The organism is Serratia sp. ME47, assembly GCF_903970925.1.
GTDB classification, from domain to species: Bacteria; Pseudomonadota; Gammaproteobacteria; order Enterobacterales; family Enterobacteriaceae; genus Serratia; species Serratia ureilytica.
The window spans coordinates 1-55,935 of sequence record NZ_CAJCKE010000028.1 but is presented as its reverse complement, the minus strand read 5'-3'; the positions used below and the strand labels follow the sequence as shown (position 1 = coordinate 55,935).

At 61.3% G+C, this 55,935-nt stretch carries 51 protein-coding genes, 3 tRNA genes, 2 pseudogenes and 1 riboswitch (1 of these 57 only partly in view); of the genes and pseudogenes, 28 read left to right on the top strand and 28 right to left on the bottom strand.

All coding sequences use genetic code 11. The features are described 5' to 3' along the window. From H7A77_RS21560 to dhbA, 5 genes are all read left to right on the top strand, one after another. Window positions 1-978 carry the 3' portion of an anion permease gene (locus H7A77_RS21560; protein WP_033643712.1) on the top strand. The gene continues 486 nt to the left of window position 1, outside the view, so the window shows 978 of its 1,464 coding nt (coding positions 487-1,464); its start codon lies beyond the left edge, outside the window; it ends in the stop codon at window positions 976-978. A 146-nt stretch (window positions 979-1,124) separates the two neighbouring features. Beyond that, window positions 1,125-2,354, top strand: a complete 1,230-nt coding sequence (gene agp, locus H7A77_RS21555) for a bifunctional glucose-1-phosphatase/inositol phosphatase (protein WP_043143150.1) — start codon at window positions 1,125-1,127, stop codon at window positions 2,352-2,354. Window positions 2,355-2,515: 161 nt separating this feature from the next. Further along, window positions 2,516-3,208, top strand: a complete 693-nt coding sequence (locus H7A77_RS21550; protein WP_042785751.1) for a 4'-phosphopantetheinyl transferase — start codon at window positions 2,516-2,518, stop codon at window positions 3,206-3,208. Window positions 3,209-3,397: 189 nt separating this feature from the next. Beyond that, window positions 3,398-4,588 carry an isochorismate synthase MenF gene (locus H7A77_RS21545; protein ID WP_047025376.1) on the top strand — a complete coding sequence of 397 codons (1,191 nt, stop codon included), beginning with the start codon at window positions 3,398-3,400 and terminating at the stop codon, window positions 4,586-4,588. 100 nt (window positions 4,589-4,688) lie between these two features. Then, window positions 4,689-5,447 carry a 2,3-dihydro-2,3-dihydroxybenzoate dehydrogenase gene (gene dhbA, locus H7A77_RS21540; protein ID WP_039565253.1) on the top strand — a complete coding sequence of 253 codons (759 nt, stop codon included), beginning with the start codon at window positions 4,689-4,691 and terminating at the stop codon, window positions 5,445-5,447. A gap of 1 nt (window position 5,448) precedes the next feature. Here dhbA and rarD read toward each other — a convergent pair whose 3' ends face one another. Further along, window positions 5,449-6,327 carry an EamA family transporter RarD gene (gene rarD, locus H7A77_RS21535; protein WP_072627347.1) on the bottom strand — a complete coding sequence of 293 codons (879 nt, stop codon included), beginning with the start codon at window positions 6,325-6,327 and terminating at the stop codon, window positions 5,449-5,451. Between the two features lie 139 nt (window positions 6,328-6,466). Between rarD and alkB the strand changes: the two genes are divergently transcribed. Further along, window positions 6,467-7,114, top strand: a complete 648-nt coding sequence (gene alkB, locus H7A77_RS21530) for a DNA oxidative demethylase AlkB (protein ID WP_033643703.1) — start codon at window positions 6,467-6,469, stop codon at window positions 7,112-7,114. Here the strand turns inward: alkB and H7A77_RS21525 are convergent. Continuing rightward, window positions 7,097-8,032, bottom strand: coding sequence for a LysR family transcriptional regulator (locus H7A77_RS21525; RefSeq protein WP_182074625.1), 936 nt, complete (start codon window positions 8,030-8,032; stop codon window positions 7,097-7,099). The genes alkB and H7A77_RS21525 overlap by 18 nt on opposite strands. Before the next feature lie 85 nt (window positions 8,033-8,117). On the opposite strand from H7A77_RS21525, the gene H7A77_RS21520 reads away from it, so the two are divergent. After that, entirely contained in the window at window positions 8,118-8,747 is a 630-nt protein-coding gene (locus tag H7A77_RS21520; RefSeq protein ID WP_182074624.1) for an alanyl-tRNA editing protein, read from the top strand. A gap of 14 nt (window positions 8,748-8,761) precedes the next feature. Here the strand turns inward: H7A77_RS21520 and H7A77_RS21515 are convergent, their stop codons facing one another. Continuing rightward, window positions 8,762-9,004 (bottom strand): hypothetical protein, encoded by a 243-nt coding sequence (locus tag H7A77_RS21515; RefSeq protein ID WP_016927098.1) that lies wholly within the window; start codon window positions 9,002-9,004, stop codon window positions 8,762-8,764. A gap of 320 nt (window positions 9,005-9,324) precedes the next feature. On the opposite strand from H7A77_RS21515, the gene H7A77_RS21510 reads away from it, so the two are divergent. After that, window positions 9,325-10,080: a glycosyltransferase family 2 protein gene (locus H7A77_RS21510; RefSeq protein WP_016927099.1), complete on the top strand. Its 756-nt coding sequence runs from the start codon at window positions 9,325-9,327 to the stop codon at window positions 10,078-10,080. Window positions 10,081-10,116: 36 nt separating this feature from the next. Here H7A77_RS21510 and H7A77_RS21505 read toward each other — a convergent pair whose 3' ends face one another. From H7A77_RS21505 to H7A77_RS21490, 4 genes are all read right to left on the bottom strand, one after another. Further along, complete coding sequence (locus tag H7A77_RS21505) at window positions 10,117-11,757, bottom strand: Na+/H+ antiporter (protein WP_182074623.1); 1,641 nt, start codon at window positions 11,755-11,757, stop codon at window positions 10,117-10,119. A 194-nt stretch (window positions 11,758-11,951) separates the two neighbouring features. Further along, entirely contained in the window at window positions 11,952-14,291 is a 2,340-nt protein-coding gene (locus tag H7A77_RS21500; protein WP_182074622.1) for a membrane-bound PQQ-dependent dehydrogenase, glucose/quinate/shikimate family, read from the bottom strand. 457 nt (window positions 14,292-14,748) lie between these two features. Beyond that, window positions 14,749-14,922, bottom strand: a complete 174-nt coding sequence (locus H7A77_RS21495; protein ID WP_182074621.1) for a hypothetical protein — start codon at window positions 14,920-14,922, stop codon at window positions 14,749-14,751. A gap of 495 nt (window positions 14,923-15,417) precedes the next feature. Beyond that, window positions 15,418-16,305 carry a helix-turn-helix domain-containing protein gene (locus H7A77_RS21490; RefSeq protein WP_182074620.1) on the bottom strand — a complete coding sequence of 296 codons (888 nt, stop codon included), beginning with the start codon at window positions 16,303-16,305 and terminating at the stop codon, window positions 15,418-15,420. A 697-nt stretch (window positions 16,306-17,002) separates the two neighbouring features. On the opposite strand from H7A77_RS21490, the gene H7A77_RS21485 reads away from it, so the two are divergent. Next, window positions 17,003-17,851, top strand: coding sequence for a helix-turn-helix domain-containing protein (locus tag H7A77_RS21485; RefSeq protein WP_223524802.1), 849 nt, complete (start codon window positions 17,003-17,005; stop codon window positions 17,849-17,851). 717 nt (window positions 17,852-18,568) lie between these two features. On the opposite strand, the gene H7A77_RS21480 is transcribed toward H7A77_RS21485, so the two are convergent. Beyond that, entirely contained in the window at window positions 18,569-20,488 is a 1,920-nt protein-coding gene (locus H7A77_RS21480; RefSeq protein WP_182074619.1) for a sigma-54-dependent Fis family transcriptional regulator, read from the bottom strand. A 280-nt stretch (window positions 20,489-20,768) separates the two neighbouring features. Between H7A77_RS21480 and ssuD the strand changes: the two genes are divergently transcribed. Both ssuD and H7A77_RS21470 read left to right on the top strand, forming a co-directional pair. Next, window positions 20,769-21,941 carry an FMNH2-dependent alkanesulfonate monooxygenase gene (gene ssuD / locus H7A77_RS21475; protein ID WP_033643695.1) on the top strand — a complete coding sequence of 391 codons (1,173 nt, stop codon included), beginning with the start codon at window positions 20,769-20,771 and terminating at the stop codon, window positions 21,939-21,941. Further along, on the top strand, window positions 21,941-23,320 hold the full coding sequence (locus H7A77_RS21470; protein WP_069099982.1) for an FAD/NAD(P)-binding protein: 1,380 nt from the start codon (window positions 21,941-21,943) through the stop codon (window positions 23,318-23,320). The genes ssuD and H7A77_RS21470 overlap by 1 nt, the downstream gene beginning before the upstream one ends. Window positions 23,321-23,348: 28 nt before the next feature. On the opposite strand, the gene H7A77_RS21465 is transcribed toward H7A77_RS21470, so the two are convergent. Then, window positions 23,349-23,984, bottom strand: a complete 636-nt coding sequence (locus H7A77_RS21465) for a flavodoxin family protein (protein ID WP_182074618.1) — start codon at window positions 23,982-23,984, stop codon at window positions 23,349-23,351. A gap of 115 nt (window positions 23,985-24,099) precedes the next feature. On the opposite strand from H7A77_RS21465, the gene H7A77_RS21460 reads away from it, so the two are divergent. The 3 genes from H7A77_RS21460 to H7A77_RS21450 all read left to right on the top strand — a co-directional run bounded on the left by H7A77_RS21460 (window position 24,100) and on the right by H7A77_RS21450 (window position 26,077). Further along, a complete protein-coding gene (locus tag H7A77_RS21460) occupies window positions 24,100-24,996 on the top strand; it encodes a LysR substrate-binding domain-containing protein (RefSeq protein WP_033643692.1) in 897 nt (298 codons plus the stop codon). Between the two features lie 69 nt (window positions 24,997-25,065). Next, on the top strand, window positions 25,066-25,653 hold the full coding sequence (locus H7A77_RS21455; RefSeq protein ID WP_033643691.1) for a nitroreductase family protein: 588 nt from the start codon (window positions 25,066-25,068) through the stop codon (window positions 25,651-25,653). A gap of 130 nt (window positions 25,654-25,783) precedes the next feature. Next, complete coding sequence (locus H7A77_RS21450; RefSeq protein WP_033643690.1) at window positions 25,784-26,077, top strand: DUF2623 family protein; 294 nt, start codon at window positions 25,784-25,786, stop codon at window positions 26,075-26,077. 12 nt (window positions 26,078-26,089) lie between these two features. Here the strand turns inward: H7A77_RS21450 and H7A77_RS21445 are convergent, their stop codons facing one another. Then, the gene (locus tag H7A77_RS21445) at window positions 26,090-26,659 is read right to left on the bottom strand and encodes an XRE family transcriptional regulator (RefSeq protein WP_033643689.1); all 570 of its coding nucleotides are present in this window, start codon (window positions 26,657-26,659) and stop codon (window positions 26,090-26,092) included. Window positions 26,660-26,697: 38 nt separating this feature from the next. Between H7A77_RS21445 and H7A77_RS21440 the strand changes: the two genes are divergently transcribed. After that, entirely contained in the window at window positions 26,698-27,216 is a 519-nt protein-coding gene (locus H7A77_RS21440) for a GNAT family N-acetyltransferase (RefSeq protein ID WP_033651829.1), read from the top strand. Window positions 27,217-27,233: 17 nt separating this feature from the next. Continuing rightward, window positions 27,234-27,674: a DMT family transporter gene (locus tag H7A77_RS21435; RefSeq protein WP_033643687.1), complete on the top strand. Its 441-nt coding sequence runs from the start codon at window positions 27,234-27,236 to the stop codon at window positions 27,672-27,674. Window positions 27,675-27,731: 57 nt separating this feature from the next. Here the strand turns inward: H7A77_RS21435 and H7A77_RS21430 are convergent. After that, a tRNA-Asn gene (locus H7A77_RS21430) sits at window positions 27,732-27,807 on the bottom strand. A gap of 328 nt (window positions 27,808-28,135) precedes the next feature. Here H7A77_RS21430 and nac point away from each other — a divergent pair. Next, the gene (nac, locus tag H7A77_RS21425) at window positions 28,136-29,059 is read left to right on the top strand and encodes a nitrogen assimilation transcriptional regulator NAC (RefSeq protein ID WP_033643686.1); all 924 of its coding nucleotides are present in this window, start codon (window positions 28,136-28,138) and stop codon (window positions 29,057-29,059) included. A gap of 36 nt (window positions 29,060-29,095) precedes the next feature. Here the strand turns inward: nac and H7A77_RS21420 are convergent, their stop codons facing one another. Continuing rightward, the gene (locus H7A77_RS21420; protein ID WP_033643685.1) at window positions 29,096-30,559 is read right to left on the bottom strand and encodes an AMP nucleosidase; all 1,464 of its coding nucleotides are present in this window, start codon (window positions 30,557-30,559) and stop codon (window positions 29,096-29,098) included. 139 nt (window positions 30,560-30,698) lie between these two features. Continuing rightward, window positions 30,699-33,002: a phosphatidylglycerol--membrane-oligosaccharide glycerophosphotransferase gene (opgB, locus tag H7A77_RS21415; protein WP_033651825.1), complete on the bottom strand. Its 2,304-nt coding sequence runs from the start codon at window positions 33,000-33,002 to the stop codon at window positions 30,699-30,701. Window positions 33,003-33,287: 285 nt separating this feature from the next. Between opgB and H7A77_RS21410 the strand changes: the two genes are divergently transcribed. Beyond that, complete coding sequence (locus H7A77_RS21410; RefSeq protein ID WP_164106654.1) at window positions 33,288-34,028, top strand: transporter substrate-binding domain-containing protein; 741 nt, start codon at window positions 33,288-33,290, stop codon at window positions 34,026-34,028. Here H7A77_RS21410 and H7A77_RS21405 read toward each other — a convergent pair whose 3' ends face one another. From H7A77_RS21405 to H7A77_RS21390, 4 genes are read right to left on the bottom strand one after another with little or no spacing between them, the layout of a single operon-like run. Further along, window positions 34,029-34,964 (bottom strand): ABC transporter substrate-binding protein, encoded by a 936-nt coding sequence (locus tag H7A77_RS21405; protein WP_182074617.1) that lies wholly within the window; start codon window positions 34,962-34,964, stop codon window positions 34,029-34,031. It abuts the gene before it with no gap. A gap of 35 nt (window positions 34,965-34,999) precedes the next feature. Then, window positions 35,000-35,767, bottom strand: coding sequence for an ABC transporter permease (locus H7A77_RS21400; protein ID WP_182074616.1), 768 nt, complete (start codon window positions 35,765-35,767; stop codon window positions 35,000-35,002). After that, entirely contained in the window at window positions 35,764-36,504 is a 741-nt protein-coding gene (locus tag H7A77_RS21395) for an ABC transporter ATP-binding protein (protein ID WP_182074615.1), read from the bottom strand. Before H7A77_RS21395 ends, H7A77_RS21400 begins: the two co-directional genes overlap by 4 nt. Next, window positions 36,501-37,184, bottom strand: a complete 684-nt coding sequence (locus tag H7A77_RS21390; RefSeq protein WP_033643679.1) for a TenA family protein — start codon at window positions 37,182-37,184, stop codon at window positions 36,501-36,503. Before H7A77_RS21390 ends, H7A77_RS21395 begins: the two co-directional genes overlap by 4 nt. A gap of 62 nt (window positions 37,185-37,246) precedes the next feature. Continuing rightward, window positions 37,247-37,349, bottom strand: a riboswitch (TPP riboswitch). A gap of 149 nt (window positions 37,350-37,498) precedes the next feature. On the opposite strand from H7A77_RS21390, the gene H7A77_RS21385 reads away from it, so the two are divergent. From H7A77_RS21385 to gap, 4 genes are all read left to right on the top strand, one after another. Then, window positions 37,499-38,521: an LLM class flavin-dependent oxidoreductase gene (locus H7A77_RS21385; RefSeq protein ID WP_047025387.1), complete on the top strand. Its 1,023-nt coding sequence runs from the start codon at window positions 37,499-37,501 to the stop codon at window positions 38,519-38,521. 12 nt (window positions 38,522-38,533) lie between these two features. After that, window positions 38,534-39,268, top strand: a complete 735-nt coding sequence (locus H7A77_RS21380) for an SDR family NAD(P)-dependent oxidoreductase (RefSeq protein WP_033651818.1) — start codon at window positions 38,534-38,536, stop codon at window positions 39,266-39,268. 126 nt (window positions 39,269-39,394) lie between these two features. Continuing rightward, window positions 39,395-40,369: a GlxA family transcriptional regulator gene (locus H7A77_RS21375; RefSeq protein ID WP_033651909.1), complete on the top strand. Its 975-nt coding sequence runs from the start codon at window positions 39,395-39,397 to the stop codon at window positions 40,367-40,369. 77 nt (window positions 40,370-40,446) lie between these two features. After that, entirely contained in the window at window positions 40,447-41,457 is a 1,011-nt protein-coding gene (gene gap, locus H7A77_RS21370; protein WP_033643676.1) for a type I glyceraldehyde-3-phosphate dehydrogenase, read from the top strand. A gap of 54 nt (window positions 41,458-41,511) precedes the next feature. On the opposite strand, the gene H7A77_RS21365 is transcribed toward gap, so the two are convergent. Continuing rightward, window positions 41,512-41,587: transfer RNA gene (locus tag H7A77_RS21365), tRNA-Asn, on the bottom strand. A 99-nt stretch (window positions 41,588-41,686) separates the two neighbouring features. Then, window positions 41,687-42,487, bottom strand: a complete 801-nt coding sequence (mtfA, locus tag H7A77_RS21360; protein ID WP_033651816.1) for a DgsA anti-repressor MtfA — start codon at window positions 42,485-42,487, stop codon at window positions 41,687-41,689. Window positions 42,488-42,579: 92 nt separating this feature from the next. Here mtfA and H7A77_RS21355 point away from each other — a divergent pair. Continuing rightward, window positions 42,580-42,669: transfer RNA gene (locus H7A77_RS21355), tRNA-Ser, on the top strand. 112 nt (window positions 42,670-42,781) lie between these two features. Here the strand turns inward: H7A77_RS21355 and H7A77_RS21350 are convergent. Further along, window positions 42,782-44,155: an aromatic acid/H+ symport family MFS transporter gene (locus H7A77_RS21350; RefSeq protein ID WP_046687396.1), complete on the bottom strand. Its 1,374-nt coding sequence runs from the start codon at window positions 44,153-44,155 to the stop codon at window positions 42,782-42,784. A gap of 256 nt (window positions 44,156-44,411) precedes the next feature. Beyond that, window positions 44,412-46,307, bottom strand: coding sequence for a bifunctional sugar phosphate isomerase/epimerase/4-hydroxyphenylpyruvate dioxygenase family protein (locus tag H7A77_RS21345; RefSeq protein ID WP_182074614.1), 1,896 nt, complete (start codon window positions 46,305-46,307; stop codon window positions 44,412-44,414). Between the two features lie 229 nt (window positions 46,308-46,536). Here H7A77_RS21345 and pcaH point away from each other — a divergent pair, with 229 nt between their 5' ends. From pcaH to H7A77_RS21330, 3 genes are read left to right on the top strand one after another with little or no spacing between them, the layout of a single operon-like run. Then, window positions 46,537-47,274, top strand: coding sequence for a protocatechuate 3,4-dioxygenase subunit beta (pcaH, locus tag H7A77_RS21340; protein ID WP_016927158.1), 738 nt, complete (start codon window positions 46,537-46,539; stop codon window positions 47,272-47,274). Next, a complete protein-coding gene (gene pcaG, locus H7A77_RS21335) occupies window positions 47,274-47,894 on the top strand; it encodes a protocatechuate 3,4-dioxygenase subunit alpha (protein WP_016927159.1) in 621 nt (206 codons plus the stop codon). The genes pcaH and pcaG overlap by 1 nt, the downstream gene beginning before the upstream one ends. A gap of 59 nt (window positions 47,895-47,953) precedes the next feature. After that, window positions 47,954-48,886: a LysR substrate-binding domain-containing protein gene (locus H7A77_RS21330; protein ID WP_033651813.1), complete on the top strand. Its 933-nt coding sequence runs from the start codon at window positions 47,954-47,956 to the stop codon at window positions 48,884-48,886. 9 nt (window positions 48,887-48,895) lie between these two features. On the opposite strand, the gene pcaC is transcribed toward H7A77_RS21330, so the two are convergent. From pcaC to H7A77_RS21305, 6 genes and pseudogenes are all read right to left on the bottom strand, one after another. Next, entirely contained in the window at window positions 48,896-49,306 is a 411-nt protein-coding gene (gene pcaC / locus H7A77_RS25665; RefSeq protein WP_223524804.1) for a 4-carboxymuconolactone decarboxylase, read from the bottom strand. Next, a pseudogene (gene pcaD / locus H7A77_RS25660) lies at window positions 49,307-50,050 on the bottom strand (3-oxoadipate enol-lactonase); the annotation flags it as partial. It abuts the gene before it with no gap. Next, window positions 50,041-51,390: a 3-carboxy-cis,cis-muconate cycloisomerase gene (locus tag H7A77_RS21320; RefSeq protein WP_182074613.1), complete on the bottom strand. Its 1,350-nt coding sequence runs from the start codon at window positions 51,388-51,390 to the stop codon at window positions 50,041-50,043. The gene H7A77_RS21320 and the pseudogene pcaD, both read right to left, overlap by 10 nt. Before the next feature lie 3 nt (window positions 51,391-51,393). Next, window positions 51,394-52,596 (bottom strand): 3-oxoadipyl-CoA thiolase, encoded by a 1,203-nt coding sequence (gene pcaF / locus H7A77_RS21315; RefSeq protein WP_042784958.1) that lies wholly within the window; start codon window positions 52,594-52,596, stop codon window positions 51,394-51,396. Window positions 52,597-52,606: 10 nt separating this feature from the next. Then, window positions 52,607-53,260, bottom strand: coding sequence for a 3-oxoacid CoA-transferase subunit B (locus H7A77_RS21310; RefSeq protein ID WP_108681393.1), 654 nt, complete (start codon window positions 53,258-53,260; stop codon window positions 52,607-52,609). An 11-nt stretch (window positions 53,261-53,271) separates the two neighbouring features. After that, window positions 53,272-53,961 (bottom strand): 3-oxoacid CoA-transferase subunit A, encoded by a 690-nt coding sequence (locus H7A77_RS21305; protein WP_182074612.1) that lies wholly within the window; start codon window positions 53,959-53,961, stop codon window positions 53,272-53,274. A gap of 189 nt (window positions 53,962-54,150) precedes the next feature. Here H7A77_RS21305 and H7A77_RS21300 point away from each other — a divergent pair, with 189 nt between their 5' ends. Together H7A77_RS21300 and H7A77_RS21295 are read left to right on the top strand one after the other, a co-directional pair. Beyond that, window positions 54,151-54,963 (top strand): IclR family transcriptional regulator C-terminal domain-containing protein, encoded by an 813-nt coding sequence (locus H7A77_RS21300; RefSeq protein WP_033643667.1) that lies wholly within the window; start codon window positions 54,151-54,153, stop codon window positions 54,961-54,963. Between the two features lie 127 nt (window positions 54,964-55,090). Next, the gene (locus H7A77_RS21295) at window positions 55,091-55,723 is read left to right on the top strand and encodes a helix-turn-helix domain-containing protein (protein WP_182074611.1); all 633 of its coding nucleotides are present in this window, start codon (window positions 55,091-55,093) and stop codon (window positions 55,721-55,723) included. A 58-nt stretch (window positions 55,724-55,781) separates the two neighbouring features. Here H7A77_RS21295 and H7A77_RS25655 read toward each other — a convergent pair. Continuing rightward, window positions 55,782-55,935, bottom strand: a pseudogene (locus H7A77_RS25655) (DoxX family protein); the annotation flags it as partial.

Here is a 55,935-nt window from a genome sequence, read left to right as displayed (position 1 = left end):
ACCGGTGGCACGGTGTTCCCGGTGGTGAAAAACCTGCCGCCGCTGTTCGATTCCTTCCCTAACGATCCCTCTTCGCGCCGCATCGGCGGCTACCTGATGTGGATGATGGTGGTCGGCACCAGCATCAGCTCCTCGATGTTCGTCACCGGCGCCGCGCCGAACGTGCTGGGCATCGAGTTCGTCGGCAAGATAGCCGGGGTGCACATCAGCTGGATGCAGTGGTTCCTGGCATTCCTGCCGGTCGGCCTGTTGTTGCTGATCATCGCGCCGCTGATCTCCTACTACCTCTACAAGCCGGGCGTGACCCACAGCAGCGAAGTGGCCGCCTGGGCGAATACCGCGCTGGGGGAAATGGGCAAGCTGACGCGCAAGGAGTACACCCTGATCGGCCTGGTGCTGCTCAGCCTGTGCCTGTGGGTGTTCGGCGGCAAGGTGCTGGACGCCACCGCGGTGTGCCTGTTGGCGGTGTCGCTGATGCTGGCGCTGCACGTGGTGTCGTGGAAAGACATTACCAAATACTCCAGCGCCTGGAATACGCTGGTTAACCTGGCGACGCTGGTGGTGATGGCCAACGGCCTGACGCGCTCCGGCTTTATCGACTGGTTCGCCCAGACCATGAGCACCCACCTGGACGGCTTCTCGCCGAACATGACGGTGGTGGCGCTGGTGCTGGTGTTCTACTTCGCCCACTACCTGTTCGCCAGCCTGTCGGCGCACACCGCCACCATGCTGCCGGTGATCCTGGCGGTCGGCAAAGGGTTGCCGGGCGTGCCGATGGAGCAGCTGTCGATGCTGCTGGTGCTGTCGATCGGCATCATGGGCGTGCTGACGCCGTACGCCACCGGGCCGGGGGTGATTATCTACGGCTGCGGCTATGTGAAGTCGAAAGACTACTGGCGCCTGGGCGGCATTCTCGGCGTGGTGTACATCGCCGCGCTGTTGCTGATCGGTTGGCCAATCATGAGCCTGTGGTACTGAGTTGACGCACAGCGGCCGCCGCCCGGTGGCCGCTGGTACGATCTTTTCCCGTGAACCCTGTCACACACTTGTCACACTAACCCCGCCATCATACGCAGGCAAACGCTAACACCTTAAAAATAATCATTTTCCGGGAGCCTCTGCGGATGAGAAAAAAAACGTTATTGCTGTGCCTGCCTTTGTTATTCACCGGGAACGCGCTGGCGGACGCCGGCGGTTATCAATTGGAACAGGTGCTGGTGATGAGCCGCCATAACCTGCGCGCGCCGCTGGCCAACAACGGCAGCGTGTTGGCGCAGTCCACGCCGAAGGCTTGGCCGGCCTGGGAAACGCCGGGCGGCCAGCTGACCACCAAGGGCGGGGTGCTGGAAGTGTATATGGGGCACTACTTCAACGCCTGGCTGAAGCAGACCGGCCTGTTGCCGCAAGAGGGCTGCCCGACCGCCGGCAGCGTGTACGTCTACGCCAACAGCCTGCAGCGCACGGTGGCCACCGCGCAGTTCTTCAGCAATGGCGCGTTCCCCGGCTGCGACGTCAGCGTGCACCATCAGGACAAGATGGGCGAGATGGATCCGACTTTCAACCCGATCATCACCGACACCAGCGAGGCCTTCAACCAGCAGGCGCTGGCGGCGATGAACGCCGCGCTGGGATCGCTGAAGCTGGACGCCTCTTATCAGCAGTTGGCGAAGATCATCGACTACAAGGATTCCGCCGCCTGCAAGACCGACAAACACTGCGACCTGACCAAAGAAGCCAGCGTGATGAGCGCGGTGCCGGGCAAAGAGCCGGGCGTCTCCGGCCCGCTGCGGGTGGGCAACTCGCTGGTGGACGCCTTTATGCTGCAGTACTACGAAGGTTTCCCGATGAAAGAGGTGGCCTGGGGCAAAATCGCCACGCCGCACCAGTGGCAGCAGCTGGCGCAGTTGAAAGACGGCTATCAGGATTCGCTGTTCACCTCGCCGGTGGTGGCGCAGAACGTCGCCAAGCCGCTGCTGACCTACATCAACAACGCGCTGCTGGGCGAGCGTAAACCGGACGCGCCGAAGCTGACGGTGCTGGTGGGCCACGACTCCAATATCGCCTCGCTGCTGTCGGCCATGCAGTTCCAGCCGTATCAGCTGCCGCAGCAGTACGAGAAAACGCCGATCGGCGGCAAACTGGTATTCCAGCGCTGGCGCGACGCGCAGAACGACCGGGAATTGCTGAAGATCGAGTACGTCTATCAGTCCACCGAGCAGTTGCGCAAGGCGACGCCGCTGACGCTGCAAACCCCGCCGCAGCGCGTGACGCTGGCGCTGAAAGGCTGCCCGATCGATAAAGACGGCTTCTGCGCCTGGAGCGATTTCGAGAAGACCATGAAAGGCATCTTGTAATGCCCGGCCTCTCTCCCTAATGCGGGGGAGAGGCCTTTTCCCACTTCGCCCAACGCGCCTCCGCGCGGGACTTAACGCCATTTATTTTGCCCAGGGTCATTGTTGCAGGCCGTTTCGGGGGCTAACATCATCAGCCTGCCTGCTTATCATGGATACCGCCGTTGCCCACTTTTATCCGCAATATCGAATTTTTCACGCCGGACGGCTATCCGGGCCAGGTGGCGCGCTGCCAGTTTGCGCTGGCGGAGTATCGCGACGACAGTTTTCCCGAGGCGGGCTTTACGCTGCCGGACCACCTGGCGCGCGCGGTGCCGAAACGCCGTGCGGAGTATCTGGCCGGGCGTGTGCTGGCGCGGCAGCTGCTGGCGCCGCTCGGTTTCGCCGACTTCACCCTGGCGCGCGGCGAAGATCGCGCGCCGCAGTGGCCGCCGGGCATCGCCGGGGCGCTGAGCCATAATTCGCATACCGCGCTGTGCGCCGTACACCGAGAGAGCGGGCTGGGCGGCGTTGGGCTGGATGTGGAGACGCTGCTGTCCGTGGCGCGAGCGGAGGAGCTGTGGAGCGCGATCGTTTCACCGGTGGAGCGCGAGACGTTGCTGGGCGAAACGCTGCCGTTCAACGAGCTGCTGACGCTGACGTTTTCCGCCAAAGAGAGCCTGTTCAAAGCGCTGTACCCGCAGGTGCGCCGATATTTCGATTTTCTTGATGCGCGGATGGTGGCGGTGGATGCGCAGCGGCAGACGTTCGAATTGGCGCTGCTCACCACGTTGACGCCGCATTGCTGCGCCGGACGGCGTTTCGCCGGGCGGTTTTGGCGTGAAGGTGACGATGTCACGACTTTTATTTTTTGCTAAAACACAATAATAACAGTGTGTTATTTCTTGTTGTGGCGTAACGCGAATTTGCCGCGGCGTGCGGAAAGATTCATTCATCGGAGATTGACCGACGGTGGGGATCCGGTGTAATTTACCCACCCTTTACAGCTAATGATAATTATTCGCATAAACATTATCATTGGTGAGGCGCAACAAAGGAGTGGTCTTGTGGCGACACTGACGACAGAAAACCAAACCTTCTCCGGGTTTGAGTACGCCGAACAATCGACCTTTTTGTACCGGTCAGAATTCCGTTCCCTCTCCGCCCACGGCGTGTTTGAGCGTATCGAGACGCCGGCGTTCGGCGGCGAGCAGGAAGGCAGCGCGCTGGCGCAGCATATTCGCCAGGCGCTGGCGCGCGCCAAAGCCGCCGGCCAGGCGGCCCCGGTGGTGGTGGGCGCCATTCCGTTCGACACGCGCCGGCCTTCCTGCCTGTATATCCCTGAAGAAAGCCGATTCGTCGCCAACGACAGCTTTATCCGCGCCGCGCGCCCGATGCTGCAACAGCCGCATCGCCTGGTCGCCTGCACCAGTATTCCAGATGAACCGCGATTCAAACACGCGGTCGCGGAAGCGGTCAGCCGCTTTAAACAAGGCAAGCTGGACAAGGCGGTGCTGTCGCGCATCCTCGATATCGAGCTGGAACAACCGGTGGCCGGCCACCGGATCCTCAATAACCTGATGGTGCAGAACCCGACCGGTTACCACTTCTCCCTGCCGCTGGCCGATGGCAGCGTGTTGATCGGCGCCAGCCCTGAACTGCTGATCCGCAAGCAGGGCGGCGAGATCCACACCAATCCGCTGGCGGGCTCGGCGCGCCGGCAGGACGATCCGCAGCAGGATCGCCTCGGCAGCGAGCGCCTGATGCGCTCGACCAAAGACAAATACGAACACAAGCTGGTGATCGACGATATTCGTCGGCATCTGACGCCGCTGTGCGCCACCCTGAGCGTACCCAGCGGCCCGTCGCTGCTCAGCACCGGCACCATGTGGCACCTGTCCACCCGCATTCGCGGCGAGTTGCTGAATCCGGATCTCAACGTGATGCAGCTGGCCTGCCTGCTGCATCCGACGCCGGCGCTGTGCGGCTTCCCGACCGAAAGCGCCCGCCAGCTGATCGCCGCTCTGGAACCGCACGATCGCGGCTTGTTCAGCGGCATTGTCGGCTGGTGCGACGCCAACGGCGACGGCGAGTGGGCGATCGTCATCCGCAGCGGGCTGCTGCGCGGCAACCGGGTGCGGCTGTTCGCTGGCGCGGGCATCGTCGCCGCCTCGACGCCGCAGTCCGAGTGGATGGAAACCACCGCCAAACTGGGCACCATGCTCAACGCTTTCGGCCTGAACAGCGGCGCGCTGTAGGCCTCTTTGCGGCGCAGTCCGCGCCGCGTCATAGCCTTTCGCAGGAGACAACGATGAACAACAACATGACCCGGCGGTGCGCCCGGATGGCGGTGCGCGCATGAGCATTCAGATGGATTTCACCGGCAAACGCGTGTGGGTGACCGGCGCGGCGCGCGGCATCGGCGAGCAGATCGCCCGCCACTTTTTAACCCAGGGCGCCGAGGTGGTGGGGTTTGACCGAGAATTCGCCAATCCGGATCTGCCTTACCCCTGCGTGACGTTGGACATCAGCCGGCCGGAGCAGGTGGAGGCGGTGTGCCGCCAACAGCTGGCGGAGAACCCGCGACTGGACGTGTTGGTCAACGCCGCCGGCATTCTGCGCATGGGCAATACCGAAGATCTGAGCGTGGATGACTGGCACCAGTGCATCAACGTCAACGCCTCGGGGGCGTTTTACCTGTTCCGCGCCGTGCTGCCGCACTTCAAGGCGCAGCGCAGCGGGGCGATCGTCAGCATCGGCTCCAACGCCGCGCACGTGCCGCGCGCGCAGATGGCGGCCTACTGCGCCTCCAAGGCGGCGCTGACCAGCCTGAACCACTGCGTGGGGTTGGAGATGGCGCCGTTCGGCGTGCGGTGCAATCTGGTGTCGCCGGGCTCGACCGACACGCCGATGCAGCGCGGCATGTGGCAGACCGACGATGCGCAGCAACGCACCATTGCCGGCTTCCCCGAGATGTTCAAGCTGGGGATCCCGCTGGGTAAAATCGCGCGTCCGGACGAAATCGCCAACGCGGTGCTGTTCCTAGCCTCGGATTTGGCCAGCCACATCACCATGCAGGACATCGTGATCGACGGCGGCGCCACGCTGGCCGCCTGAGTCAGACCCGCTGGCGGCGCAGCAGGTGCTGCGCGCCTTCCGCCGCCAGCAGCAGCACCGCCAGCCAGATCGCCAGATAGGTTGGCCATTCGCTTTGGCTGATGCTCTCGCCGAGCAGCAGCGCGACAAGCACCAGCAGCACCGGTTCCACATAGCTCAGCAGGCCGAACAGGCTGAACGGCAGCATGCGGCTGGCGAGGATGTAACACACCAGTGCCACGGCGCTGATGACGCCGAGCAGCGGAATGCGCCAATACAGCTCGGCATTGATCTGCAGCGCCGCCGCGCCGCCGTCGCCGAAGGCGAACCAGGCCGCCGCCGGCAGCATCAGCGTCAGCTCGCACCACAGGCCGCCGAGATTGTCGGTGCCGAAACGCCGCCGCAAAATAAAGTAGAGCGGATACCCCAGCGCTACCACCAGCGTCGGCCACGATACGCCGCCCGCCTGATACAGCTCATTGCCCACCCCCGCCACGGCGCACGCCACCGCCAGTTTTTGCAGCAGCGACAGCCGATCGCGGTAGATCAAACGGCCCGCCAGCACCATGGTCAGCGGCAGCAGAAAATAGCCGAGCGACACGTCGAGCGCCTTGCCGTGCAGCGGCGCCCACAGGAACAGCCACAGCTGCACCCCCAGCAGCGCCGAGGTGAGCAGCAGGCCCAGCAGACGCGGCGGCCGTTGGCCTATCCCGACCAGCGTGTCGCTCACCTTGCGCCAATCGCCAGACAGCGCCATGAACAGCGTCAGGAACGGCAGCGTCAGCAGCGTGCGCCAGCCGTAGACCTGTTCGCCGTTCAGCGGGGTGAGGGTAGAGGTGAAGTAATACATCGCGCCGAACAAGATGGAGGCGACGACCGAAAGAGTGATGCCCTTAATCACACGCATTCCTGGTGAGTGATTGATTTTATGGCGGCTACTGTAGAGAAATTTGCCGCCAACGACAATGGCGTAGCCGGGCGCTGGACAATCGGCGGCGGCGGGTTACAATGGATACTGTGTATTCATACAGGTTTTGGCGATGACAATCGATCTTTTTGAAGACGCGCTGCCGCCGCCGTGGCGTGAAGAGATCGCCCCCGGCGCGGTGGTGATGCACGGCTTTGTGCGCGATCACGGGCCGGCACTGCTGGCGGCGGTGCAGGGCGTGGTGGCGCAGGTGCCCTGGCAGCATTTGACCACCCCCGGCGGGCACGTGATGTCGGTGGCGATGAGCTGGTGCGGCAACGGCTGGACCAGCGACAGCCGCGGCTACCGTTACTCGGAACGCGACGCGCGCAGCGGCAAACGCTGGCCGCCGATCCCGCCTATTCTGATGGCGTTGGCGGACGAAGCCGCGCAGCAGGCGGGCTTTGGCCCCTTCGTACCGGATTCCTGTTTGATGAACCGTTACGATCCGGGCAGCAAGCTGTCGCTGCATCAGGATAAAGACGAGCACGACTTCGGCGCGCCGATCGTCTCGGTGTCGCTCGGGTTGCCGGCGGTATTTCAGTTCGGCGGGCTGCAACGCAGCGACCGGGCACGGCGCATCCCGCTGGCGCACGGCGACGTGGTGGTGTGGGGCGGCCCGTCGCGGCTCTGTTTCCACGGCATCCTGCCGGTCAAGGAAGGCTACCACTCGCTGGTGGGGCCGCACCGCATCAACATCACGCTACGCAAGGCGCTTTAGCTGCGGCTCCTGCGCCAGGCAGGCGACGAGATAGTCGATAAACACCCGCAGTTTGGGCGGCAGATACTGGTTAGGTGCGTAAAGCAACCACAGGCCGCCGTGATAGCTGCTGAGGAAATCCCATTCCGGCAGTACCTGCACGATCTCGCCCTCGTCGAGCGCCTGGCGGGCGGTAAAGTACGGCAGGCTGCCGATGCCGATATGCCGTTTCACCGCGTCCAGCCGCACGCCGGTGTGGTTGGCGGCGTAGCGGCCGCGCACGTTGACCGTCACCGTTTTGCCGCTGCGGCGGAACTTCCATTGCGCGTCGCTCGGCGTTTCTCCCAGATAGATGCAGCTGTGCGCCGCCAGATCGTGCGGGTGCTGCGGCGCGCCGTGCTGCGCCAGATAGTGCGGCGTGGCGCACAGCAGGTGGTCTATTCGCATCAGCTGACGGCCGATCAAGCCCGGCGACGGGCGATCGGTAATGCGCAGCGCCAGATCGACGCGGTCGTCGATCAGATCCATATAACGATCTTCCAGCCGCAGCCTCACGTCCACCTTCGGGTAGCGGCGCAGGAACGCCGGCATGTGCGGATGCAGCACGAAACGGCCTACCGCCTTGGGCACGCTGACGCTGACCAGCCCTTCGGGCTCCGCGGCGCCGCGCCCGCCGATCGCCATCACCGCGTCGGCCGCCGCCAGCAGGGTGCGGCAGTGCGCAAACGCCTCTTCGCCGCTTTCACTCAGCCGCAGTTTACGGGTGGTGCGGTGCAGCAGCTGCAGCGCCAGCGGCTGTTCGAGCTTCGCCACGCTGCGGCTGACGGCGGAAGGTGAAGCGCCCAGTTTGCGGGCGGCGGCGGAAAAGCTGCCGCTCTCCACGACCTGGACGAAAACGGCCATTTCGGCCAACAGCGTGTAAGAAAGATTTGTGCTCATGACGCAAAGGTCCATTGTGATGGCGGCGGATTATGCTCCGATTATGACATGAATATAATGGCTCTTCGAACCGAGGAGAAAAATGATGACCGAACGACGTTATTACTACAGCGACGATTTACAGGGCCAGGCGCAGGTGTTGAGCTGTGCGCCGGCCGAGGCGGGCGCTTACGCCGTGGAGCTGGACGCCACGCTGTTCCACCCGCAGGGCGGCGGCCAGCCGTCCGATGTGGGGTCGTTAGGCGGCGTCACCGTGCTGCGGGTGCAGCAGCAGGGGGATACCGTGGTGCACTTTACCGCCGCGCCGCTGCCGAACGGGCCGGTTACGATGCAAATCGATGAAGCGCAGCGCCGGCTGCACGCCCGCTGGCACTCCGCTGGGCATCTGATCGGTTGGTTGGGCGAAACCCGGGGCTGGCGGCCGGTCAAGGCGCATCATTGGCCGGGTGAAGGGCGCATCACGTTCACGCCGGGGCCGGATGCGCAGACGATAGAAGCGGATTTTTTGCAGGCGGAGCTGGCGCGCTTGATCGCCGCCGATCTGCCGCGCCGCCAGCAGGCGGTGGACGGTTTGCGCCAGGTCGGTTTCGGCGAGTTGCCCGCCTACGGCTGTGGCGGCACCCATGTCGCCGCGCTGGGCGAGGTGGGCGCGATCGCGATTACCGGCCTAAAGATGAAGAAAGGGCAGTTGAACGTGCAATATGAGCTGGGTTGAATGAGGGGGGCGGCTCAGCGCCCGGCCTGCCGCAGCTGGGTGCAGAACGCGCATTGGCATCCCGCTACCGGCACCGCCGCGCAACTGCCGATGCTCACCGGCTGGGCGTCCATGGCGTGAAAGCCGTAAAACAGATTTTCGATGTTCTGTTCCGCCGCCCGCGCCTGCTCCGGGCGCGGTTCGGGCACTTTCGACTGAAACGCTGCGGCCTTGCCGGCCAGCAGGCTGAGAAACAACAGCGACAGCTGGATTTTCATCGTCGTCTTCCCTTTACTTGTTTTTTGATACGTTATAACAAAACCAAGGCGCAGCCAAGCGCCGCGCTCGCGCTCGGCGCCCGCCAGCGCGTGAGCCGGTGCGGTGAACGCCCGCGTTTAATCCGCCTTTCTATTTGATTTCATTGAAATTGATGAAATAGTCAGATGCCATCATCCAGGGCATGACAGGGCAGCCAATATTCTAAATACTTAATCGAAGAGGCGCTCTGGGCAGGAGAAGCGCTTTGGGATCGCGCTTTTGCACGGCGCGCCCGCCGTTTTGGCATGGACTGCATTTTTTCAGTGTCGTGGAATGTAAAATGGATTTTTGTAACCGGATTTCCGTGTGTTTATTGACGTTTAATTCATCGCGCCTGCTGCGTGACGTGTTGCAACCTGTGGCGGCGTTCGCCGATGAAATCATCGTGGTGGATTCGGGCAGTACTGACGGCACGTTGGCCATTTGCGACGACTTCAATATCAAGCCTCTTTATCACCCGTTTGAAACCCATGGCCGGCAAATGAATTACGCCATATCCTGCGCGCGGCATGACTGGGTTTTGTGCCTGGACAGCGATGAGATCATGGATGATGAAGCGGTCGACGCGATGCGGCTTTTCAAGCGCACCCCAGGCCCTGACAAAAACAACGCCTATCGCATTCGTCGCGATTGGTTTGTGTTGGGACAGGCGGTCAGAACGCTTTATCCCGTCTCGTCACCGGATTACCCCATTCGCTTTTTTCATCGCCAGGTGGTGAAGTTCAATGATGCGCCGGTAGATGATGCGGCGGAAGGGGGCGCATCCACCTTGATACTGGCCGGGCACGTTAAACACGACACTTTTTTCTCAATCGAGGAAGTGTTTGCCAAGCTGAACAGCTATACGGCGCGCGTGGTGAAATACAAGGCGATAAGGCCATCGATTCTCCGAGGGGTGATTAGCGCCATCGGCGCATTTTTCAAGTGGTACATTTTCAGCGGCGCCTGGAAAGCGGGCCGGGTCGGGGCCGTGACCGGCGTCTACGCGGTGTCCTACAGCTTTTTGAAGTATTTCAAGGCGTGGTACCACAGATAGCGAAGGCGGGGGGCGAAACCGCCTTCATCTCCTCGTTTAAACGCTGTCTTCAGCGATCAGCACCTCAGTAATATCAATGCGATGCAGCAGCTTTCTCTGTTTCTCATGGCTGATTTTCTTCATGCGGCGCAGCCGGTACAGCTCTTCTCTTTCCGCGTGCAACGAGGCTAAGTACAGCTGCTTTTCCAGCCGCTTCAGCGCCACGATATTCTTAACGTCTTCTTTAGTCAGAATTTTACGTTGCAGTACGTCCAGCATCCGCCGCGTCGTTTCTTCAATCAGTTCCGGCGTGGCGTCGTCCGGCGGGGCGACGAGCAGCTTTTCCTTGGTTTCGTTGACGGCCTTGGTCGCCGCGCTCGCCAAGGCTTCTGAAACGGAGAAAGCCTCTTCCTGATCTTCTTCCGGCGGCAGATTGCCGCGCAACAGGAAGGGCAGCGTGACGATGCCGACGACGATCGACAGCAAGATGACTCCCGAGGCGATAAACACCAGCTGATACCGCCCCGGGAATGGCGAGCCATCCAATAGAAACAGCGGAATTGACAGCACGCCCGCCAGGGTCACCGCCCCTCGCACCCCGGCAAAGGCGGCGACGGACAGATCGCGCGTGCTGAATTTCGAAAATAACAGCGGATCTTTGCGCATCAGGGTCGCGCTGCCGACCTTCATCAGCCACAGCCAAATCAAACGCACGGCGATCAAACTAAAATAGATGATCACCACGTAAGCCAGCAGCGTCTCCAGGCTGATGGAATGATCGATACCGGTTTGCGCCACGGTGAAGTTCAAGATGCCCGGCAGCTGTAGCCCAAGCAGAATAAACACCATGCCGTTAAACACGAACTCGAGCATTTCCCAAATATTATTGGTGCGTAAACGCACCAGCGGCATGCTGCGATTCACTTTGGATTGGCCAATCATCATGCCGGCGCTAACGGCGGCCAGGATGCCGGATACGCCGATTCTTTCCGCAATCAGATAGCAGGAAAAGGGCAGTAACAGCGAGAAAATAATCTGGGTGGCGGAATCGTTATACATCCATTTATGGATGAACTTAACCATTTGATTATAGAGAAAGACAATAATGATGCCGCACAGCACCCCGCCAATCGATACCTGAAGAAAGGTCAGAAAGGCGCTCTCCAGGGTAAACGCCATCGCGCCGAGCGCGACAGCGATGGAGAAGTTGAGGGAAACCAACCCGGAGGCGTCGTTCATCAGCGCCTCCCCTTCAATTACGCTCATCACGGGTTTGGGCATGCGTCCTTTACCGACGATGCCGGACAGCGCCACGGCGTCCGTTGGCGACAGAACGGCGGCCAGGGCAAATGCGGCGGCGAGGGGGATTGACGGGAGCAGGAAGTGAATCAGATAACCCACCCCGACGACCGTGATGATCACCAGCACCAGGGCCAGACAAAGGATTTCTCTGCCGTAATGGATGAACTCTTGCGCCGGCGTTTTCCAACCGTCGGCGAACAGCAGCGGGGGAATAAACAGCATCAAGAAAAGCTCGGGATTGAAGTCGATATGCAACCCAAACTGCGGCCAGGCCAACACGGCGCCAACGATGATTTGCATCAGCGGAAGCGGGATTTGGAAGGGCAATATGCGCGTCACGACGCCGGACAACGAGACGGTGAGCAATAAGATCAATATGGTGAAGAATGTTTCCATCGTGAACCTTTTGTGGATTTAATTTTTCTCGCCGTTATCAAACGGTTTTTCTGCATGCCGCCCCTCAGGCGGGCTCGTCGGGCAAGGCTGAACAGCGGCCACGGCGGCCGCTGTCGATAAAGAAAGCGCACTTGAGCAAGGCCGGTCTTCGCCCCGCTTACCTGTGTGATGGCGCAGGCAAACGGGGCAAAGGGTTAAGGCAGCGCAAACGCCATCACGTAATCGCCGGTTTCTGACGAATGCGCGGCGCCGCCGACCACAATAACAATGTATTGCTTGCCGGTTTTAGGCGAAACGTAGCTCATCGGCGTCGCGCTCGCGCCGACCGGCAGCGCATATTTCCAGACTTCTTTGCCGGTGCTGCTGTTGTAGGCGCGCAGATAATAGTCCTGGAAGCCGGCGAAGAAGACCAGGCCGCCGGCGGTCGTCATGGTGCCCGCGTAGGTGGGCATGCCAACCGGCATCGGCAGGTGCGATCTGATGCCCAGCGGCCCCATTTTTTCGGCGGTGCCGGCCGGTATCTGCCAGGCGATCTTTTTGTTTTTGTAATCGACGGCGGTGATCGTGCCGTAAGGGGGTTGGTTGCAAGGCACTTCGAGCGGCGACATCCACATCAACGTGATCATGCCGTATGGCGTGCCGATCATGGGAGAAGGCCCGTGGCCATCGATCACTTTTTGCGGGTACTGCTTCGCGACGCGTTCATAGCTGTCGCGCGCCACTAACCAAAACACATTCGGGATGCGCACATCGTTCATGTAAGCCATATGGTTTACAGGATCAATCGACATGCTCCCCCAGTTGAGTCCGCCTAAATTGCCGGGCTGCTCGAGCGTTGGGCGGGTGCCGATCGGGGTCATGTCGCCCTGGTAATTCATCTGTTTGAACAGGATGCGGCAGGCCATCTGGTCAAACAGGGTGGTGCCCCACATTTTTTCTTCGGTCAGGCGCTCGGCGCCAATGGTCGGCATGCCGACGGAGAACGGCTGGGTTGGCGAGAGGCGCTCTTCCTCTGCGGCGCCTTGCGTCGGCACGGCTTTCTCTTCAACCTGCGCCAGCGGTTTGCCGGTCTCCCGGTTCAGGTAGAAAATCTGCCCGCGTTTGGTGCCGAGCAAAAGGGCGGGCACCGGGCGATGTTGCTCATCAAAACCGTCTACCAGCGCGGGTTGGGACGCGAGGTCATAATCCCAAATGTCGTGATGCGTGGTTTGGAATTTCCAGCGCTCACGGCCTGTTTCAATATCAATGGCGACCAGGGCAGAGTTGTACGCATCCGAATTTTCCGGGCGATTCATGCCGTAATAGTCGGGCGTTGCATTGCCAAGCGGCGCATACAACAAGCCTAATTTGTCGTCATAGGCGGCGGTGGTCCACATATTCGGCGTGCCGCGCGTATAGGTGCTTCCGGCCGGCGGAGCCTTGGTTATGCCCGGATTGCCTAAGTCCCACGCCCAGTCCAACTCGCCGGTTTTGGCGTCGAACGCCCTGATGACGCCGGAAGGCTCGCCTTTCATTACGTTATCGATAACCCAGCCGCCGACGATAATCTTCCCTCTGGCGATGGTCGGCGCCGAGGTTTGGAAGTAATAACCCGGTTTGACTTCCCCCATATGCTGGCCGAGATTCACCTCACCGTTTTGACCGAAGGCGGGGCATTTCTGGCCCGTTTGGGCATCCAGCGCAATGAGGCGGGCATCGATCGTGGTGTGAACGATCGTTTTCTCGCACAGAGCGCCTGGCGCAACCTCCTCATTTTTGTAGTAGCCAAGCCCGCGGCAGCGTTGCCAAACGGGGGAGGTGGAATGCGAGTCAAATTTCCAGCGCGCTTTACCCGTATCGGCATCGATAGCGGTGATAAGGCCGTTGGGCGTGCAGCTATACACCACATCATCAATCGCGAGCGGGGTGTTTTGGTCCACGCCCGGCCGGAAATCGCCGGTGCGATACACCCAGGCGAGTTTCAGATCTTTGACGGTTGAACGGTTCACCTGATTGAACGGCGCGTAGCGCGTTCCTTCCGTCGTGCGGCCATAGGCGCTCCAATCGGCAGGCGCGTTGTCGCTTTTGCTCTCGATAAACGTCACGTCGCCAGCAGGGGTAATTTCGCCATGGGGAAAGAAGGCGCCGATAAAGAAAGCGACAAAGGCCACGGATAATGCCGAACCGGCGATGTAAGCCTGCTTTCGACTCTTGGCGCCGTGCAGGTACGAGGGAAGTAAAAACGCGGCGATAATAGAGAGGCCGGCGGGCACCAGCAGGCGAGGGAACAAGGCCCAGTAGTTAAGCCCCGATTCCCAAAGCGCCCACAGCACCGTCATCAAAAACAGCAGGCCGGTTAAGTAACATGCCGATTTGCTGCGCTTGAGGACCAGCACTGCGGCAGCGATGTAGCCTATCCCGGTAATGGCATAGTAGAACGATCCGCCGAGGGCGATCAGCCAAACTCCCCCCACGGTTAACGCGACGCCAGAAAAAACCAGCAAGCAAAAGAACGTGATTATTGCGGCTCTCTTACCAAACGATGTTCTAATCATATGTTTTCCTTTGACTTTTAAATCCACATTGGATCACCATCCCATCGCTGCCAACGCCTGAAAATGCCGGCGCGAAAGGCAAGGCATGTCCCGCCTTGAGACTTTTTATTCTTTAACGCTTTAGGGGCATTGAGTTGTCGTTTTGATATCCATTTCAACAGTGGCCATTGCGGCTTGGATCAGTCGCCAGACCAAGATAAGGGGTTTTTATTGGGCGATGACAGAACGCGCGCGATAAAAATAACCATCAGCATTTTTATTTAATACCGGGTTGTAACCGTCTCGCAGAGATACGGTTTTGGGTGCGCTGGGCAATCCGATATTTTATTGCAGTGATAAGCGCATTGAATGAAAGAGCCTCTCTGGACTAATTATTTAGAGTGATGATGAATGCGAAATTGCTTTTAATCACGAGGTTGCGTAGAGGTTTACCCTGCGTTGAGTTCAGGGTGAAACATCATTCTTTATCAAGCCGGTGTCGATAGAAACGGCGAAAAAAATGATTTAATGCCATTCTTTCCCCATCGACATAGACAATATAACCTTTCCCGCGTTCGCCGACGGTGACTTTTTCAACATTAATATTAGGATAGTGTTTTTTTAGGTTTTTAGACCATACTTGAATACTCATAATTCTATTTTCCTGACGCGCTTTATTCTTGTTTAAGGCATATTGATAGCACCCGTAAAAATAAGTCTCGTAGAAATAAAATATCGTCACTACCTGGGGATGTCTACAAGCGTGCGGGCGGGATAAAGCGAAAAATGCCGGTTGCGCTCAGGCGGGGTATTTAGCGCAAATAGAATAAAAACAATAAGTTATCCAATCGGCCGCACAAAAAGCAAATGTGGGTAACACATTGATATTTAAGGTTTTGGTACGTAAGTCATATCGAAGTCAACGCTTAACGGATAAGCGGTGATTCCTTGTGGGGGCGAGAAGAACTCATCTTGGCGCGATCTTCATGGCGATATTGACGTGTTTTCCAATTAGATAAGTCTTAAAGTTGGCGCTTTGCAGCGAGTGGGTAATGAGTGGTTTTGAGCCTAAATTCATCATAACTCTTTATTGTTTAATATAAATCATTACCCTTTTTAATAAATAGCAACGCCGATAGTGACAGGGTTACCGCGCTGGCCCTGGCGCTACCTCTTTCTCTCTGTGCTTGATAGGGAAGACAATGGGGATATAGGTCTTCATCTCTATTCTATCGCCGCCTTTGGGGGTGATAATTTCAATGAGAAAGCGATCGATCATGCCAACTTTATTTATCGGGAATGATTTGGTGTAGATACTTTGCGTGAATTTTTGCGCCTCATCGCTTGCGCCGTCATAACTGAACTCTGCATAAAGTTGCATGTCTTTTTTTCCCTGGGCGCCGGCCAGAGAGGCAAGCACGCTGCCAAGACAGTCTTCTTCAGAAATATAGAGGGTCTTCAAATAGATGCTGACGTAATTCTCTTTCTTGATGCTCGCGCCAAAATTGAAAAAGTTAATCACGCCGCTATCCGTTTTTTTCATGTTATCAATTGCCGCCAATCGCAGCGCGGAAACCGCAGGATGGAAGTGATCTATCTCTGCATCAACGCCATCCCCTGAATCGTCGAAAAATTTTGGCAGGTGCACATAGCGATGCTCGGGAATGCCGTCGAGAAACAGCAATGGGATGGCTGAGGACACGTCCCACGATTTACTTTTGCGATACTGCATCGGCGAGGTTCTGAATTGCTTGCGAAACGCCCGTTCAAAGGATTGATATGACTGAAAGTTCAGCGCTTTAACGATATCGGAAATAGAGAGGTTCGTCGCTTTCAACATAAATGCGGCGCGAATGAGTTTTCTGCCCCTCACATAGCTCCCGAAAGTCATCCCTGTTTCATCTTTAAACGCTTTTTGGATATGCCCGCGTGAATATCCGCTTTTTTCTGACAGCATCTCAACGGTGAGCTTCTCATTGAACCCACTTTCTTCCACCCAGGCGAGCAGCTCCTCAATGACTTTGGTTATAAACATGCAGGAGCTCCCTTTTAGTTATCTGCCTAATGGTTGCGTTGGGTAAAATAACGCGTTATCGGTATTCAGCGATAAGCCCCCAATTTATCCGTTCTTTTAGGAAATATCCTGAGTATAGAACGCTTGCAATATTAACGCGGTAAATTAAAAAAAATGTACTTAAAAGTGTCATTTACCAAATAGCAGCGTATGGCGAAGAAGGAGAAAGTGCAGGGATACATTTTAAGTGTATTAATTTATTGATTTTTATGAGTTTGCATGAATGAATCAAGGTAGTGGGAGCACATTTTTTGCTCATTGATAGATAAAAACTCTATATGGCTGTCAATTTATTGACAGTAACATCTTTTCGAATCGAAATAATTAACTATTCTATGTTTAAGAGTGGGTGGTTAAGCGGCAAATAGGCCAGGCAGGGGATTGCGCAATTAAATAATGGTTAATCCAAGGGGGTATCAAGGATAATGACATTCAGGGAGGAGTATGAGGGGGGTATTTTCACGAAAAATAGCATTTGCTATTTATCTTCTGGCTGTGGCCTGCGTTTTTTGAGGCAGAATAAACGCTGAGCGTTTTTCTGTCTTGGCGTCCGTGGTTTATCAGCGTTTTTCCACACGACTTCTTTGTGAATCTCATCTTGTGCGAGAGGTGAATCGGCATCTTTCGCCCTGGAACTGATTTCAGTGCAACGTGATGCGTGGATATATTTGAACGGATATGGGAATGCCATTCTTCGAAAGAAAGCAAGCCGGACAGCTTTTGGTTCCGCAAGAAGAGAGATGCATTCAATAATAAAAATAGCAAGATGACAGGCTTTACTATGGATTGTTCTAACAAGTTCAGACGCAATATTTTAGATGAGATAATCGCTATCATTGAAAAAGCCATTGATACACAAAGCCATGTATCAATAAGGGCGCTATCCATTAAGTCAGGGTATTCCATCGGGCATTTACAGCGGATGTTCTATTTGTATGAAGGGATGAAGATAGGGACTTATATCAGAAAGCGCAGACTAAGCCGCGCGACGTTATTGCTGAAATGTACCGATATGAAGATCTATGAAATCGCGTTGCTCTCCGGATTTAGTTCTCAGCAATCATTTAGCCGTGCGTTTTCAAATCAATTCGGTTGCCCGCCGAGAACATTCAGAACCCTGCGCGATTGGCCTTTTCTCAATTATCAACCGATTATTGGCTTCGATAAAGAGCCTTTCCCTAGCAGCATCGTGTACTTGAATTTGCATGAGTATTACGAGAATAAAAGGATCGTGCAACTGCTTTCGCCGGTAATCAGCCGGGGGCAGATGAAGGTAAACGTAAAGAATCCAATAACCTGTAGCCTGTACAACGCATCGGCAAAGTACATTGCGATCAGACGCAATGAAAAAAAGATGAGCGAAAACGAGTTCATCCTATCGCTCTATGAGGGGGTGTTGGCTTCCCTGGATATCTTCATCACGCAAAGCGTAATCTTTAAAATTCACGATCACTGCCCAGGTGAAAAGGAAAACGTCAGCATGTGGTATTTCATCCCGATAAAATGAGCTCTGTTTATCGCGCGCGGCAGCAGGTTGCCTGATCACAACGGAAAGCTTGGGTAATGCCATCGATATTTTGATGGCGCCCTCCCGTCAACGCCCCATAAGCCTGTTGCCGCCAACGGAACGGTTGGTGAAGAAGAAAAAAAACCGACCGCGAGGGTCGGTAAGCATGGGGTATTCAATAGGTATGACAACACTACAATTAAATAATAGCGCGCGTTGAGGTTTTGTCTTTACCGAAAAGTGTTATCTCACGGAACAATGGACTCGGCATGCGCGCATCCTCTTTGGCAATAAGACGTGAGGCCTGCGACGCGCAGGCATCATGAAATGAAGATAAAAAAAGCCGGCGATTAACGCCGGCCAATGAAACATCGACAATCTCTCTGAGATGCACGGCCCTACACGGGAAATAAGGCCATGCAGTTGCTATGTAATCCTACCTGGCGCGCTTTTTTTTACCAAAAAACGATATTTTTGGCAGGGAAGCGGGGAAATAAAAAAGCCGGTCGTGACGACCGGCGAATGCGAAAATAACAGGGTAACGTTAATTGAAAGTGCACATAAAATGATAGCGAATTAATCCTAGCACTGACATCGGCGGTATATTTTACCTAAAAATGTCTTTGCGGCATTGGCATTACCGCCCGGCTCCGACGGCGGTATGAGTTTGTGCGCAGAGGAAAAAGGGCGGCCGATGCTGCGCCCTCCGAAACCAGGCTAAGATCCCAGCGGCCAAACCGCCTCGCGCACGGCGATCGCTTTGGGCAACAGCCCCAGGGCGTAGAAGCGGTCGGCGATGCTTTGCTGCTGGCGGATCACCTGCAAATCCATGGCGCGGATCTCGTGGCTGCGGCGCGACAGCGCGAGTTCCAGCGAGGCGCTCGCCAGCCCCAGTTCGTCGGAAAGGTGACGAGCGGCTTCTCTCGGCTGCGCGGCAATGTAGCGGCCGGTGTGCTGCAATGCTTGCATCAGCGGCTGCAACAGATCGCCCGAGCGCTCGGCGAACTCGCGGCGCGCCAGATAGAATTGCTGATTGAGCACCCGTTGGGTGCCGTCGGCGATCACGCGCAGTTCCCCGCTGCGCTGCGCGTCGCTGAGCAGCGGATCCCACATCATCCAGGCGTCCACCGCCTGCAGGTCGGTCGCCGACAGCGGATACTTCGGCGGCGCATAGACGATGCGCACATCGTTCAACGTCAGTCCCTGTTCGTCCAACATCTGCAGCAATAAATAGTGCACGTTGGAGCCTTTGTTGAGCGCGATGCGTTTGCCGCGCAGCTCGGCGGCGCTGCGTATCGGGCTGTCTTGCGGCACCACCATCGCCACGCTTTGCGGCGCCGGCGGCTCAAACCCGACATACACCAGCGCGTTGCCCTGCGCCTGGGCGAAGATCGGCGGCACTTCGCCGGTGGTGCCGAAGTCTATTTCATCGCCGTCGAGCGCGTGCAGCAGCTGCGGCCCGGCGGGAAACTCGCTCCACAGTACGCTGATGCGCTGTGCGGCGAAGTGCTGTTCCAGGCTTTGCCGCGCCTTGAGCACGCCGAGGTTGCCAAATTTTTGATAGCCGATGCGCAGTTCGCGTTCGGGCAGCGGCGCTGCGCTGATGGCCGGCGAATGCGCGGGCGCGCCGACGCTGCGGCGGCGCGGTTTGATCAGACCAAGATGCGCCAAATGGGTGCGCAGGGTATTGCGGCTGACGCCGAGCAAGGCCGCCGCCTGCAGCTGGTTGCCGCCGCTGCGTTCGAAGGCGTTGCGCACCAGCGCATCCAGCACCCGTTGGTAGAGCTGGGTACCGTCGCCTTGCAACTGCTGCTGCACGAAGCGATCGATGGCGTCGTCACCGCCGCCGCCGTGATCCGTCAGGCGTTGCGTGAGCCGCAGTTGCTGCGGGGCGATCGGCCCCTCCTGGCTCAGCAAGACCGCATTATGCAGCGTGTTCTCCAGCTCGCGCACGTTGCCGGGCCAGGGGTAGTCCAGCAGCGCCTGCTGCGCCTCCACCGTCAACTGCAGCGGCGGTCGTCCCAGCCGGCGGGCGTACAGCGCAAGAAAGTGTCTGGTCAGCGCCGGAATGTCCTCCGGCCGCTGGCGCAACGGGGGTAAGGTCACCGCCGCGACGTTCAGCCGGTAATAGAGATCTTCGCGGAAGCGTCGTTGGCGGATTGCGCCGGCCAGATCGACGTGGGTGGCGGCGATGACCCGCACATCGATCTTCAGCGGTTTGCGCGAACCGACGCGGGTGATTTCTCGTTCCTGCAACACGCGCAGCAGCTTGACCTGCAGCGACAGGTTGAGTTCGCCGATCTCGTCCAGCAGCAGGGTGCCGCCTTCCGCTGCTTCGAACCAGCCTTGATGGGTGCCGACGGCGCCGGTGAAGGCGCCTTTCTCATGGCCGAACAATTCGGCTTCCGCCAGGCTTTCCGTCAGCGCGCCGCAGTTGACCGCCAAAAAAGGGCGATGGCGGCGCGCGCTGTGGTGGTGCAGATAGCGCGCCACCACCTCTTTGCCGGTGCCGGTTTCGCCGACGATCAGTACGGTGGCATCGGTGGGGGCCAGCCGGTCGAGCACGCTTTGCAGAGCGAGCGACGCCGGATCGAACAGCACCGGTTTGTCGGCGGCGAACGGTTGGGGATCGTACATGGGCGTCTCCTGGCTGACGGCGAAGGGGGAAAAAAATCTTATCCCAGCCCATGAGCGGCCGCGAGAGGGTAAAAGGCGCATGGTGCTGCATTGGCAACAGCTTTTCGCCGCCGCCTGCTGCCAATGCAGCAGCGCTCGGGCGGTAATGTCTTTTCAACGCATTGATATGTATTGCTTTTTAAAATCCGCCACTGTGGCATGCATCCTGCTTTTCGTTTTATAACCAAGCAAGATTTTTCTATCGATAAATATTGAGAATAGTTATATAGGAAAAGCATAAATGACTGAGTCAGCGAAAGAACGCATCAACGTTTTCTGGTTTCTGCCGACCCACGGCGATGGCCGCTATCTGGGCACGGCGCAGGGCGGGCGCCCGGTAGACCTGCCTTACTTGCAGCAGGTGGCGCTGGCCGCCGATAACCTTGGCTATTACGGCGTGCTGATCCCAACCGGTAAAAGCTGCGAGGATTCCTGGCTGGTGGCGGCGGCGCTGGCACCGATCACCCGTCGGTTGCGCTATCTGGTGGCGGTGCGCCCCGGCCTGCAGCCGCCGAGCCTGGCGGCGCGCATGGCCGCGACGCTGGACCGGTTGTCGGACGGGCGCCTGCTGATCAACGTGGTGACCGGCGGCGATCCGGTGGAAAACAAAGGGGATGGCATCTTCCTCAGCCATGCCGAACGCTACGAGGTGACACAGGAATTTCTCACGGTGTATCAACGGCTGCTGCAAGGGGAGAAGGTGGATTTCAGCGGTAAGCATATTCGCGTCGAAGGCGCCGAGTTGCTGTTCCCGCCGGTGCAGGAAAACGGCCCGCCGCTCTATTTCGGCGGCTCCTCGCCGGAAGCGATCGACATCGCCGCCGGGCAGATCGACACCTACCTGACCTGGGGCGAGCCGCTGGCTCAGGTGGCGGAAAAGCTGGCGGCGGTGCGCCAGCGCGCCGAGCGGCAGGGACGTAAACTCAGCTACGGCATTCGCCTGCACGTTATCGTGCGCGAAACCGAAGACGAAGCCTGGGCGGCGGCTGAGCGCCTGATCGCGCATCTGGATGACGACACCATCGCGGCGGCGCAGCAGATCTTTGCGCGCATGGACTCCACCGGCCAGCGCCGCATGAGCGAGCTGCATGGCGGCTCGCGTGAGAGTCTGCGCATCGGCCCCAACCTGTGGGCCGGCGTCGGCCTGGTGCGCGGCGGCGCCGGCACCGCGTTGGTGGGCAATCCGCAGCAGGTGGCGGCGCGCATACGCGAGTATCAGGCTCTGGGCATCGACAATTTCATCCTTTCCGGCTATCCGCATCTGGAAGAGGCCCACCGCTTCGCCGAACTGGTGATGCCGCTGTTGCCGCTGGCGCAGCCGGCCCATCAGACGGCCCGCACGATCAATACCGGCCCGTTCGGCGAAACCATCGGCGGCGATCGTCGTCCCGGCCCGGTACAGCGGGAGGGCTGATGGCGAAGCGTGCCCATATTATCGTTATCGGCGGCGGTTTCACTGGCGCGGCGCTGGCGATCCAGCTGGCGCGCGGAGCGGTGGATGTCACGGTGATCGAACCGCGCGCGGCGCCGGGCTATGGCGTGGCCTACTCGACCACTGAACCGACCCACCGCATCAACGTCCCGGCCGATCGGATGCAGCTGGCGGATGAACCGGCGGGGGATTTTGACCGCTGGTATCGCCTGGGCGGCGGATTGGTGGCCGATCCGCAGGCGTTGTGGCGCGACGGTAAAGCCTATCCGCAGCGCGGCGCCTTCGGCCGCTATGTCGAGGAACGTTTCCATCAGGCGGCGCAGTCGGGCCGGGCCCGCTTGCGGCACCTGCGCGATCGGGCGCTGCACCTGCAGCCGCAGGCGCAGGGCGCGACCGTCATCACCGCGGGCGGCGAACGGCTGTGGGGCGACTATGTGGTGTTGGCGACCAGCCATCCGCCGCCCGCGCTGCCGCGGCAGATCGCCCCGGAGCTGGCGCGCGATGCGCGTCTGATCGCCAATCCCTGGGCGGCGGAGGCGCTGGACGAAGTTGAACCCGGTGAGGCGTTGGCGATCGTCGGCACTGGGTTAACGATGGCCGATACGGTGGCGGCGTTGCACCGCCGCGGGCATCGCGGGCCGATTACCGCCTTCTCTCGTCACGGCCTGCTGCCGCGCCCCAATGCCGAAGGGGAGTACCCGACATGGTCGTTTGCCCCGCCCGCCGGACTGCGCGATGGGGTGCGGCAGGTGCGCCTTGAGGTGGCGCGCGCCGCTCGGCAACGGGTGCCGTGGCAGGCGGTGTTGGACGCGGTGCGCGCCCAGGGGCAGCGCCTGTGGCAAGCGTTGACGCCGACCGAACAGCAGCGCTTTCTGCGGCATTTGCGCGCCTATTGGGACGTGCATCGCTATCGCCTTGCGCCGCAGGTGAGCACGCTGCTGGCGGAGCAACAGGCGGCGGGCACGCTGCAGGTATTGGCCGCTCGTTTGCGTAGAGCGGAGCGAACGCCGCAGGGCGTAAGGTTGACGATTCTGCCGCGCCAAGACGCAGAGCGGGCGCTGCAGGCGCAGCGGCTGCTGATCACCACGGGCCCGGCCCATGCCGGGCTGATCGCCGCCAGCCCCTTGCTCCATTCACTGGCGGAGCAGGGGGCGCTGCGCGCCGATCCGCTGGGGCTGGGGCTGTGGGTCAATGCCGACAGCCAGGCGATCGGCGGCGACGGCCTGGCCAACCCGCGCCTGCTGGTGGCCGGCCCGGCGGCGCGCGGCCGCTTCGGCGAACTGATGGGGCTGCCGCAGGTGGCGGAACACGCCGAAAGCGTCGCGCGTCATCTGCTGGCGGCGATCGCCGCCGGAGGGTGACAGTGCGATTTACCGGCAGACTCAAGCGTCAGTCCGCCCACACCTGCGTGCTGCGCGGGCTGTCCATCTGATAATCCGAGTAGGGGCGGGTGAAGAACTCGCGCCCCAACTCGCGGGCGGCCCGCAGCGGGTTGCGCGGATCGCGGGCGATCTCGCCGCGCTGGTTGCCGGCGCCGTGCACCAGCCCGACGAAGGCGGAATGGGTGTAGCGGCTGAACTCCTGGATCTGATGCACGATGCCTAACGCCGCGCCGGGGTAGGTCTCTTCCGACGCCACCGCCAGCCCGATGCGCTTGCCGCTCATGCGCTGGTGCACCTGTTCCGCCTGAGGGTAGGCATTGGAATAGAAGCTGAACGAGCGATCGAAAAAGGCCTTGGTTTGCGCCGACATGCCGTACCAGTAAATTGGCGTGCAAAAGACCGCGCCGTCGGCCGGCAGGAAGTGCTCCAGGAACAGCTCGGCGTAGCGATCGGCCGGCGGCGGCGTGTGGCGTTCATCGCTCAGAAAACCGCTCAGGTAATCGTCGAGAAAATGCAGGCTGGCGACGGTGCCGGCTTCGGCGGCGCCCGCCATGATCGCCTGCGCCAGCGTGGCGCTGTTGCCGTCGCGGCGCGGGCTGCCGACCAGCACCGCCAAACGCTTGGGTTGATGAGTTGCATTCATGTCATATTCCTCTGTGTGAAATGAATTCAGCCTTACTCTAGAAACAAACCCCGGCGGGCGACAAATGACGGCTTTTCTGCCAGGATGAATTCAACTCACCTGGAGAGGCTTCGCCATGTTCGCTACGCTGCCCGTCAACGCATTACGCACCTTCGAATCCGCCGCTCGCCTGCGCAGCTTCAAACTGGCGGCGGCCGAACTGGCGGTGACGCCGACGGCGATATCACACCAGATCAAAGCGCTGGAGCAGCAGTTGGGGTTTGCGCTGTTCGAGCGGGTGCCGCGCGGCGTGCGGCTGACACCGAAGGGGGAAACGCTGTTTGCCGGGGTGCACGGCGCGCTGCTGGACGTCGCCGCCACGCTCGAAGGCCTGCGGCCGCAGCCCAGCGCAGGATCGCTGTGCGTTTCGGTGACGCACTCGTTCGCGGCGCTGTGGCTGGTGCCGCGCCTGGGGCGCTTCTATCAGGCGTATCCGCACTATCTGGTGCGCCTGGAGGCCTGCGCCGAGGTGATCGATCTGCAGCAAGACGCCAGCGTGGACGTGGCGGTGCGCTACAGCCGCGCGCACTATCCCGCGCTGCATCAGGCGGCGCGGCTGGAGGAAAGCTTTGGCGTCTACGCCGCGCCGGGGCTGGCCGCCGCCGAGCCGGAAAATCCGGTGCTGATCACCGTCAAGTGGGGGGATTCGGCGCTGTACGACAGCGGCTGGCATGACTGGTGCCGGGCCGCCGGGGTCGATTGGTGGCGGCGCCATGCGGCGATGCGCAGCTATCACGAGGAGCATTACGCCCTGCAGGCGGCGGTGGCCGGGCAAGGGTGGGTGCTCGCCAGCTCGGTGATGGTGTCCGAGATGGTGGACAACGGCCTGCTGGCGGCGTACCGGCCCGAGGTGCGCGTACCGGGCGCCGCATACAGCGTACTGTGCGCGCCGGGGCGCGAGCGGCATCCGCCGGTCAGGGCGTTTCTGGCCTGGCTGCAGCAGGAATTGCCGCAGGACAATGGCACGAAATAAAAGTTTTACCGTCCTAAGCTGTGGGAATATCAGCGAACTTTTGTTTTTACTTCACTGCGAGAACCTATCATGAGCCAGCCAAGAATCTCCGATTACCCGATTGACGCGCAATTTATCGAGCGCTGGTCGCCGCGCGCGATGACCAACGACGCCATCGACGATCAAACGCTGCTGAGCTTCTTTGAAGCGGCGCGCTGGTCGCCTTCGGCCTACAACATTCAGCCGTGGCGTTTTGCCTACAGCAAGCATGGCTCCGACAGCTGGGAGAACTACCTGGAGTTCCTGATCGACTTCAACCGCGGCTGGGCGCAACACGCCTCGGCGCTGGTGGTGATCGTCTCCAAAACCACCAGCCTGAACGGCGAGCGGCTGGTGGACAACCCGACCCACGCGTTCGACACCGGCGCCGCCTGGGCCAACCTGGCGCATCAGGCGCACCTGAAAGGCTGGCTGACCCACTGCATGAGCGGCATTCACCACGACAAGATCAAAGCGGCGCTGCAGCTGCCGGACGACTATGCGGTGCACGCCATGGTGGCGATCGGCAAACCGGGCGACAAATCCCGCCTGCCGGATTTCCTGCAGGAGAAAGAAGCGCCGTCGGGCCGCCTGCCGCTGGGCAACACCGTCAGCGAAGGGCTGAATTTCACGCTGTGATCGCGCGTTCTCGCCGAGGCCCGCTTGGCGGGCCTTTTTTATGCTGCGAGTAAAACTTTGGGAGTATGTTCGCGTTCGCCTATTCGCTGTATATTTTGTTATATAGCGATTGCGTGATAAGGAGGAACCGATGGGGGATCATTTTGGCAAAGGGCTGTTGGCGGGATTAAAAGCGGACAACCTGAAACCGGAGGCGGAGCTGTCGCGCTTTTGCTCCGACTACAAGCGCGGTTTCGTGCTCGGCTATGCGCACCATTTGGCGCAGCGCTGCGGCGACGAGAACCGGGCGGCGTTCGAGGCCGGGCAGCTCAGCCGCGCCTATGGGCTTGGCAGCGAGCCGATGAGCGAGTTCTTCTCCGGTGGCGACAGCCGGTTGGCGGAGAAGTTTTTCCGCGCCGGCTATAACCGCCCGGCGCAGGGTTAGGGCAGACGGCCGTCAGGCGGCGCTCAGCACCGCCACCATATACACGCATGGTTGGTCGCTCTGATTTTCAAATCGGCAGTCCGCCGGCGGGCCGAGCTCAAGGCAGTCTCCCTCGGCCATCTCATGGCGCGCGTCACCCTCGATAAAGACCAGTGCGCCGGATAAGACCCAGATCAGCTGACGTTTGAACGCGTACACCGAAGCCGGCATCGGGATCGCCGCGCCGGCCGGCAGTTCGATGCGCACCAGATCGAGCGGCAAATCGGTGCGGGGCGACACGTGGCGCCGCACGTAACCGCTCTCGGGATCGACCCAGACCGGTTGATCTTCCCGGCGCAGCAGCCGGCCTTCCTGCGTTTCCGCTCGGGCGATCAGCTTGGACATGCTGAGGCCGAACGCGCCCGCCAGTCTGCCCAACAGCATCGCCGTCGGGCTGCTCTCGCCGCGCTCGATCTTATGAACCATCGCCCGTGAGACGCCCGCCCGTTCGGCCAAATCGGACAGCGACCAGTGGCGCGCCTCGCGTTCAATGCGAATGCGTGCGCCGATCAGCTGATTTAGATTGTCTAATTTAATATTCATATCGTAGTATTATAGTGGACAATTGGCCGGGGTAAACCATGATTATACGAAATGCGACGTTCAACGATAGCGCGGCGATTGCCGCTATCTATAACGACGCGGTGTTGAACAGCACCGCCATCTGGAATGAACAAACCGTGGATGCGGCCAATCGCGCGGCGTGGATCGGCGAACGGCAGGCGGCGGGTTACCCGGTGCTGGTGGCGGTGAACGCCGAGGACGAAGCGATCGGCTACGCGTCGTTCGGCGACTGGCGCGCCTGGGACGGCTATCGCCACACCGTGGAACATTCGGTGTATGTCCATCAGGCGCATCGCGGCGCAGGGATTGGCAAGGCGCTGCTGCTGGCGCTGATCGCACGGGCGCGGGAAATCGGCAAACATGTGATGGTGGCCGGCATCGAATCCGGCAATCGGGCCTCGATTAAGCTGCATCTGGCGCTGGGTTTCCGCGACGTGGGGCGCATGGAACAGGTGGGCGCTAAATTCGGCCAATGGCTGGATCTGACGTTCCTGCAACTGAGGCTCGACGAACGGGCGACGCCGCCCGCGCGCTGATCCCGGGAGACAGGGCGATGAATATGCTGTTACTGCTGATCGCGGCCGGGATGGGGCTGGTGGTGCAGAATCTGCTGATGGTGCGCATCACCGAAAGCGTCTCGACCATCCTTATCACGCTGGTGATCAACTCCAGCGTCGGTTTGTTGCTGCTGGTGGGGTTGCTGCTGGCCAAAAACGGCCTCGGCGCGGTGACGGAAGTGACCGGCGCCGCCAGGTGGTGGATGCTGTTGCCGGGGCTGCTGGGATCGCTGTTCGTGTTCGCCGGCATCCTGGGCTACCAAAAACTGGGCGCGGCGGCCACCATCTCGATCCTGGTCGCCAGCCAGCTGTGCATGGGGCTGTTGGTGGACGTCTACCGCGCCGGCCCGGCGGCGCTGCGCGAGAATCTGCCGGCGCTGTTCGGCGCCTTGTTGCTGGTGGCGGGCGCCTATCTGGTGGCGAAACGCAGCTTTTGACGGCGGCTGAAAGGCAAAAAGCCCGCTCGGGTTTCCCTGAGCGGGCTTCTCTAAATATGGCTCCTCTGACTGGACTCGAACCAGTGACATACGGATTAACAGTCCGCCGTTCTACCGACTGAACTACAGAGGAATCGTGTGAACGGGGCGAATAATAGCGGGGCGGTTGCGGCTTGTAAAGCGCGAAAACGCCCGGCGCGCGCGTTTGCTGCAAGATTGCCCAACCTGCTGCTTTTTCTCGCTTTTATCGCTTACCTCACGCGCAGCGCCGCCGGATTGCCCGCTGAGGCGGTGCCGTTGCCTGCCGGTGGTGCAACGCGTGCCCTGCGTTGTGGCGCGCCTCGCCCGATAAACGGCCATTTGTCGCCGTTTTTGGCCTTTTGACGACTCTGGCCTGGATCTTGCTGCGGTTGCATGACCGGATTTCGGCATTCTCAATTTAGCGGCTCGCTGGAGGCACTATGAATCTCAGACGTCTGAAGTACTTCGTGAAAATCGTCGATGTCGGCAGCCTGACCCAGGCGGCGGAGGTGTTGCATATCGCCCAGCCGGCGCTCAGCCAGCAGTTGGCGACGCTGGAGGGGGAGCTGAAGCAACAGCTGCTGATCCGCACCAAGCGCGGGGTGCAGCCGACCGAGGCCGGCAACATTCTGTATGCTCACGCGCAAACCATTTTGCGCCAGTGCGAGCAGGCGCAGAGCGCGGTCAACAGCGCCGGGCAGGCGATGAGCGGCCAGGTGTCTCTCGGGTTGGCGTCGGGGAGCACCGCAGCGCAGCTGGCGCTGCCGCTGCTGCAAACCCTGCGCGATCAGCAGCCGGGCATTTTGCTCAGCCTGCATGAGAACAGCGGCGCGGCGCTGGCCGGACAGGTGGCCAACCAGACGCTGGACATGGCGATGGTCTACGGCGCCAAAATGCCCGCCGGTCTGCACACCGTCGCGCTGATGCGAGAGGATCTCTATCTGGTGGCGACGCGCGCGGTGCCGCATCCCGGCAACAGCGTCGAGCTGCTGGACGTGGCGCGGCTGAACCTGTTCCTGCCGCGCGAGGGGGATGCGGTGCGCAACCAACTGGAGGAGGCGATGGCGCTGCGCAAGCTGGCTGTCAACGTGGTGGGGGAGATTGAATCCTCGGGCGCGCTGAGCGCTGCGATCGCCGGCGGGCTGGGGGCGACCGTATTGCCGGAGTCGGTGGCGCGCGCGATGATCGGCCCGGCCAAGGCCTGGATGGCGCGCATCAATGCGCCGACGATGTCGGTGCCGCTGTCGCTGTGCATGTCGGGCCAACAGTCGCTGTCCGCCCCGGCGCTGCTGGTGAAAGACCTGCTGCTGTCGATCGCCGGCGGCCGCAGCCAGGAGAAGCGCGCGCTGGCGCTGGTGCGTTGAGGAAAAAACGGCCCGCCGCAGCGGGCCTGAGCACCGTTATCGGAACGGCGGTTCGTTGAAGGTGCGCAGCTTGCGCGAGTGCAGGCGATCGCCCTCGGCGCGCAACAGATCGATGGCGCAGATGCCGATCTGCAGGTGCTCGGAGATTGCCCCTTCATAGAAGCGGTTGGCCTGGCCCGGGAGTTTTATTTCACCGTGCAGCGGTTTGTCGGAGACGCACAGCAGCGTGCCGTACGGCACCCGGAAGCGGTAACCCTGAGCGGCGATGGTGGCGCTCTCCATGTCGACCGCCACCGCGCGGCTGAGGTTGAAGCGCCGCGCCGAAGCGGAGTAACGCAGCTCCCAGTTGCGATCGTCGGTGGTGACCACCGTGCCGGTGCGCAAACGCTGTTTGACCTCTTCACCGGGCATGCCGCTGACCATCTTGGTGGCGTCGTACAGGGCGCGCTGCACCTCGGCGATGCTCGGGATCGGGATATCCGGCGGCAGCACCGCATCCAGCACGTGATCGTCGCGCAGATAGGCGTGGGCCAGCACGTAATCGCCGATCTTCTGGCTTTCGCGCAGGCCGCCGCAGTGGCCGATCATCAGCCAGGCGCTCGGGCGCAGCACCGCCAGGTGATCGCAGATGGTTTTGGCGTTGGACGGGCCGACGCCGATGTTGATCAGCGTGATCCCTTGGCCGGTGCGCGAGATCAGGTGATAGGCCGGCATCTGGTGGTTTTTCCACGCCAGATCGGACACCGCCTGTTCGGGCGCGCTGGTTTCCGGCGTGATGTAGGTGCCGCCGGCGCTGGAGAGCGCGATGTACGGGCTGGCCGGATCGGCGATCTGCGCGCAGGCCCAGCGCACGAACTCGTCCACATAGCGGGTGTAGTTGGTGAACAGCACGAACGGCTGGAAATGCTCCACCGGGGTGCCGGTGTAGTGCCGCAGACGCGCCAGCGAGAAATCCGCGCGCAGCGCATCGAAATGCGACAGCGGGAAATGGTTGTCGGTGGTGTGATACAGGCCGTCGGCGGTCTCGTCACCGATCTGCGCCAGCTCGGTGGTGGGGAAATGCTGCGCGATACCGGCGCTCATTGAGCGATCGAGCGCCAGGCTGGAGCCGTCGATCACATAAGGGAACGGGATCTCCTGCTGCGACGGCGCCACTTCAATATGGGCGGCGTAGTCGTGTTCCAGCATCGCCAGCTGTTCGGCCAGATAGTGGCGGAACAGCTGCGGCCGGGTCACGGTGGTGCTGTAGCTGCCGGGATGGGTAAAGCGGCCGAAGGCGCGGGTTTTGTTCGGGCCGGACTGCTGCCCGTCCCAGCTGACGCGCAGCTCGGGATACACGAACAGCCCGGCGGCGCGCGCCTGCGGGTCCGGCAGGGTGCCGTGGCTGATAAAGTCACTGACCGCCTGCCGCAGCGCGTCTACCGCGGCGTCATACAAGGCTTCCAGTTGATCGAGTGCCTGATCGGCGCTGAGGCCGCTGCGAGGTGGGGCATAGCTCATACTTTCTCCTTCGATGTCCCGGCTCTGTGGCGGGATTGGCGGCGTTTCACCGTCACAGGTTAGCCGAAGCAGGGCGTAAAAGCTTGGTCGAAATGACGGGCGCGGCAAAGAAATTACCGCGCCCGTGAAGGCGGGGGGATCAGGAGGCGGGAGCGGCCGCTTCGACCTTCAGCGATACCAGGCCGATGCCCAGCTTCTTCGGCGTGAAGCCGCCGCTGGCGCTCTCTTTCGGCTCGGTCGGTGCCGGCGGGGTAATGCTGATCTTCTGCGCGCCGCGCGGGTTGTCGAAACGCAGGGTGACGGTGCTGTCCTGCTCGCCGAGCGACACGAAGCGCTCTTCGTCGCCGACGCGCACCGAAATCGGTTCGCCGACGTTGTTGCCGTAGGCGCGGGCGCGCAGCACCAGATCGAAGGTTTTCGGCAGCGGATCGACATAATCGATGTCGACCGCCGGCGCCAGGTTGGCGTCGGACCAGCGGCCCCACTCCTCGACGGCGGAGACGCCGGTAATGGCTTTCACCTGTTCCGGCATGCCGGGCAGCATGAACTCGATGGCGTCCGCCCGGTACTTCATCGCCGCGTCGTCCACCTGCAGGCGGGCGACGGCGTTTTGGTAATCGGCGACGCTGTCCGCCGCCGGGCCGGTAAAGTTCACCTTGCCGCGGAAGCGCTCGCCGCTGGCCTGCACGATCTGCGGCGGCGAGGCCAGGGTGCCGGAGGCCACGCAGATGTCGGTGCTCAGCGCCAGCTGCGGCGCCCAGACCCGGCCGATCTCGTAGCATTTATCGACCCAGACGAATTTCTCCCCCGCCCCCAGCCCGGCCAGCTGCTTGCGCAGCGGGGTGGAGAGGTAGACGTTGAACATCGGTTCGATGCGGTTGTCGCCCACCCGCAGAATGAACGGCACCTTGTAGGTGACGCCGGAGAAGCTGAAGCTGCGCTGGCGCGTGTCCACGCTGTAGTCGCTGATGCGGTTCGGCAGGCCCCACTGATTGATCACCGCCGGTTTCCAGCCGTTGATTTTCTCTTCGATATTCAGGAACACCGTAGACAGCGACGGCGCCGACAGGCTGCTGCGGCCGAGGCCGATATAGTTGTCACCGCCCATCACGTCCAGCACCGTGGCGCCGTTATCCAGCGTGCTGCGTTTCTCGTTGCGCTGCTCCGCCTGCGGCCGGGTGCCGTCGATGATAAAGAACAGGTTGCGGCGCTTCTGTTTGGTCAGGATGTCGTAGGCGGTGTTGTTCATCGCCAGATGATCGGAGGACACCACGATCACGGTGTTGCTGAAATAGGGCGAGCGTTTGATTTTGTCGATCAGCGCGGCGATGTGTTGCTGGCTGCAGGCCACCGCGCTCAGCGAGCGGTTTTCCTTGTTCTGCCAGGCGTAGCTTTTCTTGCTGCAGCCGGCGGAGATAAAACCGTCCGGGTGATGGGTATCGACGGTCAGGGTAAACAGCGAGAACGGCTGGCGCTGTTTGGACAGCTCGACGAACTTGCTGTACACCACGTCCAGCACGCTGTCGTCGTACCAACCCCAGTCGTTTTTGTAGCTCGGATCGGCGACCTGTTCGCGCAGCTCTTTGAAACCGTAAACGTGGTCGAAGCCGTGGGATTTCAGGAAGGTGTCTTTACCGGCGAACGCCAGCTCGGCGCCCTGATAGAAAGAGTTGCTGTAGCCGGCGGCCTTCAGCACGTCGCCCAGGCAGACGTTCTCCGGGTAGAAGGTGGAGACCGCGCTGGAGGCGTTGCCGTCGAAGGGCGCGAACAGCGGAATGCCGCACTGTGAGGCGACCATGCCGGCGATGGTGTAACCGGTGCCCGGCAGCTGCTGGGTGTTGCTGAAATCGATGCTGTCTGCGCGCAGGGCGTTCAGCTCGTCGGCCAGGCCGGGAAACAGCTCGGTATCGAAGTAGGTGCGCTCCAGGCTCTCGGCATAGATGTACACCAGATTCGGCCGCTTGCCCTGCACGGTCTTTTTCGGCGCCTTGTAGTAGGTGGTGAAATCGGCGGTATCGCCGACGATCTGGCTCTTGACCAGCAGCGAGATGTCCTGAAACGCCGGGGTGGTGCCGACCGAGAACAGCGCCAGCAGCACGGCGACGAGGCTGTAGGCCACGCTGCTGCCTTTGGCCTTGCGGCGCAGCAGGCTGCGGGCCAGCACCGCGAAGATAAGCCCCAGCGCCGCCAGCAGGCCGATGAACGGCAGCACGTATTTGCTGATGCCCGCGCCTTTGAGGCTGCTGGTGACGGTGTAGATCACCGCATCGGTGATGCCGTCGCCGGTGAAGTAGTTGCTGGCGATCAGAATGACGTTCAGCACCAGATAGCTGCCGAGCAGCGTCAGCAGAATGGCGAACCACCAGCGGTTGGCGGCGGCCCGGGTGCGATAAATCAAAATCGACGCCAAAAAAAGAACAAACGAAACGACTGCGAGAACCATCCGCCAAACCTTGTCTGATTGGAAAAAAACGTTGCTGCCCTGGTCTGCGCCGCCGACCGTGCCGCGGCGCGAAAAGTGAAGGGTATAGCCTATTGTCGGCGGCGGAACAACGCGCGATGTCCCGCTCCGGCCGACGGTCGGCGGCTATTGTACATTTTTATGACAATAGTGTGACGTTAATCACGTCGGCGGCGGCCGCGGCGGCGAAATCTTGCTGGTCGGAGGTTTCGCTCTACGCTTAATGAGCGCCACGACGGCGCGTCCATCAGCCATTCAGGAGGAAGTATGCAGACGATTTCCGCAGCGGTACTCGACGATCTGGCCCCGCAAGGCGTGTTGCGCGCGGCGATCAATCTCGGCAATCCGGTGCTGGCGCAGGCCGGGCCCGGCGGTAAACCGCAAGGCGCTTCGGTGGAGCTGGCCGCCGCGCTGGCTCGCGAACTGGACGTGGCGCTGGAGCTGGTGACCTATGACGCGGCCGGCAAGGTGTTCGCCGACCTGGACAGCGGCGCCTGGAGCCTGGCGTTTATGGCCATCGAACCGGTGCGCGCGGCGCAAATTGCCTTCAGCGAACCCTACGTGATCATTGAGGGGACTTACCTGGTGGCGAACGACGCGCCTTACTTTGAGGTGGCGCAGCTCGACAGGCCGGAGGTGCGCATTGCGGTCGGCCAGGGCGCCGCGTACGATCTGTTTTTGTCGCGCACGCTGCAGCAGGCGCAGCTGGTGCGAGCGGCTACTTCCGCCGAGGCGATCGCGCTGTTTTTCGAACGCGGGCTGGAGGCGGCGGCCGGCGTGCGTCAACCGCTGCTGGCCGCCGCGGCCGCCCATCCCGGCTACCGAGTGCTGGATGGGCATTTCACCGCCATTCGCCAGGCGATGGCGGTGCCGAGGCAAAAAACGCAGGGCGCCGCCTACGTGAACGCGTTTATCGAACGCTGCAAGGCCAACGGGCTGGTGAAGGCGGCCTTGCAGCGCAGCGGCCAGGGCGAGGTGACGGTGGCGCCGCCGGCCGCCTCGGCGTGATCAGTCGAGCTCCACCGCATACTGGTCTACCGGGGTGATTTTCTTGATCAGCTTGTTGTCGAACAGGAATTGCTCGTAAGCCTCATAGCGGGCCCGATCCAACTTGGCCGGATCGCGCGCGAACAGCGGCAGGCTGGCTTGCCACGCCTGTTTGTTCAGCTCGGTATTCAGCTCCGGGTGCGCCTTGGCGAACGCCAGCCAGGTGTCCTGCGGGTGCGCATGCAGGTAGTCGCTGCCTTGCTTCAGCGCGGCGAGGAATTTGCGGATTTTCGGCTCGTTCACCGCATCGCGGTTGGCGACGATGATCAGCTCGTCGTAGGCCGGCACGCCGTAGTCTTCGACGTTGAACACCACCGGCTTTTTGCCCTGCAGCTTCAGCTCCAGCGCTTCGATATTGCGGTAGCCGCCGATCACCGCATCGACCTGGCCCGCCAGCAGGGCGCTGGTCAGCTGGAAGTTGACGTTGATGAGCTTGATGTCCTGCGGCTTGAGGTGCTCGTGCTCGACCATGGTGGCCAGCGTCGCCTGTTCGATGCCGCTGACCGAGTAGCCCACCGTTTTGCCCTTGAGATCCGCCGGCGACGTGATGTTTTTGTCCAGCGCGATCACCGTATTCAGCGGCGTGTTGATCAGCGTGCCGACGCGCATCAGCGGCAGGCCCTGATCGGCGAAGAAATGCAGCTGCGGCTGATAGGTGATGGCGAGGTCGGCCTGTTTGGCGGCCACCAGCCGCGGCGGCAGCGCCGGATCGGACGGCGGCACGATCTTGACGTCCAGCCCTGCGGCCTTGAAGGCGCCGATCTGCTCGGCCACCATAATCGGCGCGTGATCGGGGTTGATGTACCAGTCGAGCACCAGCGTCAGCTTGTCGGCCGCGCCGGCCTGGCCGACGAGGGCGGCGCCGAGCAGCAGCCCGCAAACGGTTTGTTTGATCATGGTCGTTCCTTTATCCCTGGTTATGGTTGCAATCATCAGTCGTTTTCCGGCGCCCAGGCGATCAGGCGCCGCAGCAGTGCATCCACCGCGGCCCACAGCAGCACGGTCATCAGCACCAAAATAAACAGCGCGGCGAAGCAGACGTCGGTCTGCATGCGCGCGTTGGCGTTCAGCATCACGTAGCCCAGCCCTTCGGCCGAGCCGACCCATTCGCCGATAATGGCGCCGATCGGCGCGACGGCGGCGGCCATGCGCAGGCCGGAGCCGAAGGCCGGCAGCGCCGCCATCAGCCGCACGTGCCGCAGCTGCGCCCAACGCGAAGCGCGCATCGTGCGCGCCAGATCGAGATAGTCGTTGTTGACCCGGCGCAGCCCGTCGAAAAAGGCCGACACCACCGGGAAGAAGATCACCAGCACCGCCATCGCCACTTTGGCGCTCATGCCGAAGCCGAACCACAGCACCAGCAATGGGGCCAGGGCAAACACCGGTATCGCCTGGCTGGTGAGCACCAGCGGCATCAGCCAGCGCTGCAGGCGCGGCGAGAAGATCATGCACAGCGCCAGCGCCGCGCCGAGCAACACGCCGAGCGCCAGCCCGCTGACGATCTCCGAAGCCGTGACCAGCGTGTGCCAGGCGAGATAGCCGCGTCCGTCCCACAGCGCCTGCGCCACCGCGCCCGGCGTGGGCAGCAGAAAGGCCGGAATGCCGCTTTGCGCCGCCAGCCACCACAGCATCAGCAGGCCGATGAAGACCGTCAACCCACGCCGCAGGCGGGTGAAGCCGCGCTCTTTGGCGATATTCATTGCGCTGCCCTCACCATTTGCAGCAGCAGCTCGGCCTGGCTTTTCAGCAGGTCGGCGTCATCCGGCGCGCGCGGCGGTTGCCCGCTGATGCGGTGGGTATCGTCGAGGCCCAGCGGCCAGGGCGACAGCACCAGCAGCCGGTGGCTCAGGCGGCAAGCCTCCATCGGATCGTGGGTGATCAGCAGCACGGTGTTTTGCGCCAGCAGCTCGGCGGCCAGGCTCTGGATCTCGGCGCGGGTAATGGCGTCCAGCGCGGAAAAGGGCTCGTCCATCAGCACGATTGGCTGGCGTTCGTAGAGCGTGCGGGCGATGGCGGCGCGCTGGCGCATGCCGCCGGACAGCGCGGCGGGCAGGCTGCGGCTATGCGCGGCCAGGCCTACGCGTTCGAGCAGGTGCGCGGTCCATGCCCGATCCGGCGCTTCGCCGCGCAGCCGCGAGCCGAGGGCGACATTGTCTTCGACGCTCAGCCACGGATAGAGCAGGTCTTTTTGCCCCATGTAGGCGATGCGCCCGGCGATCGGCAGGCCGTCGCTGTCGCTCACCGTACCCGAGCTGGCCTGCGCCAGCCCGGCGATGATCTTCAGCAGGCTGGTTTTGCCGGCGCCGCTGGCGCCGAGCAGGGAGACGAAGCTGCCGCCGGCGATGTCGAAGCTCAGCCGCTCAAAGATCGTCTGTTGATCGAAGCGCAGAGTGAGATCCCGCACCTGGATGCCGGGCGGGAGGCGCGGGGAGGTCATGAGGCGTTCAGCCCCATTTGCCAAAATGCCGCTTCCAGCTGGGTGGCGGTGGTGAAAATCTGCGCCAGCTCGGTAAAGCGGCTTTGTGCGCCGCGCTGGTGGCCGACGGTTTCCAGCAGTTCGATGGCGGCGCGCACGCCGGCCAGATAGCCCTCGTCGCCGTAGTTGCGGATCCAGGAGGCGTAAGGATTGCCCTCCATTTGCGTGGCGGGATCGTGCAGCAGCCGCAGGCCGATTTCGGCATAACCGGCCACGCAGGGCAGCAGGCCGGCCAGCAGATCGAGGGCGTCGCCGGCATGGCCGATGTCCAGCACGTAGCGGGTGTAGTTCATGGTTTCCGCCGCCTCCGGCTGGGCGGCGATCTGCGCTTCGCTCAGCCCCCATTCGGCGCAGTAGGCCACGTGCAGCGGCAGCTCGGCGACGATGCCGTTGAGCGAGGCGGTGGCGGCGCGCATTTCCGGCAAGGTGCGCAGCTTGCTGACCAGCAGCGCGTAGGCACGGGCGAAGTGCAGCAGGAACAGGTAGTCTTGGGTCAGGTAACGGCGAAAAGCGCGTTCAGGCAAGGTGCCGGCGGCCAACTGCTGCAGAAACGGGTGTTCGACGTAATTTTGCCAGTGGCTGCCGGCCTGTTGGCGCAGCCGGCCGTAAAGACCGCTTTCGAACAGGGTGGTGATGGACATGGGACCTCCTTGAGTCAGTGGAGATCCGGGCACGCTGAGGTATGAACAGGCAACGGGTGATCGCGCGGTTGCCTAACCGTCCCTTCGCTGGCATGACCCAGATCAGGTTCAAAGGGTTCGGCTTGCGCCATCTCAGCCCGTAACAGGACACCCCTCGGAGCTGCCTGTTATACGACATTTGTTTTTTGATTACAATCGCCGGGCAGCGCGGCGGCACTCGGTTCGTTTAGTGCGATCGGGGGCGATTTTGCTGGCGCAAAGCGCGCGATTTTTGTCAATGTAGGCCCATGTTTTGCCTTTGAGGACGATGCCCGATGAAAAAGATTGGTTTTCTCTCGTTTGGCCACTGGACGCCTTCCGCCCAGTCCGGCACCCGTTCAGCGGCGGATGCGCTGCTGCAGTCCATCGATCTGGCGGTCGCCGCCGAAGATCTGGGTGCGGACGGCGCCTATTTTCGCGTGCACCATTTCGCGCGTCAGTTGGGATCGCCGTTCCCGCTGCTGGCCGCCATCGGCGCCAAAACCCAACGCATCGAGATCGGCACCGGCGTGATCGACATGCGCTATGAAAATCCGCTGTACATGGTGGAAGACGCCGGCGCGGCGGATCTGATCGCCGGCGGGCGGCTGCAGCTTGGCATCAGCCGCGGCTCGCCGGAGCAGGTCATCGACGGCTGGCGCTATTTCGGCTATGCCCCGGCCGACGGCGAAACCGACGCGGACATGGCCCGCCGCCATACCGAAGTGTTCCTGGAAGCGCTGCGCGGCGAAGGGTTCGCCGAACCCAATCCGCAGCCGATGTTCCCGAATCCGCCCGGGCTGCTGCGGCCGGAGCCGTTTTCCGCCGGGCTGCGCGACCGCATCTGGTGGGGCGCCGGTTCGAACGCCACCGCCGTCTGGGCGGCGAAGCTGGGCATGAACCTGCAAAGCTCGACGCTCAAGAACGACGAAACCGGCGAACCCTTCCATATCCAGCAGGCCAAGCAGATCCGCGCCTATCGCGCGGCCTGGCAAGAGGCGGGCCATGCGCGCGAGCCGCGGGTTTCCGTCAGCCGCAGCATCTTCGCGCTGGTGGATCAGCGGGATCGCAACTACTTCGGCGGCAGTGGTAAGGAAGGCGACCAACTGGGATATATCGATGCGCAAACCCGGGCGATCTTTGGCCGCAGTTACGCCGCAGAACCTGACGCGCTGATCGAACAGCTGGCGCAGGACGAGGCCATCGCCGAAGCGGATACGTTGCTGCTGACCGTGCCTAATCAGCTGGGCGTGGAATACAACGCGCACGTCATCGAATCGATTTTAACCCATGTCGCGCCGGCGCTCGGCTGGCGCTAAACGGAGGATGGCATGTCACGCATTTTCATTACCGGTTCGGTGGACGGGCTGGGCCGCGCCGCCGCGCAAACGCTGTTGGACGAAGGGCATCAGGTGATTCTGCATGCGCGCGCACCCGGCCGTCTGGACGCGGTGCGCGATCTGCTGGATCGCGGTGCACAGGCGGCGATCGGCGATTTGTCCGATGTGCAGCAGACTCGGCAGCTTGCCGAGCAGGTCAATCGCCTCGGCCGTCCGGACGCGGTGATCCACAATGCCGGTATGTTTACCGGGCCGCAGGTGATGCCGGTGAACGTCATAGCGCCTTACCTGCTGACGGCCCTGATCGAACGTCCCAAGCGTATCGTCTACCTGAGCAGCAGTATGCACTTTGACGGCGTGGCGGAGCTGAACGGCGTAGACTGGCTTGGCGGCGCCGCAGGTTCTTATTCGGACAGCAAGCTGTTCGTCACCACGCTGGCCGCCGCCGTGGCGCGCCTGTGGCCCGACGTCATCAGCAGCGCGGTCGATCCCGGCTGGGTGCCGACCAAAATGGGCGGCGCGGACGCGCCCGACGATCTGGCGCTGGGGCATGTGACGCAGGCATGGCTGGTGAGCAGCGATGAACCTCAGGCCCTGGCGTCCGGCGGCTATTGGCATCATCAGCAGCGGTTCGAGCCTCACGCGGCGGTACACGACGAGGCGTTTCAAACGGCGCTGCTGGCGCAATTGGCGCGCGCCGGCGGGGTGACTCTGCCACAGATTTAAATGACTATTCCTTCCAGGCCCGTCGGGGTTATCGGCGGGCTTTTTTATGCCCGCAGGGTGAACCGGTGGCGCTTTTCTTATACAGTGGCTTCCTGACCTGTTTTGACCGTTCTCTCTATTATCGCCATGCACACATTCCTGATTATCGTCCCTGAAGGGGGCATGCTGTTCGAAGCGGCGGGCATCGCCGATATCCTGATGCAGGCTAATCGCCTGAGTGCTGCCGAGACGCCGCTGTATCAGATCGCGGTCGCCACTACGCAATCTCACCGAGTGGTGCACGGCCTGTCAGGCCTGAGCCTGCTGGCCGACCATCGCCTGGCGGATCTCGATCCGTTCCTGCCGCGCGATACCGTGATCGTCGCCGGCAAAGGGGCGAGCGAAGAAGAGGGCGCCCTGGTGGCGGATTGGCTGCGCCGCGCGGCGCCGCAGACGCGCCGTATCGCCTCCGTTTGCGGCGGCGCACTGTTGCTGGCCGAAGCCGGGTTGCTGGACGGACGGCGGGCGACCACCCACTGGCGACTGGCGGAAACGCTGCAGGCGCGTTTCCCGCAGGTGCAGGTCGAAAACGGCCCGATCTACGTGCAGGACGGGCCGATTTGGACCTCCGGCGGCGTCAGCTCCGGCTTCGACCTGACGCTGGCGCTGGTGGAGGACGACTACGGCTTCGTGCAGGCGCGTGAAGTGGCGCAGGATCTGGTGATGTTTCTGCGCCGCCCCGGCGGGCAGGCGCAGTTCAGCCGCTACCCGCTCAACCAGGCCAAATCGCCGGGCCCGATCCGCGACCTGCAGTCCTGGATCCTGGAGAATCTTGCCGACGATCTCAGCGTTGAACGGTTGGCCGAACGCGTGGCGATGAGCCCGCGCAACTTTACCCGCGTGTTCACCCGCGAGACGGGCATTTCTCCCGCCAAATTCGTCGAAGAAGGGCGGTTGCATACCGCCAGACAGCGCCTGGAGCAGAGTGCGCAAGGCATCGAACAGATCGCCCTGGCCACCGGCTTTGGCAACGGCCTTAACCTGCGGCGGGTGTTTGAGCGAAAACTGCAGCTGACCCCGAGTGAATACCGCGAACGCTTTCATGCGCGCAATTTGGCGTAAATTGATCGGTAAACGTCATTTACGCCGCTTTGGGGCAGGGCTAGAGTTGAGGCAAAGCCCAAAACGAGGAGTGCATCATGGTGAGAGTAGGCATTAATGGATTCGGCAGGATCGGACGCAACGTGCTGCGCGCGGCGCTGGGGCGCAGCGATTTTGAAGTGGTGGCGATCAACGATCTGACCGACAGCAAGACGCTGGCGCACCTGCTGAAATACGACACGCTTTCTGGCACGCTGGCGGCCAGGGTCGAAGCCGGCGACAACCAGCTGCTGCTGGACGGCCGGCCGATTCAGGTGTTTTCGCAGCGCGATCCCGCCGAGATCCCCTGGAGCAGCGTGGGCGTGGACGTGGTGATCGAAGCGACGGGCTTCTTTACCGACAAGGCCAAGGCGGAAGTGCACATCACGCATGGCGGCGCCAAGCGGGTGATTATCTCGGCGCCGGCCAAGAACGATGACATCACGCTGGTGATGGGGGTTAACGATCACCTCTACGATCCGGCGCTGCATAAGGTGGTCAGCAACGGCAGCTGCACCACCAACGGGCTGGCGCCCGCCGCACAGGTGCTGCATCAGGCGTTCGGCATCGAATACGGGCTGATGAACACCACTCACGCCTATACCAACAGCCAGGCGCTGCACGATCAGCCGGAAAAAGATCTGCGTGGCGCGCGGGCGGCGGCGGAGTCTATCGTGCCTTACTCCAGCGGTGCGGCCAAGGCGCTCGGCAAGGTGATCCCCGAACTGGACGGCCGCCTGACCGGTTATTCACTGCGGGTGCCGGTGCCGGTGGTTTCCATTGTCGATCTGACGGTGACGCTGAAACGCCCGGCGACGGCGGAGGAGATCAACGCGGCGTTCCGCGCGGCGGCGGCGTCCGGCCCGCTGAAAGGGATCCTGGGCTACAGCGATGAGCCGCTGGTGTCGAGCGACTACCGGGGCGATGCGCGTTCGTCGATCATCGACGGCTTGTCCACGCTGGTGATCGGCGGCAATCTGGTGAAGGTGCTTGCCTGGTATGACAACGAGTGGGGCTTCTCCAATCGGTTGGTCGATCTGGCGCTGCTGATGGAAAAGCGCGGGCTGTAAACGCCCAACAGCAAAAATCCCGCTTAAGTTGCCTTAAGCGGGCTTTTCTAAATATGGCTCCTCTGACTGGACTCGAACCAGTGACATACGGATTAACAGTCCGCCGTTCTACCGACTGAACTACAGAGGAATCGTGTGAACGGGGCGCATCATATCCAGCTGCCCCAGGTGTGTCAACGCTAAATTTCCCCAGGCGGTGCGACTGCTCGGTATCTGAGCAACAAGCCTGTCAATCAGCCCATTGCGCGTCGTTTTCTGCCTGGGCGCGCAGCAGGCGCGCCAGCGGATCCTGGCGGTAGAAGCGGCAAAAGTGCTGATACAGCGCCGGGAAGCGTTCGGCCAGCAGCTCGGGGGCGCTGAAGAAGTACTCCGACAGCACGGCGAAGCACTCGGCCGCATCGGTGGCGGCGTAGGCATCCATGCTGGCGGCCTCTTCGCCGACCATGTCGATCTCGTCCTGCAGGCTTTCCATCGCGGCGTGCAGATCATGTTCCCAGGCAGCCACCTCGCGCAGCGGGATCGGCGGCACGCCGGTGGCGACGCCGCCATTGCGCATATCCAGCTTGTGCACCGCTTCGTGGATCACCAGATTGAAACCGGAAAGGTCGAAAGAGTCCTGCACGTCTTGCCAGTTGAGCACGATCGGCCCCTGTTCCCAGCTTTGGCCGGACTGCACCACCGGCCCCGAGTGCACCAGGCCGATCTCGTCCTGCCATTCGTCTTCCACCACGAAGGGGGTGGGGTAGAGCAGAATTTCGTTGAAGCCGTCGAGACACTCCGCGCCCAGCTCCAGCACCGGCAAGGCGAACAGCAGGGCGATGCGCGCCTGCATCTGCGAGGTGAGCTGCAGCCCCTGCAGCGGCACGATGCGCTTTTGCTGCAAAATCTGCCCGGCGACGGCCACCAGCCGCTGCCGCTCTTGCTCATTCAGCGGCGAGAGCAGCGGGATCGCCAGCGCGTCCCGCCACTGTGCCTGGGTATCCGCCTCGGGTTGAGAAGGTTGAGTCGCTTTCCACGGCCATTTAATCATCAGGTTGCTCGTAAAGTCGTCACTTGAACGTTCAGCGGTATGCTAATGCTGTAAAAATGCCGTAAAAGCGGGCATGATAGCAAGCGTTGTCAGGAGAGATGCCGGAGCGGCTGAACGGACCAGTCTCGAAAACTGGAGTAGGGGCAACTCTACCGGGGGTTCAAATCCCCCTCTCTCCGCCATTATTCAATCACTTACGAAAAAATCTTTCAACGATCCCCATCACAGTTAAAGCGCCCCGGCCCTGCAGGCCGACACGCCTTGCCCTTTGTTGTCGATTATTTCCCGACGCAATCAAACATCATTCGAACGCGCATCCAGATAGGCGGCATATTGATGCTCTGTCGCTTGACGCGCCTGATGACGCCGTTTAGCGACGATCATCGCCACCGTCAGCAGGGCGGGAAGCGCCAGGACGGCGAAAATGGTGCTGAAGCTCCAACCGAGCGCCAGCATTTCAGCCCCGGCCAGCGCGCTTAAGATAGCGCCCAAACGGCCGATGCCGTGCATCCAGCTGGAGCCGGTGGCCCGCGCTTCGGTGGGGTAAAAGCTGGCCGACAACGCGTTCATGCCGGTGTTGGCGCCCCCGATGCAGAACCCGATGGCCATCGCGCAGCCGCCCATCAGGAGGGGGTAACCCATCGCCATCCCCATCAGCAGAGTGAACAGCGCCCCCAACCCATAAATCGACGCCAACGCGCGATGCGGTTCGGATCTGTCCATCAACCACCCGGAAAATAGCGACCCTAATGTCCCGCCCGCCTGAAACAGCGCGGTGATGACCGCCGCTTGCGCGATGTTGAAACCGCTGTCTTTAATCAGCAGCGGCAGCCAACTGCCTAAGGTGTAGTACAGAAACAGCGCGCTAAAATACGCGCCCCACAGCATTAAACTGCCGAAGCGATACCGTGCGCTCACCACCAGTTTAACCGGATGAGTGCAGACCTGGCCCGGCGGGGGCAGAACGACGGTAGAATGTCGAAAATCGCGATCGGGCGCCAGTTTCGCCAGAATGCGCTGAATGCCGCCCTGATCTGCCCGTTTCGCCACCAGGAAACACACCGATTCGGGTAACGCCGCCATCAGCACGGGCGCGAACAGCAGGGGCAAGATCCCGCCGAGCAGCAGCACGGCATGCCAGCCGAAGCGCGGCATCAGCCAGGACGCGGCGAATCCGCCCAAGGCGGCGCCAAAGGTGAAGCCGCAGAAAACCACGGTAATCAAGAAAGCGCGGCGTCGGGCGGGCGCGAACTCCGCCACCAGGGTGCCGACATTCGGCATGGCGGCGCCGAGCCCCAATCCGGTGAGCAGGCGAAATAACATCATCTGCTCCATATTTTGAGAAAACGCCGTCACCAGCGTCCAAACGCCAAAAAAGAACACGCTGTTGATGATGACGACTTTGCGGCCGAATCTGTCTGACAATGGCCCGGATAGCATCGCGCCCAGCGACAGGCCAATCAGCGCCGCGCTGATCACCAGCCCCAGTTCGCGGTTAGTGATTTGCCAATCCGCCTTAAGCTCTGGCGCAATAAATCCCATGATAACGATATCGAATCCATCCAGAGCAATGATGCAAAAGCCGAGCAGCACGATCATCTTTTGCCATTTGCCTAACGGGCGGTCGTCGATCAGCGCCCGAACATTGATTGCGTTGTTTCCCGACATGGAGGTGCTCCCGGTGCAGTAGTTGAGTGTCATCACTATAAGCAGCCCCTGGGCGGACGTTAAACGGCGATAATCGAAAAAATGTGCGTTTATCGGACAATTGAGCCGGCGGTGAGTGACGAGGCAGTGTTAACTTTATGTTATGAAAAGGGATTGCCGTGAGAATGGCGGCGCCGGAGGCCACTGAGAGTGTGAGCGCGATCATTAATCTTTTCAGTAAGATGGAAGAACAGGCGGGCCTTGATGGCCCGCGCGATTAACGCATGGCGGTGAGCCGAACCGGGGCGTTGGCGGCCCCAAAGCCGCGGTAGCCGCCTCGGCGCTCCAGAAGTTCGAAGAAGAAGCGGCCTTTTTCATAGGGAACGGTGTAGACATGCAGCAATTCTCCGCCCTGATCGTCTCGATCGTAGAGCACATTGCCCGCTTGCAGCTGTGAGAGGAAAGCGGGGTCGAGATCGAAACGCGCTCTGAGATCGTGATAGTAGTTATCGGGAATACGCAGCGTTTTTAATCCGCGCGCCTGCGCCGCTTTCACCATGCTGAACAGATCCTCGCAGCCAAAGGCGACGTGCTGCAAGCCTGCGCCCTGATAGGCGGTTAACGCCTGGGCGATTTGCGTTTCCCGGCTCACCGACATATTCAGCGGCAGCCGGATGGCGTCGTTGGGGCTGCGCAGGACGCGGCTGCGAACCAAACCCAGCGGATCGGGCAATTCCCACTCGTTGTCCTGCACAAAACCCGGCACGCTGCGCAGGAACATGATCCAGTTGCCGCTCGATTCATCCGCCAGCGCAATCGCCAGGTGATCGATGCTTTGCAGCGCGGGCGGCGGCGCGCTGCGATGAGTCAGATGAAAATCGGCGTGATAAATATCGTTCTTGGGATCTTCGTCCGCTTCCACCAGATAAATCAGGCTGCCGTCCGGTGCGCACAGCGCGGGGATTTGCCGCTCGTTGGGGCCGGTTTCGCCTTGCCAGATGGCGTACCCGTAGTCTTGCGCCCGTTGCAGTAAACGCGCTACGCCGCGCACCCGCCACGCCACGGCGCACAGGGAAATGCCGTGCAGGTGATAATAGCCGCTGGCTTGGCTTTCCGGCTGGGCATTCAGAATGACATTCACTTTGCCGTTGCGATAGAGGGCGACGCTTTTGGAGCGGTGCTCGCCGGCGTGAACCAATCCCAGCTGCGTCAGCCATTGGCCCATCGCCAGCCCGTCGTTGTGCGAGACGGCAAATTCGATAAACTCCAGCGCCAGCAAGGGCGGATGCGGCTGCGAATGGAATAAGGAACGTTCCATGAGCGAGGCCATGGCGTTGGGCAGCAGAGGCTGTTTGGCCAACCAGTCATAGGTTTGCTCCTCCAGCCACAACAACGATCGGAAACCGTCCTGGGCCGTGGGGAGCACCGGCGAGGCGCGGAAACCATCGTTAAATATCTCCAGAGACCAGGCGCCGCGATAACCATGCGCGGAAAGTTGGGTCATGAACTGGGTCAGATTCAGCTCCCCTTGGCCGGGGAAGCAGCGGAAATGGCGACTCCAGGCGAGCACATCCATCTTCAACAGCGGGGCGTCCGCCAGTTGGACAAACACGATTTTTTCGGGCGGCACGTCCTCGAGGCCATCGAGGTTATCGCCGCGCGACAGGATATGAAAACTATCGAGAATGATCCCCAACGCCGGATGATCTACGGCCTTCACGCGCGCCCAGGCGTCGCGCCACATATTCACGTGACGTCCCCAGGCCAGCGCTTCATAACCGACAGTAATATCATACTCGGCGGCCAACTCCGCCAACGCGCGCAAATCGCTCACTTGCGTGGCCATGTCTTCGCTGCTGTCGGGCGAGACATTGCTGCAGAGCAGCATGCGAGAACAGCCCAGTTGCTGCATGACTTCGAACTTGCGCGCCGCGCGGGAAAGGTTCTGCGCCAGCGTTTCGCGCGGGGCTCCTTCGAAGTCCCGAAACGGTTGGAACAGTAAAATTTCCAGGCCCAGTTCGGCGCACAACTCACGGATTTCCGCCGGTGAGCCGGGGTAGTAGACCAGATCGTTATCGAAAATTTCGACGCCATCAAAGCCTGCGGCGGCGATAGCCCGCAGTTTTTCCGGCAGCGAACCCGATACCGAGACCGTCGCGATAGAACGTTTCATCATTGCCTCCAGTTAAGCGGTCATGGATGACCTGAAAGCGACCATTCAGCAGCGAGGCGGACCACCGACGGGAATTGAATCATGTTATGGACCAAATGAAATGTTTCGTCAATTCAGAACATTGCATTACTTTTGGTTATATAAAGCGATCGGTTTTCTCACTTTACTTTTACATATTGCGCTTCCTACACTCTGTCGACATGTACCCTCAAATAATAAGGATACCGGGATGAAAAGTGATTGGATGGCGCGAGAACTGGTGCATCGCGATTACAGTCATCACCCGCCGGCGCTGGCGCCGCTGTATAAAACCAGCGTGCTGCGGTCGCCGCGCAATGCATTAATTTCATTGCAAAACTCGCTGTCTGAACTGACCGCCCCCGTCTTCACGCCAACGGATATCGGCCCGCTGGATCACGATCTGATTCTGAATTACGCCAAAGACGGCTTACCGATCGGCGAGCGGATCATCGTGCATGGATTTGTGAGGGATGCCTTCGGGGCGCCGGTGCGCAACGCCCTGGTCGAGGTATGGCAGGCCAATGCGGGAGGGCGCTATCGTCACAAGAAAGATCAGTATCTGGCGCCTATCGATCCCAACTTTGGCGGCTGCGGCAGGATGCTGACCGACGACAACGGGTATTACTGTTTTCGTACGATCAAGCCGGGCCCGTATCCCTGGCGCAATCAGGTCAGCGACTGGCGTCCGGCGCATATTCACTTCTCGCTCTCCGGCGAGGCGTTCGCGCAGCGCTTGATCACGCAGATGTATTTCGAAGGCGATCCGTTGCTCGTTCGCTGCCCCATCTTGCAGTCGGTAGGCAGTGACGATGCGATGCGCACGCTGATTGCCGAGCTGGATATGCACGCCGCCGTGCCGCTGGACAGCCTGGCTTACCGCTTCGATCTGGTGCTGCGGGGCCATCGAGCCACGTGGTTTGAGAACCGTACACAGGGAGCCGCGTGATGAAAAAGTACTTGTCTGAAACGGCCTCGCAAACCGCCGGGCCTTATGTGCACATCGGTTTGGCGCCGCATGCCGCCGGCTTTGATATTTTCGAGCGTAATTTCACCCATGTGTTGACGCAACCGGAGACGCGCGGGGAGCGCATCGTGGTGGAAGGGCATGTCTATGACGGCTCCGGCACGCCGGTTCGAGACGCGCTGGTCGAAGTCTGGCAGGCCAATGCTGCCGGGCGATATCAGCACCCCGCCGACGGTCAGTTGGATAAGCCCGACGATCCGGCGTTTCGCGGCTGGGGGCGAACCTGTTCGGATTTCACCAGCGGCCTGTGGCAATTCGAGACGATTAAACCGGGGCGCGTGACGGGGCGCGACGGCCGGTTGATGGCGCCCCATCTCAATCTGTGGATAGTGGCCCGCGGCATCAACATCGGGTTGAACACGCGTCTCTACTTTGCCGACGAACAGGCGGCAAATGCCGAAGATCCGGTGTTGAATCTCATCGAGTGGGAAAAACGGCGCAGCACGTTATTGGCGCAAAGGCGGCAGCGCGGGGATCAGACGGTGTACCATTTCGACATCTGGTTACAGGGCGAGAACGAAACCGTTTTTTTTGATATTTGATCCTCCGTTCGCCCTGACAATGAGCTTGCCGCGCCGGCGGCAAGTTAATACTATAAATCATGAACATGACTTCTCGCTTTAGCCAACGCATCCGCCTTCGTCATCTGCACGCCTTTGTCGCTACCGCGCAACAGGGGACGTTGGTGCGCGCCGCACAGCAATTGGGCATCACGCAGCCCGCGCTCTCTAAAACGCTCAACGAACTGGAAAGCCTGGCCGGCGAGCGCCTTTTTTCGCGCAATCGGCAGGGGGCGGAACTGACCGCCGCCGGAACGCGTTTCCTGCAGGATGCCAGCCGCGTTTTGGATGCGCTGAATGTGTTGGGGCGCACGCTTGCCTCGGACAGCGAGGCGCTGCCGGCGCCGCTGCATATCGGCGCGCTGCCCACCACGCTGGTGAGTCTGGTCGCGCCGGTCGTGGTGGGGTTGCAGCAGCAATCCCCCGGCTGGCGCATGCAGGTTACGACGCTGGCCAACGATGCGCTGATGATGGCGGTGAGATCGGGGCAATTAACGTTAGGCATCGGGCGCATGTCAGACCCCTCCCGCATGGAGGGGCTCAACTTCGAGCTGCTGTACCATGAAACGCTGCGGCTGGTGGTTGCTCCTCATCATCAGCTGTTGCATTCGGATGTCTCGCTGGCGGAAGCTTTGAGCTGGCCATTGGTGCTCTCCCCGCGGGGTACGGTGCCGCGTCAGAATGCGGAGGCGCTCATTGTCAGCCACGGGCTGGCGGTGCCGGAAGGGTGCGTCGAGACGTTGTCGGTCACGCTGGCGCGCTGCCTGACGCTACAGTATGGCTATGTGTGGCTGGTGCCTTACGGCGCGGTGCGTGACGACTTGTTCAGCAATCATCTGCGTGCGCTGCCGTTGCCTACCCAGGGCATGGCCGAGCCGCTGGGCATCATTACCCGGCAAGAGGCGCTCTCGTCCCCTGAGCAGCAGCGCCTGGTTGCTGCGCTGCGCCAAAGGGTGCTGGATGTGCCGGTATAACCGCGTCTTCTAGTCGTCCGAGCGCCGCCCGGCGTCGTGTTCGGCAAAGACGGACTGCGCCAGATGAAAAGCGGCGTTCGAGGCGGGTAAGCCGCAGTAAAGCGCCGCATGCATCAGAACTTCTTTGATCTCTTCACGCGTGACGCCGTTATTGAAGGCGGCCCGGATATGCATTTTCAGCTCAGCTTCGCGATTCAAGGCGATCAGCATCGCGATGGTGATCAGGCTGCGGGTATGGCGCGACAAGCCCGGACGCGTCCATATTTCCCCCCAGGCGTAGCGAGTGATGAAATGCTGAAACTCCTCGTTGAGCGGCGACAGCGCCGCGAGGGTATTATCGACATGCTCATCGCCCAGCACCGCTCTGCGCACCGTCAGGCCTTGCTGATAACGTTGCCGCTGCGTGAGCTGCTCATCCAAAAAGGCCCGGAACGCGCGGTTAAATGCCCGCCAGGCTTCGATGCTGGACAGGTGGGCGGCGGGCAGGATGACGCATTGCGCGTCGGGAATGCCTGCCGCCAAGGCTTTTGCATCGTCGACGGTCGTTACCGCATCCTCATGTCCGGCGATAACCAGCGTCGGAACGCGGATGCCTGCCAGCTCGGCGCGTAAATCGGCGGTCGCCAGCGCGTCGCAGCAAGCGGCATAGCCCTCGGGATCGCAGGCGGTGAGCTGTTGCACGACGGTTTGCACCTTGACGGGGGCGGATTGGCAAAATGCCGGGGTGAACCAGCGCGCTGCCGCGCCATCGCTGACGGCGGACATGCCGCACTGGCGCACCCGCGCGGCGCGTTCTCGCCAATGCTCCGTCACCCCGATTTTCGCGGCGCTATTGGCGATCGTCAGCGTCAGCAAGCGATCGGCATGAAAGCGCGCCAGCCATAACCCCGTCAGCCCCCCCATGGAGATGCCGCAGAAATGCACCCGATCAATTGCCAGAGTGTCCAGCAGGGACAGCACCTGTTCGCCCAGTCGCGCCAGCGAGCCGGGCTGTTCATCGGGCGCAGAGTCGCCGTGGCCGGCAACGTCGTAGCGCAGAATGCGATAGTGGGCGATGAACGCGTCGCGCTGCGGCTGCCACATTGATAATGAGGTGCCCAGCGAGTTGCCAAACAGAATAACCGGGGCGTTTTCAGGCCCCTCAAGGACATAATTCAACATGATTGCTCCCTCTCGGCCATCGCCAGGACTTGTTGAATGAAACGCTGCGTGCTGCCGGTGGCATTGGCCGGATCGAGCAAGGTTTCCAGGGTTTCCCGGCTGAGTCGGGAAGAGACTTCCGCATCGGCGCACAGAAGGGTTAACAGGGGTTGCTGGGTGGCCAGGGCTTGCCGGCAGCACCGTTCTATATGATGGTGCGCCTGTTGACGTCCGAGGGTGGGGGCCAAGGCCAGGGTAACCGATTCAGCCATGATCAGCCCCTGCGTCAGCGCCAGATTGCGCCGCATCGCCGCTTCATGCACCTCCAGACCGTTAATGAGATCCAGGCTTTGCGCCAATGCCGCCCCGCTCAGCACCAGGAGCTGCGGCAGGCTTTGCCACTCGGCCTGCCAGCCGCCCAGCGCGCGTTCGTGCTCCTGCACCAGGCCGGTATACAATCCGGACATCAACGCAGGCAGACGGTTGGCCGCGCTGAGGATGGCGGCGCAAAGTACCGGATTGCGCTTATGCGGCATCGTGGAGGAGCCGCCGCGTCCGGGGGCCGACGGTTCGCTGATTTCAGCGACTTCGGTCTGCATCAACAAAGACATGTCGCGCGCCAGCTTGCCGAGCGAGCCCGTCAGGCCGGCATACCAACTCGCCAGCTCCAACAACCGATCGCGTTGGGTATGCCACGGCGTGGCGCTGCGCGGCAGGGCCAGCGCTTGCGCCAGCGCCCGCTCAACGCGCTCGCCCTGTTCGCCGAGCGAGGCGAGCGTGCCGGCCGCGCCGCCGAATTGCAACGCGAGCACGCGTGGCCGCATTTCAGCCAGACGAGCCCGATAGCGCAGCAAGGCGTCCAGCGTGCCGGCCAGCTTCAGCCCCAGCGTCGTTGGCAAAGCGTGTTGCAGCCAGGTGCGGCCCACCATTAACGTTGCGCTATGGCGCCGGCATTGCGCCGTCAGCGCCGCAATCAGCTGATTGAGCAGCGCGTCGGTTTTATCGAGCGCGCTGCGCAGTTGCAGCACCAGCCCGCTGTCAATCGCATCCTGACTGGTCGCCCCCCAGTGAACGAAACGCGCCGCTTCCGGTGAGGTTTGCGCCACCAACGCCGTCAATTGTTTGACGAGGGGAATGGCTAAATTGCCCGCCAATCCGGCGGACTGCGTCAGCGCGGCGGTGTCGAGCTTTTCCGCCTGGCAGTGGCTGCGTATGATCCGCGCGGACGCGTCATCGATAATCCCTGCAGACGCCAGGGCCTGCGCCAGACCGGCTTCGAAATCAAGCATGCCCTGCAGCAGCGCCGTGTCGCTGAAGCAGGGCGTTAATGGCGAAGCCATAAACATTGCGCTATAGAGAGACATTCGTTATATCCGTTCCAGAATCAAGGCGACGCCTTGCCCGACACCGACGCACATGGTGCACAGGGCAAAACGCCCGCCGGTGCGCCGCAGTTGATAAGCGGCGGTCATGGCCAACCTGCCGCCGGATGCCCCCAGGGGATGCCCCAGCGCGATAGCGCCGCCGTTAGGGTTGACCCGTTCCGCGTCATCCGGCAGTCCCAGGGCGCGCGTCACGGCCAGCGCCTGGGCGGCAAAGGCTTCATTCAACTCGATGACGTCCATTTGCGCCAGGCTCAAACCGGTTTGCGCCAGCACTTTGCGGACTGCGGGAACCGGCCCGTAACCCATGATGCGCGGCTCTACGCCGCAGGCGGACATGCCGACCACACGCGCCAGCGGGGCGAGTCCATACTGCACCGCCGCGCGTTCGCTGGCAATGAGCAGGGCGCTGGCCCCGTCGTTGATGCCCGAGGCGTTGCCGGCGGTGACGCTCCCCTCGGGGCGCACGACGCCTTTCAGGGCGGACAGCGCGGCCAAAGAGGTGCTGCGGGGATGTTCGTCGCGAACCAGGCTGAGCGGCTCGCCTTTGCGTTGCGGAATGCTGACGGCGATCAGTTCCTCATCAAACAGGCCCAGCTCCTGAGCGCGGGCGGTGCGCTCTTGGCTGCGCAATGCAAAGGCGTCTTGATCGGCGCGGCTGACGGCGAAATCGCGAGCCACATTTTCGGCGGTTTCAGGCATGGTTTCGACACCGAACCGCGCGCGCATCTGCGGGTTGATAAAGCGCCATCCCATCGTCGTATCTTCCATTTTCAGCGATCGGCTGAAGGCGCTGTCCGCTTTGCCGGTGACAAAGGGCGCGCGCGACATGCTTTCCACGCCGCCCGCGATGATGACCTCCGCTTCGCCGCATTTAATGGCGCGCGCCGCCATGCCTACCGCGTCCAATCCCGAACCGCACAGGCGATTGAGGGTGGTGCCCGGCACGGTGTGGGGCAATCCGGCCAACAGCAGCGCCATTCGCGCCACGTTGCGATTGTCTTCACCGGCTTGGTTGGCGCACCCCAGAATAACGTCATCAATGGCGTGGGGATCCAACTGCGGCAGTCGGGCAAGCAGCGCCTTCAGGGGCAGAGCGGCCAAATCGTCGGCGCGCAGCGCGGATAATGCGCCGCCGTAACGGCCGAATGGCGTACGAACGGCATCGCAGATAAAAGCCTGTTGCATGGCGATTTCCTCAAGCGGGGATCAAGTCAGATTGCAGTAAACGTATCGGGGTTAACGCTTGCAGCGCGTCAAAGGTGAGCCCCGGACACAGCTCCAGCACCTGCGGGCCGTCCGAGGTGATATCAATGATTGCCATATCCGAATAAATGCGGCTGACGCAGGCCAATCCGGTCAACGGGTAGCTGCACTGTTCCACCAGCTTGCATTCGCCGGTCTTGGTCAGGTAGTCCATCATCACATAGACTTTGCGCGCGCCGATGGCCAGATCCATAGCGCCGCCCACCGCCGGGATCGCGTCTTCGGCGCCGGTGCTCCAGTTGGCCAGATCGCCGGCAGCCGAGACCTGATACGCCCCCATCACGCAGATATCGAGGTGGCCGCCGCGCATCATGGTAAAAGAGTCGGCGTGATGGAAATAACTGCCGCCGGGCAGCAAGGTCACCAGTTCTTTACCGGCGTTGATGAGTTCCGGATCTTCTTCGCCCGGCGCGGGTGACGGCCCCATGCCGAGCAGGCCGTTTTCGCTGTGCAGAATCACCTCTTTGTCGGCGGGCAGGTAGTTAGCGATGCGGGTCGGCAGCCCAATCCCGAGGTTGACGTAGGCGCCTTCCGGAATATCGCGCGCTACCCGTTGGGCTAATTGGTCGCGGGTTAATTTTTGCATGTTATGACTCCTCAGGCAGAGAGGGAAAAGGTCGCGGGGTGCGCCACCGCCACCAGGCGCTGGACGAAGATGCCCGGCGTTATCACGTTTTCCGGATCCAGTGCGCCAAGCGGCACCAATTCAGCGACCTGCGCTATCGTCGTGGCGGCGGCCATCGCCATCACCGGGCCAAAATTACGCGCCGCTTTGCGGTAAACCAGATTGCCCCAGCGGTCACCCCGATGGGCCTTTATCAAGGCGAAATCCGCCTTTAAGGGCATTTCAAACACGTAATGCCGTCCGTCGATTTCACGCGTTTCTTTGCCTTGCGCCAGCGGCGTGCCAAAGGCGGTTGGGGTGAAAATGCCGCCCAACCCGCTGCCGGCGGCCTGCATGCGGGCGGCAAGGTTGCCCTGAGGCACCAGTTCCAGTTCGATCGCGCCGCGGCGATAAAGGTCGTCAAAGACCCACGAATCGGCCTGGCGCGGGAAGGAACAAATCATCTTTCGCACACAGCCGGTCTTGAGCAGCGCCGCGAGGCCGCTGTCGCCGTTGCCGGCGTTATTGCTGATTACCGTCAGCTCGCGGGCACCGTGTTCAATCAGCGCATCGATCAGTTCCAGCGGCTGTCCCGCGGGGCCAAAGCCGCCAATCATGATGCTCGCGCCGTCCGGAATGATGGACACGGCGTCTTCCAGGGTGGCCACACTTTTATCGATCATCTGTTGTTCCTTTCATTCGGCGCCCGCCGGGGGAGTGTTTATCGTCAATGGGAAAAGTAGATCGTCCCTTTCAGGCAAACAATACCGATTATCGAAAAAGTGTGCGATTATCGGCTATTCTATGAAGGGCATTCCCAGGTTGTGATCGTCGGCACACCGATATTTCAGGCAGACAGCGGGGTAACGAGAATGGAAAAAGAACAGGAAATTACGCGCAGCAGCACCGATCCCTGGAAGGGGGATCCCGACTTTATGGCCTCTTTGGCGCGAGGATTGGAGGTCCTGCAGGCTTTTACGCCGCAGCGGCGGCTGATGTCGGTGTCGCAGATTAGCCAGCGTACCGGCATTCCGCGCGCGGCGGTGCGCCGCTGCCTTTACACCCTGAGTAAGCTGGGCTTTGTGTACGCGGAAGACGGCAAGAATTATGAGCTGCGCCCGCGCGTGTTGTCGCTGGGTCACAACTGGCTGGGGGCTTCGCCGTTGGCCAACGCCGCGCAGCCGGTGTTGAGGCAACTCAGCCAGACGCTCAATGAGTCCTGTTCCATGGCCATATTGGACGGCGATGACATTCTTTATATCGCCCGCGCATCAACTTCGCGGATCATGACCATCGATTTGCACGTCGGCAGTCGCTTACCCGCCAGCACGACGTCGATGGGGCGGGTGCTGCTCAGCGGGCTCGCCAGTGAGACGTTGAATGACTATTTGGCGCGATTGACTCAACTGCGTTACACCAGCCATACCCTGGTAAGCGTCAGCGCATTGCGGGAAGAGCTGGCGCGCGTGCGTCAGCAGGGATATGCCATCAACGATCAGGAACTGGAGATTGGCCTGCGTTCACTGGCGGTACCGCTCACCACGCCGGACGGCCGCATCGCCGCGGCGTTGAACGTCGGCGTGCATGCCGGCCAGGTTTCCGCAGAGCGTTTGCATCAGCACCACCTGCCTTTGTTGCGCTCGGCCGCCGAAGAGATATCGCTGCTGTTGCACGACTCACCTTGAGCGAGCGCGCAGGGGGCGTATGCGCCCGATTTTTTCCGCGTCTTGCGGCGCGATGCGGTGTTGTATTGTGGGCCGCGGGTAAGGTAATTTGCTGAGGGCATGATGACTGACGCGGGGGCCAACGGACATGAACGAAAGAATCGACTACCACATCGAGAAATACCATTTCGCGCCGCTGGATGAAGCCCCGCGGCTTGCGCGCCAGTGGAGCGAGGTGTTGAACGAGTGTCGCCAGACGCAGGCGGGCGCGGAAGAGCGCCTGCGCATTGCGTTGCTCAACGTGGACTATGTGACCAGTTTCGAATTGCCGTTTCGCTTATTGCTGGTGCGGGCGCCGCAGCTGATTGCCGGCCTGCGTGATGAGCTGTCGATCAGTCAAAAAAATGTGGTGTTCAACGGCAAGCGCTTTGGCTGCGTTTACAGCCTGAAGAGTGATTTAAGCGACGTGCCCGAGGCCTTCCAATACGGTCTGTCGACCCGCATTCACCGAACCTCGGCGTCGGGCGTGGACGCGCTGCCTTACCGGGAAATCGCCAAGGCGCTCAAGGCGCCGCGTGAGCGGCTTAAGCTGGCGCTGGAGCAGGGGCTGGGCGTCACGGCGCTGGACGGACTGTTCTGGTTCGGCATACAACGCATCGCTGCCGAAGTGCGCAGGCTAAGAAAAACCGGCATGACGATCGTGACAGCGGAAACGGAGATTTTCGACACCCTGACCGGCACGACGCGCAAGGTACCGGTTTACCGGCTGGCCGATCGTTAATGGCCGTTATAGATAAAGAGGAGGCTCAGACCAGAAACCTCCTTATTGATAGCGCGGTTTATCGATAGGCTTCATTGCGCGCGATGGCATACTTCCCGCTGCCCAGCAGCAGTATGGCGACCCCACCCATAAAGAACACCAGTTCGTTTTCAATGCCCCAGGCGCCGACGTCGGTGACGGTGAAGACCTTGCCGGTGCCTACCATCAAAAAC

Bases quoted from the DNA above. Each gene is read 5' to 3' on its own strand.
- agp (WP_043143150.1), top strand. From the start codon at position 1,125: ATGAGAAAAAAAACGTTATTGCTGTGCCTGCCTTTGTTATTCACCGGG.
- dhbA (WP_039565253.1), top strand. From the start codon at position 4,689: ATGAGCATTCAGATGGATTTCACCGGCAAACGCGTGTGGGTGACCGGC.
- alkB (WP_033643703.1), top strand. From the start codon at position 6,467: ATGACAATCGATCTTTTTGAAGACGCGCTGCCGCCGCCGTGGCGTGAA.
- H7A77_RS21525 (WP_182074625.1), bottom strand. From the start codon at position 8,032: ATGAGCACAAATCTTTCTTACACGCTGTTGGCCGAAATGGCCGTTTTC.
- H7A77_RS21520 (WP_182074624.1), top strand. From the start codon at position 8,118: ATGACCGAACGACGTTATTACTACAGCGACGATTTACAGGGCCAGGCG.
- H7A77_RS21515 (WP_016927098.1), bottom strand. From the start codon at position 9,004: ATGAAAATCCAGCTGTCGCTGTTGTTTCTCAGCCTGCTGGCCGGCAAG.
- H7A77_RS21510 (WP_016927099.1), top strand. From the start codon at position 9,325: ATGGATTTTTGTAACCGGATTTCCGTGTGTTTATTGACGTTTAATTCA.
- H7A77_RS21505 (WP_182074623.1), bottom strand. From the start codon at position 11,757: ATGGAAACATTCTTCACCATATTGATCTTATTGCTCACCGTCTCGTTG.
- H7A77_RS21500 (WP_182074622.1), bottom strand. From the start codon at position 14,291: ATGATTAGAACATCGTTTGGTAAGAGAGCCGCAATAATCACGTTCTTT.
- H7A77_RS21495 (WP_182074621.1), bottom strand. From the start codon at position 14,922: ATGAGTATTCAAGTATGGTCTAAAAACCTAAAAAAACACTATCCTAAT.
- H7A77_RS21490 (WP_182074620.1), bottom strand. From the start codon at position 16,305: ATGTTTATAACCAAAGTCATTGAGGAGCTGCTCGCCTGGGTGGAAGAA.
- H7A77_RS21480 (WP_182074619.1), bottom strand. From the start codon at position 20,488: ATGTACGATCCCCAACCGTTCGCCGCCGACAAACCGGTGCTGTTCGAT.
- ssuD (WP_033643695.1), top strand. From the start codon at position 20,769: ATGACTGAGTCAGCGAAAGAACGCATCAACGTTTTCTGGTTTCTGCCG.
- H7A77_RS21470 (WP_069099982.1), top strand. From the start codon at position 21,941: ATGGCGAAGCGTGCCCATATTATCGTTATCGGCGGCGGTTTCACTGGC.
- H7A77_RS21465 (WP_182074618.1), bottom strand. From the start codon at position 23,984: ATGAATGCAACTCATCAACCCAAGCGTTTGGCGGTGCTGGTCGGCAGC.
- H7A77_RS21460 (WP_033643692.1), top strand. From the start codon at position 24,100: ATGTTCGCTACGCTGCCCGTCAACGCATTACGCACCTTCGAATCCGCC.
- H7A77_RS21455 (WP_033643691.1), top strand. From the start codon at position 25,066: ATGAGCCAGCCAAGAATCTCCGATTACCCGATTGACGCGCAATTTATC.
- H7A77_RS21450 (WP_033643690.1), top strand. From the start codon at position 25,784: ATGGGGGATCATTTTGGCAAAGGGCTGTTGGCGGGATTAAAAGCGGAC.
- H7A77_RS21445 (WP_033643689.1), bottom strand. From the start codon at position 26,659: ATGAATATTAAATTAGACAATCTAAATCAGCTGATCGGCGCACGCATT.
- H7A77_RS21440 (WP_033651829.1), top strand. From the start codon at position 26,698: ATGATTATACGAAATGCGACGTTCAACGATAGCGCGGCGATTGCCGCT.
- H7A77_RS21435 (WP_033643687.1), top strand. From the start codon at position 27,234: ATGAATATGCTGTTACTGCTGATCGCGGCCGGGATGGGGCTGGTGGTG.
- nac (WP_033643686.1), top strand. From the start codon at position 28,136: ATGAATCTCAGACGTCTGAAGTACTTCGTGAAAATCGTCGATGTCGGC.
- H7A77_RS21420 (WP_033643685.1), bottom strand. From the start codon at position 30,559: ATGAGCTATGCCCCACCTCGCAGCGGCCTCAGCGCCGATCAGGCACTC.
- opgB (WP_033651825.1), bottom strand. From the start codon at position 33,002: ATGGTTCTCGCAGTCGTTTCGTTTGTTCTTTTTTTGGCGTCGATTTTG.
- H7A77_RS21410 (WP_164106654.1), top strand. From the start codon at position 33,288: ATGCAGACGATTTCCGCAGCGGTACTCGACGATCTGGCCCCGCAAGGC.
- H7A77_RS21405 (WP_182074617.1), bottom strand. From the start codon at position 34,964: ATGATCAAACAAACCGTTTGCGGGCTGCTGCTCGGCGCCGCCCTCGTC.
- H7A77_RS21400 (WP_182074616.1), bottom strand. From the start codon at position 35,767: ATGAATATCGCCAAAGAGCGCGGCTTCACCCGCCTGCGGCGTGGGTTG.
- H7A77_RS21395 (WP_182074615.1), bottom strand. From the start codon at position 36,504: ATGACCTCCCCGCGCCTCCCGCCCGGCATCCAGGTGCGGGATCTCACT.
- H7A77_RS21390 (WP_033643679.1), bottom strand. From the start codon at position 37,184: ATGTCCATCACCACCCTGTTCGAAAGCGGTCTTTACGGCCGGCTGCGC.
- H7A77_RS21385 (WP_047025387.1), top strand. From the start codon at position 37,499: ATGAAAAAGATTGGTTTTCTCTCGTTTGGCCACTGGACGCCTTCCGCC.
- H7A77_RS21380 (WP_033651818.1), top strand. From the start codon at position 38,534: ATGTCACGCATTTTCATTACCGGTTCGGTGGACGGGCTGGGCCGCGCC.
- H7A77_RS21375 (WP_033651909.1), top strand. From the start codon at position 39,395: ATGCACACATTCCTGATTATCGTCCCTGAAGGGGGCATGCTGTTCGAA.
- gap (WP_033643676.1), top strand. From the start codon at position 40,447: ATGGTGAGAGTAGGCATTAATGGATTCGGCAGGATCGGACGCAACGTG.
- mtfA (WP_033651816.1), bottom strand. From the start codon at position 42,487: ATGATTAAATGGCCGTGGAAAGCGACTCAACCTTCTCAACCCGAGGCG.
- H7A77_RS21350 (WP_046687396.1), bottom strand. From the start codon at position 44,155: ATGTCGGGAAACAACGCAATCAATGTTCGGGCGCTGATCGACGACCGC.
- H7A77_RS21345 (WP_182074614.1), bottom strand. From the start codon at position 46,307: ATGAAACGTTCTATCGCGACGGTCTCGGTATCGGGTTCGCTGCCGGAA.
- pcaH (WP_016927158.1), top strand. From the start codon at position 46,537: ATGAAAAGTGATTGGATGGCGCGAGAACTGGTGCATCGCGATTACAGT.
- pcaG (WP_016927159.1), top strand. From the start codon at position 47,274: ATGAAAAAGTACTTGTCTGAAACGGCCTCGCAAACCGCCGGGCCTTAT.
- H7A77_RS21330 (WP_033651813.1), top strand. From the start codon at position 47,954: ATGAACATGACTTCTCGCTTTAGCCAACGCATCCGCCTTCGTCATCTG.
- H7A77_RS21320 (WP_182074613.1), bottom strand. From the start codon at position 51,390: ATGTCTCTCTATAGCGCAATGTTTATGGCTTCGCCATTAACGCCCTGC.
- pcaF (WP_042784958.1), bottom strand. From the start codon at position 52,596: ATGCAACAGGCTTTTATCTGCGATGCCGTTCGTACGCCATTCGGCCGT.
- H7A77_RS21310 (WP_108681393.1), bottom strand. From the start codon at position 53,260: ATGCAAAAATTAACCCGCGACCAATTAGCCCAACGGGTAGCGCGCGAT.
- H7A77_RS21305 (WP_182074612.1), bottom strand. From the start codon at position 53,961: ATGATCGATAAAAGTGTGGCCACCCTGGAAGACGCCGTGTCCATCATT.
- H7A77_RS21300 (WP_033643667.1), top strand. From the start codon at position 54,151: ATGGAAAAAGAACAGGAAATTACGCGCAGCAGCACCGATCCCTGGAAG.
- H7A77_RS21295 (WP_182074611.1), top strand. From the start codon at position 55,091: ATGAACGAAAGAATCGACTACCACATCGAGAAATACCATTTCGCGCCG.